The organism is Amycolatopsis rifamycinica, from assembly GCF_000695625.1.
In the GTDB taxonomy this organism is placed as follows: domain Bacteria; phylum Actinomycetota; class Actinomycetes; order Mycobacteriales; family Pseudonocardiaceae; genus Amycolatopsis; species Amycolatopsis rifamycinica.
The window spans coordinates 1-56030 of record NZ_JMQI01000080.1 but is presented as its reverse complement, the minus strand read 5'-3'; the positions used below and the strand labels follow the sequence as shown (position 1 = coordinate 56030).

The 56030-nt window shown below is 72.3% G+C and carries 50 protein-coding genes; 34 read left to right on the top strand and 16 right to left on the bottom strand.

The window, feature by feature from the left end:
- Nucleotides 1-183: 183 nt before the first annotated feature.
- The 3 genes from DV20_RS40350 to DV20_RS40340 are packed head-to-tail and all read left to right on the top strand — an operon-like array spanning nucleotide 184 to nucleotide 3612.
- On the top strand, nucleotides 184-1038 hold the full coding sequence (locus tag DV20_RS40350; protein WP_043788917.1) for a HalD/BesD family halogenase: 855 nt from the start codon (nucleotides 184-186) through the stop codon (nucleotides 1036-1038).
- A 16-nt stretch (nucleotides 1039-1054) separates the two neighbouring features.
- Nucleotides 1055-1879, top strand: coding sequence for a class I SAM-dependent methyltransferase (locus DV20_RS40345; RefSeq protein ID WP_043788916.1), 825 nt, complete (start codon nucleotides 1055-1057; stop codon nucleotides 1877-1879).
- Nucleotides 1876-3612: a choline/carnitine O-acyltransferase gene (locus tag DV20_RS40340; protein WP_043788914.1), complete on the top strand. Its 1737-nt coding sequence runs from the start codon at nucleotides 1876-1878 to the stop codon at nucleotides 3610-3612. The genes DV20_RS40345 and DV20_RS40340 overlap by 4 nt, the downstream gene beginning before the upstream one ends.
- 25 nt (nucleotides 3613-3637) lie before the next feature.
- On the opposite strand, the gene DV20_RS40335 is transcribed toward DV20_RS40340, so the two are convergent.
- The gene (locus DV20_RS40335; RefSeq protein ID WP_043788913.1) at nucleotides 3638-4420 is read right to left on the bottom strand and encodes a class I SAM-dependent methyltransferase; all 783 of its coding nucleotides are present in this window, start codon (nucleotides 4418-4420) and stop codon (nucleotides 3638-3640) included.
- A gap of 198 nt (nucleotides 4421-4618) precedes the next feature.
- Here DV20_RS40335 and DV20_RS40330 point away from each other — a divergent pair, with 198 nt between their 5' ends.
- From DV20_RS40330 to DV20_RS40285, 9 genes are all read left to right on the top strand, one after another.
- Nucleotides 4619-6838: a discoidin domain-containing protein gene (locus DV20_RS40330; RefSeq protein WP_043788911.1), complete on the top strand. Its 2220-nt coding sequence runs from the start codon at nucleotides 4619-4621 to the stop codon at nucleotides 6836-6838.
- A gap of 6 nt (nucleotides 6839-6844) precedes the next feature.
- Nucleotides 6845-9031: a discoidin domain-containing protein gene (locus tag DV20_RS40325; RefSeq protein ID WP_043788910.1), complete on the top strand. Its 2187-nt coding sequence runs from the start codon at nucleotides 6845-6847 to the stop codon at nucleotides 9029-9031.
- A gap of 114 nt (nucleotides 9032-9145) precedes the next feature.
- Complete coding sequence (locus DV20_RS40320) at nucleotides 9146-9820, top strand: response regulator transcription factor (protein ID WP_043788908.1); 675 nt, start codon at nucleotides 9146-9148, stop codon at nucleotides 9818-9820.
- The gene (locus DV20_RS40315) at nucleotides 9817-11277 is read left to right on the top strand and encodes a sensor histidine kinase (RefSeq protein WP_043788907.1); all 1461 of its coding nucleotides are present in this window, start codon (nucleotides 9817-9819) and stop codon (nucleotides 11275-11277) included. The genes DV20_RS40320 and DV20_RS40315 overlap by 4 nt, the downstream gene beginning before the upstream one ends.
- 1119 nt (nucleotides 11278-12396) lie before the next feature.
- Nucleotides 12397-13404, top strand: a complete 1008-nt coding sequence (locus tag DV20_RS40305; protein ID WP_043788906.1) for a LacI family DNA-binding transcriptional regulator — start codon at nucleotides 12397-12399, stop codon at nucleotides 13402-13404.
- A 167-nt stretch (nucleotides 13405-13571) separates the two neighbouring features.
- Nucleotides 13572-14948 carry an ABC transporter substrate-binding protein gene (locus DV20_RS40300; RefSeq protein ID WP_043788905.1) on the top strand — a complete coding sequence of 459 codons (1377 nt, stop codon included), beginning with the start codon at nucleotides 13572-13574 and terminating at the stop codon, nucleotides 14946-14948.
- A complete protein-coding gene (locus tag DV20_RS40295; RefSeq protein WP_043788904.1) occupies nucleotides 14926-15900 on the top strand; it encodes a carbohydrate ABC transporter permease in 975 nt (324 codons plus the stop codon). Before DV20_RS40300 ends, DV20_RS40295 begins: the two co-directional genes overlap by 23 nt.
- Complete coding sequence (locus tag DV20_RS40290) at nucleotides 15897-16766, top strand: carbohydrate ABC transporter permease (protein WP_043788903.1); 870 nt, start codon at nucleotides 15897-15899, stop codon at nucleotides 16764-16766. The genes DV20_RS40295 and DV20_RS40290 overlap by 4 nt, the downstream gene beginning before the upstream one ends.
- Nucleotides 16767-16799: 33 nt before the next feature.
- A complete protein-coding gene (locus DV20_RS40285; RefSeq protein WP_043788902.1) occupies nucleotides 16800-18377 on the top strand; it encodes a glycoside hydrolase family 13 protein in 1578 nt (525 codons plus the stop codon).
- A gap of 56 nt (nucleotides 18378-18433) precedes the next feature.
- On the opposite strand, the gene DV20_RS40280 is transcribed toward DV20_RS40285, so the two are convergent.
- Nucleotides 18434-19768, bottom strand: coding sequence for an LVIVD repeat-containing protein (locus tag DV20_RS40280; RefSeq protein ID WP_043788901.1), 1335 nt, complete (start codon nucleotides 19766-19768; stop codon nucleotides 18434-18436).
- Between the two features lie 105 nt (nucleotides 19769-19873).
- Here DV20_RS40280 and DV20_RS40275 point away from each other — a divergent pair, with 105 nt between their 5' ends.
- The gene (locus tag DV20_RS40275) at nucleotides 19874-21319 is read left to right on the top strand and encodes a peptide ABC transporter substrate-binding protein (RefSeq protein WP_043788899.1); all 1446 of its coding nucleotides are present in this window, start codon (nucleotides 19874-19876) and stop codon (nucleotides 21317-21319) included.
- Nucleotides 21316-21903 carry a nucleotidyltransferase domain-containing protein gene (locus DV20_RS40270; RefSeq protein WP_043788898.1) on the top strand — a complete coding sequence of 196 codons (588 nt, stop codon included), beginning with the start codon at nucleotides 21316-21318 and terminating at the stop codon, nucleotides 21901-21903. Before DV20_RS40275 ends, DV20_RS40270 begins: the two co-directional genes overlap by 4 nt.
- On the opposite strand, the gene DV20_RS40265 is transcribed toward DV20_RS40270, so the two are convergent.
- The gene (locus tag DV20_RS40265) at nucleotides 21900-22778 is read right to left on the bottom strand and encodes a LysR family transcriptional regulator (RefSeq protein WP_043788897.1); all 879 of its coding nucleotides are present in this window, start codon (nucleotides 22776-22778) and stop codon (nucleotides 21900-21902) included. The two genes, DV20_RS40270 and DV20_RS40265, sit on opposite strands and share 4 nt — an antisense overlap.
- Before the next feature lie 71 nt (nucleotides 22779-22849).
- On the opposite strand from DV20_RS40265, the gene DV20_RS40260 reads away from it, so the two are divergent.
- The gene (locus tag DV20_RS40260) at nucleotides 22850-23860 is read left to right on the top strand and encodes an SDR family oxidoreductase (protein WP_043788895.1); all 1011 of its coding nucleotides are present in this window, start codon (nucleotides 22850-22852) and stop codon (nucleotides 23858-23860) included.
- Here DV20_RS40260 and DV20_RS40255 read toward each other — a convergent pair.
- Nucleotides 23857-24849: an AraC family transcriptional regulator gene (locus DV20_RS40255; RefSeq protein ID WP_051736326.1), complete on the bottom strand. Its 993-nt coding sequence runs from the start codon at nucleotides 24847-24849 to the stop codon at nucleotides 23857-23859. The genes DV20_RS40260 and DV20_RS40255 overlap by 4 nt on opposite strands.
- A 22-nt stretch (nucleotides 24850-24871) precedes the next feature.
- Nucleotides 24872-25606 carry an SDR family oxidoreductase gene (locus DV20_RS40250; RefSeq protein ID WP_043788894.1) on the bottom strand — a complete coding sequence of 245 codons (735 nt, stop codon included), beginning with the start codon at nucleotides 25604-25606 and terminating at the stop codon, nucleotides 24872-24874.
- Nucleotides 25607-25628: 22 nt separating this feature from the next.
- On the opposite strand from DV20_RS40250, the gene DV20_RS40245 reads away from it, so the two are divergent.
- On the top strand, nucleotides 25629-26261 hold the full coding sequence (locus DV20_RS40245; RefSeq protein WP_043788893.1) for a class I SAM-dependent methyltransferase: 633 nt from the start codon (nucleotides 25629-25631) through the stop codon (nucleotides 26259-26261).
- A 49-nt stretch (nucleotides 26262-26310) separates the two neighbouring features.
- Here DV20_RS40245 and DV20_RS40240 read toward each other — a convergent pair whose 3' ends face one another.
- Together DV20_RS40240 and DV20_RS40235 are read right to left on the bottom strand one after the other, a co-directional pair.
- Nucleotides 26311-28215, bottom strand: coding sequence for a S8 family peptidase (locus DV20_RS40240; protein WP_043788892.1), 1905 nt, complete (start codon nucleotides 28213-28215; stop codon nucleotides 26311-26313).
- Between the two features lie 145 nt (nucleotides 28216-28360).
- A complete protein-coding gene (locus DV20_RS40235; protein ID WP_043788891.1) occupies nucleotides 28361-29257 on the bottom strand; it encodes an NADP-dependent oxidoreductase in 897 nt (298 codons plus the stop codon).
- 87 nt (nucleotides 29258-29344) lie between these two features.
- On the opposite strand from DV20_RS40235, the gene DV20_RS43510 reads away from it, so the two are divergent.
- A complete protein-coding gene (locus DV20_RS43510) occupies nucleotides 29345-29605 on the top strand; it encodes a hypothetical protein (RefSeq protein ID WP_235191140.1) in 261 nt (86 codons plus the stop codon).
- Here the strand turns inward: DV20_RS43510 and lpdA are convergent.
- The 3 genes from lpdA to DV20_RS40215 form a co-directional block, all read right to left on the bottom strand.
- Nucleotides 29595-30986: a dihydrolipoyl dehydrogenase gene (gene lpdA, locus DV20_RS40225; protein WP_043788890.1), complete on the bottom strand. Its 1392-nt coding sequence runs from the start codon at nucleotides 30984-30986 to the stop codon at nucleotides 29595-29597. The two genes, DV20_RS43510 and lpdA, sit on opposite strands and share 11 nt — an antisense overlap.
- 48 nt (nucleotides 30987-31034) lie before the next feature.
- On the bottom strand, nucleotides 31035-31796 hold the full coding sequence (locus DV20_RS40220; RefSeq protein WP_407638378.1) for a lysophospholipid acyltransferase family protein: 762 nt from the start codon (nucleotides 31794-31796) through the stop codon (nucleotides 31035-31037).
- A 78-nt stretch (nucleotides 31797-31874) separates the two neighbouring features.
- The gene (locus DV20_RS40215) at nucleotides 31875-32279 is read right to left on the bottom strand and encodes a nitroreductase family deazaflavin-dependent oxidoreductase (protein WP_043788887.1); all 405 of its coding nucleotides are present in this window, start codon (nucleotides 32277-32279) and stop codon (nucleotides 31875-31877) included.
- A 217-nt stretch (nucleotides 32280-32496) separates the two neighbouring features.
- Here DV20_RS40215 and DV20_RS40210 point away from each other — a divergent pair, with 217 nt between their 5' ends.
- The 6 genes from DV20_RS40210 (at nucleotide 32497) to DV20_RS40185 (ending at nucleotide 38390) form a co-directional block, all read left to right on the top strand.
- On the top strand, nucleotides 32497-33537 hold the full coding sequence (locus DV20_RS40210) for a LacI family DNA-binding transcriptional regulator (protein WP_043788886.1): 1041 nt from the start codon (nucleotides 32497-32499) through the stop codon (nucleotides 33535-33537).
- An 82-nt stretch (nucleotides 33538-33619) separates the two neighbouring features.
- On the top strand, nucleotides 33620-34753 hold the full coding sequence (locus tag DV20_RS40205) for a DUF993 family protein (RefSeq protein ID WP_043788884.1): 1134 nt from the start codon (nucleotides 33620-33622) through the stop codon (nucleotides 34751-34753).
- The gene (locus tag DV20_RS40200) at nucleotides 34753-35565 is read left to right on the top strand and encodes a sugar phosphate isomerase/epimerase family protein (protein WP_043788883.1); all 813 of its coding nucleotides are present in this window, start codon (nucleotides 34753-34755) and stop codon (nucleotides 35563-35565) included. The genes DV20_RS40205 and DV20_RS40200 overlap by 1 nt, the downstream gene beginning before the upstream one ends.
- A gap of 103 nt (nucleotides 35566-35668) precedes the next feature.
- The gene (locus DV20_RS40195; RefSeq protein WP_043788881.1) at nucleotides 35669-36331 is read left to right on the top strand and encodes an IclR family transcriptional regulator; all 663 of its coding nucleotides are present in this window, start codon (nucleotides 35669-35671) and stop codon (nucleotides 36329-36331) included.
- Nucleotides 36332-36378: 47 nt separating this feature from the next.
- A complete protein-coding gene (locus tag DV20_RS40190; protein ID WP_043788880.1) occupies nucleotides 36379-37089 on the top strand; it encodes a response regulator transcription factor in 711 nt (236 codons plus the stop codon).
- A gap of 2 nt (nucleotides 37090-37091) precedes the next feature.
- Nucleotides 37092-38390, top strand: a complete 1299-nt coding sequence (locus DV20_RS40185) for a sensor histidine kinase (protein ID WP_043788879.1) — start codon at nucleotides 37092-37094, stop codon at nucleotides 38388-38390.
- A 141-nt stretch (nucleotides 38391-38531) separates the two neighbouring features.
- Here the strand turns inward: DV20_RS40185 and DV20_RS40180 are convergent, their stop codons facing one another.
- Nucleotides 38532-39359 (bottom strand): SCO6745 family protein, encoded by an 828-nt coding sequence (locus DV20_RS40180; protein WP_235191141.1) that lies wholly within the window; start codon nucleotides 39357-39359, stop codon nucleotides 38532-38534.
- A gap of 218 nt (nucleotides 39360-39577) precedes the next feature.
- Here DV20_RS40180 and DV20_RS40175 point away from each other — a divergent pair, with 218 nt between their 5' ends.
- The 4 genes from DV20_RS40175 to DV20_RS40160 all read left to right on the top strand — a co-directional run bounded on the left by DV20_RS40175 (nucleotide 39578) and on the right by DV20_RS40160 (nucleotide 44151).
- Nucleotides 39578-40969, top strand: coding sequence for an amino acid permease (locus DV20_RS40175; RefSeq protein WP_043788877.1), 1392 nt, complete (start codon nucleotides 39578-39580; stop codon nucleotides 40967-40969).
- A complete protein-coding gene (locus DV20_RS40170) occupies nucleotides 40966-41709 on the top strand; it encodes a carbon-nitrogen hydrolase family protein (RefSeq protein WP_043788876.1) in 744 nt (247 codons plus the stop codon). The genes DV20_RS40175 and DV20_RS40170 overlap by 4 nt, the downstream gene beginning before the upstream one ends.
- Nucleotides 41706-43397 (top strand): flavin monoamine oxidase family protein, encoded by a 1692-nt coding sequence (locus tag DV20_RS40165; RefSeq protein ID WP_043788875.1) that lies wholly within the window; start codon nucleotides 41706-41708, stop codon nucleotides 43395-43397. Before DV20_RS40170 ends, DV20_RS40165 begins: the two co-directional genes overlap by 4 nt.
- A gap of 91 nt (nucleotides 43398-43488) precedes the next feature.
- The gene (locus DV20_RS40160) at nucleotides 43489-44151 is read left to right on the top strand and encodes a TetR/AcrR family transcriptional regulator (protein ID WP_043788874.1); all 663 of its coding nucleotides are present in this window, start codon (nucleotides 43489-43491) and stop codon (nucleotides 44149-44151) included.
- 108 nt (nucleotides 44152-44259) lie between these two features.
- On the opposite strand, the gene DV20_RS40155 is transcribed toward DV20_RS40160, so the two are convergent.
- Nucleotides 44260-44991 carry a TetR/AcrR family transcriptional regulator gene (locus DV20_RS40155; protein WP_043788873.1) on the bottom strand — a complete coding sequence of 244 codons (732 nt, stop codon included), beginning with the start codon at nucleotides 44989-44991 and terminating at the stop codon, nucleotides 44260-44262.
- 67 nt (nucleotides 44992-45058) lie between these two features.
- Between DV20_RS40155 and DV20_RS40150 the strand changes: the two genes are divergently transcribed.
- A complete protein-coding gene (locus DV20_RS40150; protein WP_043788872.1) occupies nucleotides 45059-45925 on the top strand; it encodes an alpha/beta fold hydrolase in 867 nt (288 codons plus the stop codon).
- Nucleotides 45926-46052: 127 nt separating this feature from the next.
- Here DV20_RS40150 and DV20_RS40145 read toward each other — a convergent pair whose 3' ends face one another.
- Nucleotides 46053-47282 carry a PucR family transcriptional regulator gene (locus DV20_RS40145; RefSeq protein ID WP_043788871.1) on the bottom strand — a complete coding sequence of 410 codons (1230 nt, stop codon included), beginning with the start codon at nucleotides 47280-47282 and terminating at the stop codon, nucleotides 46053-46055.
- A gap of 111 nt (nucleotides 47283-47393) precedes the next feature.
- Between DV20_RS40145 and DV20_RS40140 the strand changes: the two genes are divergently transcribed.
- Complete coding sequence (locus tag DV20_RS40140; RefSeq protein ID WP_043788870.1) at nucleotides 47394-48239, top strand: SGNH/GDSL hydrolase family protein; 846 nt, start codon at nucleotides 47394-47396, stop codon at nucleotides 48237-48239.
- On the opposite strand, the gene DV20_RS40135 is transcribed toward DV20_RS40140, so the two are convergent.
- The 3 genes from DV20_RS40135 to DV20_RS40125 form a co-directional block, all read right to left on the bottom strand.
- Nucleotides 48229-48747 (bottom strand): pyridoxamine 5'-phosphate oxidase family protein, encoded by a 519-nt coding sequence (locus DV20_RS40135; RefSeq protein WP_043788869.1) that lies wholly within the window; start codon nucleotides 48745-48747, stop codon nucleotides 48229-48231. The genes DV20_RS40140 and DV20_RS40135 overlap by 11 nt on opposite strands.
- Entirely contained in the window at nucleotides 48744-49733 is a 990-nt protein-coding gene (locus DV20_RS40130) for an LLM class F420-dependent oxidoreductase (RefSeq protein WP_043788868.1), read from the bottom strand. Before DV20_RS40130 ends, DV20_RS40135 begins: the two co-directional genes overlap by 4 nt.
- Before the next feature lie 326 nt (nucleotides 49734-50059).
- Nucleotides 50060-51532 (bottom strand): carotenoid oxygenase family protein, encoded by a 1473-nt coding sequence (locus DV20_RS40125; RefSeq protein WP_043788867.1) that lies wholly within the window; start codon nucleotides 51530-51532, stop codon nucleotides 50060-50062.
- Nucleotides 51533-51655: 123 nt separating this feature from the next.
- Here DV20_RS40125 and DV20_RS40120 point away from each other — a divergent pair, with 123 nt between their 5' ends.
- The 5 genes from DV20_RS40120 to DV20_RS40100 all read left to right on the top strand — a co-directional run.
- Nucleotides 51656-52612, top strand: a complete 957-nt coding sequence (locus DV20_RS40120; RefSeq protein WP_043788919.1) for a winged helix-turn-helix transcriptional regulator — start codon at nucleotides 51656-51658, stop codon at nucleotides 52610-52612.
- A gap of 71 nt (nucleotides 52613-52683) precedes the next feature.
- On the top strand, nucleotides 52684-52869 hold the full coding sequence (locus DV20_RS40115) for a DUF5302 domain-containing protein (protein ID WP_043788866.1): 186 nt from the start codon (nucleotides 52684-52686) through the stop codon (nucleotides 52867-52869).
- Nucleotides 52870-52961: 92 nt separating this feature from the next.
- Complete coding sequence (locus tag DV20_RS40110) at nucleotides 52962-54185, top strand: sensor histidine kinase (protein ID WP_043788865.1); 1224 nt, start codon at nucleotides 52962-52964, stop codon at nucleotides 54183-54185.
- The gene (locus DV20_RS40105) at nucleotides 54182-54847 is read left to right on the top strand and encodes a response regulator (protein WP_043788864.1); all 666 of its coding nucleotides are present in this window, start codon (nucleotides 54182-54184) and stop codon (nucleotides 54845-54847) included. The genes DV20_RS40110 and DV20_RS40105 overlap by 4 nt, the downstream gene beginning before the upstream one ends.
- A 102-nt stretch (nucleotides 54848-54949) precedes the next feature.
- A partial coding sequence (locus DV20_RS40100) for a glycosyltransferase 87 family protein (RefSeq protein WP_152603816.1) occupies nucleotides 54950-56030 on the top strand: 1081 nt, incomplete at its 3' end.

Sequence of the window (56030 nt, the reverse complement as noted above, 5' to 3'; positions counted from 1 at the left end):
CGCGACGGCGGTGCGCAAGCCGCTGCTGCCCCTGCTGACTCCGTGAGCCGGTGGCGGGCGCCTTCCGGGCGCCCGCCACCCGCGCAGGACGCCGACGACGCTGTGTCACCGCTCACAAACCGACGGTTGACCAGCGGGGATCTGTGCTACCTCTGTTCCTTCCAATGCCGGAAGGGACGTTCGATGAGCACCTCCGTAGCGCCACTGGAAATGGTCGACACCGACCGCTACCCGCTCACCGAACCGGACAGCCCTGCCTGGCGGGAGGTCGTCGGCCGCACCCGCGCGGAACTGGCCGACGCCGGCTGCAGTGTCCTCGCCGACTTCATCCGCCCCGAACTGCGCGACGTGCTGCGGGCCGAATGCGCGGCGCTCGAACCGCACGCGTACACGAAGATCGAACAGGTCAACGCCTACAACATCGCCGTCGACGAGCCGCTGCCCGAAGACCACCCGGGCCGGACGATCATGGAACGCGGCAACGCCTTCGTCGCCCGCGACCGCATCCCGGCGTCGTCGATCATCGCCCGGCTCTACACCAGCCCGCTGTTCCGGCGGTTCGTCGCCGACTGCTTCGGGCTGCCGGAGCTGCACGAGCTCGCCGACCCGCTGTCCGGGCTGACGCTCAACGTGATCGCGCCCGGCCGCGCGCACCCGTGGCACTTCGACACCAACACCCACACCGTCAGCATGCTGACGCAGGCCGCGGCCGACGGCGGGATCTTCGAGTACTGCCCGGACATCCGGTCCGCCGCCGACGAGAACTTCGCCGCCGTGCGCTCGGTGCTGGCCGGCGACACCGGCCCGGTCCGGCGCCTGGGCCTGCGGCCCGGTGATCTCCAGCTGTTCAAAGGACGCTTCGCGCTGCACCGCGTGAGTACCGTGGCGGGCGCGATCGCGCGGCACTCCGCGATCTTCGCCTACAGCGAGCGCCCGGGGGTCATCGGGAGCGCCGAGCGGACGCGGCAGCTGTTCGGCCGCGTCCTGCCCGCCCACCTCGCGGAGCGCACCGCCCGCGGCGACGAGCTGCTCGACTGAACCAGGAGCCTGGCCCGTGCCTTTCGACTCGACCGGCAAGATCTCGTTCGACCACATCTACACCGCGCCCGACCCGCGGCCGTTCTTCGGCACCCTCAAGCGCGTCGGCTACCGCATCCCGCAGCTGGCGAAGCCGTACTTCGCGAAGCTGATCGCCGAGCACCCCGCCGAGCGGCCGACCGTGCTCGACGTCGGCTGCTCGTACGGCGTCAACGCGGCCCTGCAGCGCTGCGAAGCGACGATGGACGACCTCTACGCCCACTACACCGACCCGGCCGTGCGCGCGCTGGACCACGCGGCGCTGGTCGAGACCGACCGGAAGCGCGTCCGCACCGGCAACCCGCGCTTCTACGGCCTCGACAGCTCCGCCCCGGCGCTGGAGTACGCCCTTTCCGCCGGGTTCCTCGACGAGGCGCTCCACGCCGACCTCGAACGCGACGACCCGGACAGCACCCAGCAGAAGCTGCTGGACGACGTCGACCTCGTCGTCTCGACCGGCTGCGTCGGGTACGTCACCGAGAAGACCCTCATCCGGGTCGCGCGCGGCGCGCGGCCGTGGATGGCGCACTTCGTGCTGCGGATGTTCTCCTACGAGCCGATCGCCGAGAGCCTCGCCGAGCTCGGGTACGAGACGGCCGGTGTCGGCGGCGTCTTCCGGCAGCGGCAGTTCGCCTCGGCCGAGGAGCAGGCGCAGATCCTGGACACACTGAGCGCGGCCGGCGTCGACCCGACGGGCCTGGAGTCCGACGGGTGGCTCTACGCGCGGCTGTATGTTTCCCGCCCGGATGGTTCGGCCGCGGACCTCGCCGCCGCACTCGAAACCCCTGAGCAAGAAGGATGACCGTGAGCAGTCCGGAATGGTCCACCCGCACCTTCGGCAACGAGGACCGGCTCCCCCGCGTCCCGCTCCCCACCCTGGAGGACAGCGGCCGCCGGTTCCTCGAATGGTGTGCCCCGCTGCTGACGCCGGCCGAGCTCGCCGAAACCGAAGCGGCGCTCGCGGAGTTCCTGGCGGGGCCCGGGCCGGAGCTGCAGGCCCGGCTCGAGGAGTACGACCGCGCGGCCGGCGTGCGCAGCTGGCTCGACACGTTCTGGCCGTACCGCTACCTCGGCCGCCGCGACCGGATCGGGTTGAACGCCAACTTCTTCTTCCTGTTCCAGGATTCCCCGCTGGGCCAGCTGGAGCGCGCGGCCGAGCTGACCGCGGCGGCCGTGGACTACAAGCTGAAGCTCGACGCCGAGCTCGTGCCGCCGGTGCTGCTGCGCGGCACGCCGCAGTCGATGGTGCAGCACAAGTTCCTGTTCTCGGCGACGCGGATCCCGGGCGAGGTGCTCGACACCGCGCGCACGCGGTTCCCGTCGCCCGAGCGGCACGTCGTCGTGTTCTCCAAGGGGACGCCGTTCCGGATGGACGTCCTCGCCGAAGACGGCCGCCCGTACTCGCCGGCGCAGCTGGCCGACGGGCTGCGCGCGATCCTCAAGGACGACCGCGTCACCGAGGTCCCGGCCGGCTCCTTCACCACGAAGGCGCGCGCGGAGTGGGCCGCTTCGCGGGCCGCGCTCCTCGAGGCGGGCAACGCCGCCGCGCTGGAGACCATCGAGACCGCGTTGTTCTGCCTGTGCCTGGACGACTTCACGCCGTCGGACGCCCTGGAAGCGGGTGACCGCCTGCTGTACGGCGACAACCGCTGGTACGACAAGGCCGTGTCGCTGGTCGTGTTCGAAGACGGCACCGCGGGCATCAACGTCGAGCACTGCGAACTCGACGGCACGACGATCCTCGGCTTCACCGACGCACTGCTGAGCGGCGCCCGCTCGGACCGTGAGCCGGCGGACGGGGTCCCCGGCTACGAAGTCGTCGAGTTCACGCTGACCGACGCCCTCCGCGAAGACGCGCGGGCCGCCCGGGAAGCCTTCGAGGCCTACGCGGACGCGACGGCGACGCAGACCGTGTCGTTCGGCTTCGGGGCCAACCGGGCGAAGCAGCTGGGGATGTCCCCGGACGCCTTCGCGCAGATGTCGTACCAGCTCGCGCATCGCCGCGCGAAGGGCCTGACCGGCGCGACGTACGAATCGATCGCGACGCGGCAGTTCCAGAACGGCCGGACCGAAGCCATGCGGGTCGTCACGCCCGAGGTGGTGCGCTTCGCCGACGTCATGACCTCCGACGCCTCCGCCGAGGAGAAGCGCGAAGCGTTCCGCGCGGCCGCGGCGAAGCACGTCGCCCGGGCGAAGGAGTGCCAGGCCGGGGACGCGCCGGAGCAGCACCTGTGGGAGCTGCAGCTGATCGGAAAACGCCGTGGTGACCCGGAAACCCCGGCCCTGTACACCTCGCCGGGCTGGCTGAAGATGCGTGACGACTACCTGAGCACGAGCTCGGCGCCTTCGGTCAACATCCAGTACTTCGGCTTCGGCTCGACCAGCCCGCAGTGCATCGGCATCGCGTACGTGCTGCTGCCGGACCGGTGGAACATCTACCTGAGCACGCCGAAGCACGTGTCGGCGGAGATGTACCGCTTCGCCGACGAGCTCACGAAGGCCGTGAGTGAGCTGCAGGAGCTGCTGGCCGAGTAGGCGCCGCGTCGCCCCACGGCGGGGGTCACGCCGTGGGGTCCGACACGACGAGCACCAGCGAACCCTCGAAGGCCGGCTGCTCCCGCAGCTTGCCGTAGCGGCGTTCCCACGTCCCGTCGTCGAGGTCGTGCCGCAGTTCCGCGGCGAAGCGGTGGTGCACCCGGTCGTCGACGAAACTCCACGCCGAGCACGACAACCGCGCGCCCGGATCCAGCAGGCGTTCCGGGCGGGCGTAGTAGGCCTCGTTGAAGCCGTCGGTGCAGTCGATCGGGATCGGCACGGGGACGATCGACGTGTGGCCGCCGAGGCCGTCGGCGATGTCGTCGACCGAGGGGTAGCGGCGCGCCTCCGTCTCGATCACCTCGGGTGCGTAGTCGAGCAGCCAGAAGCGGCGCAGCAGATCCGGGTCGCAGGTCAGGATGGCGATCGGGCCGCGGGTGACCCGGCGCATCTCCTTGAGGCCGGCCCACAGGTCGTTCCACTGGTGCACGCTGAACGTGCTCATCGCGCCCTCGAACGCCCGGTCCGGGAACGGCAGCTTCTCGGCGACGGCGTCGACCGCCGGCGGCAGGCCCGCCGGACGCTGCGCGCGCATCGACGCCGACGGCTCGACGGCGGTCACTTCACGGTCTTCCGGTTCGTACGCGCCGGCGCCCGCGCCGACGTTCAGCACCGTCCGCGCGTCCCCCAGCGCGTCGAGGATGTACCGGCCGATCCGGGGATCCGGCTTGCGGTAGTCGGTGTAGACCCCGCCGATCGCACCGTAGTCCGCGTCCCCGGCGCTCCCGTCCGCACGTCGCTGGCTCATGCCGGAAAACTATCAGCGCGGGCCACCGGCGCAGGCGTTGCTCCGGCGGACGTAAGCCGGTGCCGGGCCTGCGGTCCAGTCGTCAATTTCTGTCGCAAACTTGCGTAAGTTCGTTCGAGTATTGCGATTTCTTGTCCAGCATTCGTATGATCCCGATCACAGAGGTCCCCACCTGCTGCGGAAAGGCCAGTGCCGTCCATGTCTCCCAGCTCTGTCTTCAACGCGCCCAAAATCAGATTCGGCGCTCTCGCGCTGGCCGTCATCACGGCGGCCGGCGTCACCATCGCCGCGGTGCCGGCCGACGCGCTCGCGGCCGGCCGTGGCGCCACCGTCCCCTTCCTCGAACAGGAAGCCGAGAACGCGGCGACGAACGGCTCGGTCATCGGCCCGAACCGCGCCGCGGGCACCCTCGCCGGCGAAGCCTCCGGGCGGAAGGCGGTGACGCTCTCCGGCCAGGGCCAGTACGTCGAATTCACCCTCACCGCGCCGGCGAACTCGATCGACTTCCGGTACAGCGTCCCGGACTTCGCCGGCGGCACGATCTCGCTGTACGTCGGCGGCACGCACCAGCGCGACCTCGCCCTGACGTCGAAGTACGCCTGGTACTACGGCTCGTACCCGTTCACCAACAACCCCGCCGACGGCAGGGCCCACCACTTCTACGACGAGACCCGCGCGCTGCTCGGCACGTCGTACCCGGCCGGGACGAAGATCAAGCTGCAGGCCGACGCGGGCGACGTCACCCCGGTCACGATCGACCTCGCCGACTTCGAGCAGGTCGCCCCGGCCGCCACGCGGCCGGCGAACTCGGTGTCCGTCACCGACTACGGCGCCACGGCCGACGACCCGAGCGACGACGCCGGGGCGTTCGACGCGGCCGTCGCGGCCGGACGCAGCCAGGGCAAGGAGGTCTGGATCCCGGCCGGCACCTTCACCCTCGGCCACCACGTCACGGTCGACCGGGTGACGATCCGCGGCGCCGGGCCCTGGTACTCGGTGCTGACCGGCCCGCGCGCCGGGATCTTCGGCAAGGGCGAACCGGAAAGCTGCGGAACGCCGACGTACCCCGGGAACCCCGCGGTGCCCGGGGTGAGCAGCGCGGTGAAGCTCTTCGACTTCGCCATCATCGGCCAGGTCGACGCCCGTGTCGACTGCGACCAGTCCAACGCCGTCGGCGGCGCGCTGGGCGGCGGGTCGGTCGTGCAGAACCTGTGGCTGCAGCACACGAAGGTCGGGCTGTGGCTCGACGGGCCGTTCGACGGGCTCACCGTGTCCGGCAACCGGATCCTCGACCAGACCGCCGACGGGCTGAACCTGCACCAGGGCATCAGCAACACCTTGGTGACGAACAACTTCCTGCGCAACACCGGCGACGACGGCCTGGCCATGTGGTCCGAACACGAGGCCGACCACCACAACACGTTCTCGTTCAACACCGTGCTGCTGCCGATCCTCGCCAACAACATCGCGGTCTACGGCGGGCACGACAACACCGTGTCCGACAACGTCGTGGCCGACAACCTGGACCAGGGCGGCGGCCTCCACGTCGCCAACCGGTTCAGCGCGGTGCCGCTGTCGGGCACCACGACCGTCGCGCGCAACACCGCCATCCGCACCGGCGTGCTCGACTCGAACTGGCAGTTCGGCGTCGGCGCCCTGTGGTTCGACGGCCGCGACTCGGCCATCACCGGCCGGATCGACGTCACCGACCTCGACCTGCAGGACAACAACTACGAGGCCATCCAGTTCATCGACAGCGCCACCACGGACGTGCACTTCACGAACGTCCGGATCAGCGGCGCCGGCACCTTCGCCTGGCAGATCCAGGCCAAGCCGACCGGGTCGGTGAAGAACGTCGTCGCGACCGGGGTCGGGCGGGCCGGGGTCTACAACTGCATGGGCCCGGACGCGATGGCGGGCCTGGCCGACCAGGGCGGCAACTCCGGCTGGACGACGACGTACTGCGGCTCGTGGCCGTCGCCGGTCTACGGCTCCGACAACGGCGGCACGACCACTACACCGACTCAGCCGACGGGGAACCTCGCACTGCACAAGACAGTCAGCGCGTCCGGCTCGCAGGGCGGCTTCCCACCGGCCAACGCCGTCGACGGCGACGCGAATTCCTACTGGGAGAGCACGAACAACGCGTTCCCGCAGTCGCTGACCGTCGACTTCGGCACCACGGTCAGCGTCTCTCGGCTGGTGCTGAAGCTGCCGCCGTCCTGGGGTGCCCGGACGCAGACCCTGTCCGTCGACGGCGTCAAAGCTTCCGCGACCTACGCCTTCGATCCCTCGTCCGGGAACACCGCGACCGTGAGCCTCCCGGCAACTTCGACGCGCACCCTGCGCCTGATCTTCACCGGCAACTCCGGCTGGCCCGCCGGGCAACTGTCCGAACTCGAAGCCTATTCCTCCTGAGAGGTGATGACGATGTACCGCATTCCGGCTTTGCTCGCCGCAGCGCTCGCCGCGTCCGGCCTGACCGTGCTGTCCGGCGCCGCGCCCGCCGCGGCCGCGACCTGCCCGACGACCGCTTCCGGCGGCGCGAGTGTGCCGTTCCGGACGGTCGAGGCCGAGTGCTCGGCGACGAACGGCTCGGCCGTCGGCCCCGACTACACCCAGGCTTCGCTCGCCTCGGAGGCCTCCGGGCGGCAGGCCGTGCGGATCACGACCGGCCAGTACGTCGAGTTCACGCTGCCCGCGGCGGCCAACTCGATCAACGTCCACTACAACCTGCCGGACGGGTCCTCGGGCCGGCTTTCGGTGTACGTCAACGGGACCAAGCTCGGCAGCGGGCTTTCGGTGACGTCCCGGTATTCCTATGTGGACACCGGGTGGATCCCGGGCGCCAAGACGCACCACTTCTTCGACGACGCGCGGCTGCTGTTCGGCCAGAACGCGGCGGCCGGCGCGAAGGTGCGGGTGGCCGCCGACTCCGGTGACGTCGGCCAGGCGACCATCGACCTCGCGGACTTCGAGCAGGTCGGCGGCGCGGGCACGAAACCGGCGGCCGCGCTTTCGGTGACCGACTACGGCGCCACGGCGAACGACTCTTCGGACGACTCGCAGGCGTTCCGCAACGGCCTCGCAGCGGCCCGGTCACAGGGCCGGGAACTGTGGGTGCCGTCCGGGCGCTTCGAGATCGGGTCGGCGCTGCAGATCGACCAGACGACCGTCCGCGGCGCGGGCCCGTGGTACACCGTGCTGCACGGCAACAACATCTTCAACAACGGCAGCGCGTCCGGGAACATCAAGCTGTACGACTTCGCCGTGTTCGGCGACGTGACCGAACGCAACGACGGCAGCCCCGACAACGCGTTCCACGGCGTGCTGGGCACCGGTTCGGTCGTGTCGGGTCTGTGGATCCAGGACACGAAGTGCGGGCTGTGGCTGATGAACGGCGCGTCGTCGAACCTGACGATCGAGAACAACCGCATCCTGGACACACAGGCCGACGGCGTGAACTTCGACGGCGCCGTCACGAATTCGACGTTGCGCAACAACTACCTGCGCAACAACGGCGACGACGGCCTCGCGCTGTGGTCCAACGGCCAGGCCGACTCGGGCAATTCGCTGGTGAACAACACCGTCGTGCAGCCGAACCTGGCCAACGGCATCGCGCTGTACGGCGGCTCGAACAACACGGTGAGCGGCAACCTCGTCCAGGACACCAACGCCCTCGGCGGCGGCTACCTGGTCGCGAACCGGTTCAACTCGGTGCCACTGTCCGGCACGGTGACGTTGGCGAACAACACCGCGCTGCGGGCCGGGGCGCTCGACCCGAACTGGCAGTTCGGCGTCGGCGCGCTGTGGTTCGACGCCCGCGACCAGGCGATCACCGGCGTGAGCATCCGCGTCACCGGGTTCACCGCGATCCAGAGCCCGTACGAGGCCATCCAGTTCATCGACGGCAACGGCGCGGGCAAGCCGATCCAGGGCATCACCATCGACGGCGTCTCGGTCCAGGGCGCCGGCACGTTCGTGGCCCAGGCCCAAACGCAGGGATCGGTGTCGATCAGCAACCTGACGGCGTCCGGCGTCGGCGTGACCGGGACGTACAACTGCCCGTACCCGACGTCGATCCCGCGGATGACCTTCACCGGCTCGGGCAACAGCGGCTGGACCGGCACCTGGGGCGACTGCTCGACCTGGCCCGCGCCCAATTCCGGCCCGCAGCAGCCGCAGCAGCCCGGCTCGAACATCGCCCGCGGCAAGGCGATCAGCGCGTCCGGGTCGCAGGGCGGGTTCCCGCCGTCGAACGCGAACGACGGCGACGCCAACAGCTATTGGGAGAGCGCGAACAACGCCTTCCCGCAGACCCTGACGGTGGACCTTGGCACGGCGTCGTCGATCAACAAGGTGACGCTGAAGCTGCCGCCGTCCTCGGCCTGGGGTGCGCGCACCCAGACGGTGACGATCTCCGGCAGCACCGACGGTGGCTCGTACACGACGCTGGTGGGCTCGCGCGGCTACACGTTCGACCCCGCCTCCGGCAACACGGCGTCGGTGTCCTTCGCGACGACGTCCCAGCGGTTCGTGCGGCTGACGTTCACCGGCAACACCGGCTGGCCCGCCGGTCAGGTGTCCGAGTTCGAGGTGGCGGCGGCCTAGTTCCGGGGGCGCGGTGTGACGAAACGGCACGGCGGCTCGACGGTTCCGCACGGAACCCGCCGGGTCGCCGTGCCTGCGTTAACCTCGCCGGGGAGATCATCCCGGGGAGGACCAGTGCCGCGTCTGCTGCTCGTCGAGGACGACGAAGCACTGGCCGAAGCGCTTTCGCTGGCGCTGCGCGCGTTGGGCCACGACGTCGTCCACGCCCCCACCGGCGAGCACGCGCTGACGGCGCTGGGCGACGCTGAGTTCGTCCTCCTCGACGTCATGCTGCCGGGTATCGACGGCTTCGAGGTCTGCCGCCGGATCCGGGCCCGCAGCCGGCTGCCGATCGTGCTGCTGACCGCGCGCGGCGACCCGATCGACGTCGTGGCCGGGCTCGAGTGCGGCGCCGACGACTACGTGGTCAAACCGGCGGAACCGCGCGTGCTCGACGCGCGCATCAAGGCGATCGCCCGCCGCGCCCAGCCGGCCGTGCCGGAAGCCGGCCTGCTGCGCGTCGGCGAGCTGGAGATCGACGCCGCCGCGATGAGCGTCACCCGCGACGGCGAGGAGCTCGCGCTGACGGCCACGGAAATCCGGCTGCTCGTCGAGTTCGCCGAGCACCCGAACCAGGTGCTGAGCCGTCAGGTGCTGTTGAAGCGGGTCTGGGACTACGGCTACGTCGGCGACTCGCGGATCGTCGACGCGGCGGTCGCCCGGCTGCGGGCGAAGGTCGAGGACGACCCGGCGAACCCGGTGCTGCTGCGGACGGTCCGCGGTCTCGGCTACCGCCTGGTGACCAGGTGAGGCTCCCGGCCGTCAGCCTGCGGACCCGGATCGTGGCGGCGATCGTCGGCGTGACCACGACGGCGACGGCGGTCATGGCGTACTTCGCGTACCGGGTGCAGTCCGAGGACGTGGTGCAGGCGTTCACCATCGCCGCCACGTCCCGGGTGGACGACAATGCGATCGACCTCCAGAAGGACATCGACCGGACCCGGCCCGAAGTGTCGGCCGACGCGCTCCGGTGGGAGCAGAGGTCGCTGCCCGTCGGCTGGCTGATCGTGCGCACCCCGCCCGGCAAGCCGTTCACCACGGTCGCCCGCGCACCGCTGGAACTCGACGGGTACCGGATCGATTACCTGGGACCGCCACCGATGGTCGCCACCGAAACCCCGGAGGAACTGCTGCGGCCGGTCGAAGCGAAGGTGCTTTCGCGCCCGTTCGGCGGGGTCTCCCTGAACACCGCGAACACCACGAACCCGGAGACCGGCCGCCCGGTGCTGGTCGTGAGCCGCGACTTTCCCGGCACCGACTACTTCCTGGTCGAGTTCTTCGACCTCGGCGTGCTCGAAACCGACCTCGGCGCGCTGCGCCGGAACCTGGCGCTCATCGCGCTCGGGGTCAGCGTGTTCGGGCTCGGTGTCGCTTTCCTGGTCGGCCGCCGGATCCGCCGTCCCATCCATGAATTGTCCGCGGCCGCCGACGAACTCGGCGCGGGCGCGCTCGGCACGCGCGTCCCGGTCAAGGGCCGGGACGAGATCGCCGCACTGGCCGCCTCCTTCAACACCATGGCCGCCCGCCTCGGCGAGTCCATCGACGAGCTGCACGCGAAAGACCGCCAGCAGCGGCGGTTCGTCGCCGACGTCGCCCACGACCTGCGGACGCCGCTGGCCTCGATGATCGCCACCGTCGACAGCCTCGACCACGCCGAGCCCGCCACCCGCACCCGCGCCGCCGAGATCCTCGGCACCCAGGCGCGGCGGCTGGCGAAGCTCGTCGAAGACCTCCTCGAGATCGCCCGCTTCGACGCCGGGAAGGCCGACCTGCGGGTGGCGCCCGTCGACCTCGCCGACCTGGTCGCGGACGCCGCCGACGTCACCGGCGTCGAGGCCGCCGTGACGGCGAGCGGGGACGTCACGGTCGTCGCCGACCCGCGGCGGGTGCACACCGTGGTGGCGAACCTGCTGAGCAACGCCGTCCGGCACGGCGCCGCGCCGGTCACGGTCACCCTCGACGGCACCGGCGACGACGTCGTCGTGCGCGTCGCCGATGCCGGTCCCGGGGTGCCGGAAGACCTGCTGCCGATCCTGTTCGACCGGTTCACCCGCGGCGACCACGCGCGTCAGGCGACCGAAGGCAGCGGGCTCGGCCTGGCGATCGCGCGGGAGAACGTGGTGGCGCACGGCGGATCGCTCGCGGTGCACAACGACGGCGGTGCCGTGTTCACCGTGCGCTTGCCCCGGGGCGTCGAGAACGCCTGATCGGCGAAGGTGCTGACGACCCGCCAGTTCAGCTCGCGCGGGTGCTGGGCGTCGAAGTACGGCAGCGGCAGGGAGGCGAGCAGCACGGCGGCGACGGCCAGCGGCAGCGGGCGGAGGTCCCGCGCCGGGCCGAGCAGGAGCACCACGGCGAAGTTGGTGACCAGCAGGAAACCCCAGCGCGCCCAGTCCCAGCCCGCGAAGGCGAGCAGCGCCGGGGCCGCGACGGCCGCGGCGGCGAGCACGTCACGCCGCTGCAGCAGGAAGCCCGTCACCACGACGACGAGGATCGGGGCGATGAGCAGCAGTACTTCGGTGATCGAATACAGCCGCCAGCTTTCGCTCTGGCTGCGTTCGAACAACGCCAGCGCGTCGGCCCGCGGGGTGAAGTCTGCGCCGGCCATCGCCGTCCGCAGCCGGTCGGCCGCGCCGGGGCTCGACGCCGGCAGCGCGAGCACCCCGAGTTCCGCGGCCACCGGCGTCACCAGCAGCTTCGCCGTGATCCGCACCGAGAACCGCCGCAGCAGCACGACCGCGAAGACGGGCAGGACGGTGAGCGCCGCGATCTCGTGCGCGAACACCGCGGCCGTCATCAGCCCGGACGCCACCGCGGGCCGGCGCGGCAGCTGCCACAACGCGACGAACAGCAGCAGGTACAGGGCCTGGTCGAAGTAGCCGACCTCGTGGAAGAGGAATCCGCCGGACGGCAGCAGCAGCCAGCCCGCGACGACGAGCCGGTGGGCCGGGTGCCGGGCCCGGAAAAAGGCGGTGGCCAGCACGGCCAGCAGCGCGAGGAGGACGGCGAAGGCCGCGGCCGCGAAGACCCAGTAGGCGTAGCCCGTGGCGAGGGCGAGCGGGTGGAGCAGGGTGCCGACGAGGAACCGGCGGTGGAAGCCGTCGGTCACCGAAACGGCTTCGAGCGTCGCGGCCCAGTCACCCGGCATGCGGAAGCCGCGGTAGGCGGCGAGCAGGAGGGCGAGGGCGGCGAACGCGGTGGTGGCGCGGTGGGTCACGACGGCCAAGCTAGGAACGGGATGTGCGCGTGCCGTGACCGTCGTTCACCAGTTCGGCGCCAGCTCCGCACGTCCTGCTTTTGCGCTCGGTTGCTGTAAAGTTTCAGCCATGACGCGTCGCCTTGCCGAAGTCGCCCGCCAGGTCGGGGTCAGCGAAGCCACGGTCAGCCGGGTGCTCAACGGCCGGTCCGGGGTGTCCGCCAGCACCCGGGCCGCCGTGCTCACCGCGCTGGACGTGATGGGGTACGAGCGGCCCACCCAGCTGCGCGGCGAGCGCGCCCGGCTGGTCGGGCTGGTGCTGCCGGAGCTGCAGAACCCGATCTTCCCGGCGCTGGCCGAGATCATGGGCAACGCCCTCGCCCAGCAGGGGTTCACCCCGGTGCTCTGCACGCGGACCGCGGGCGGGGTGTCGGAGGCCGAGTACGTCGAGCTGCTCCTGCAGCAGCAGGTGTCGGGCGTGGTGTTCGCCGGCGGGCTGTTCGCGCAGGCGGACGCGATCCACACGCACTACCACCACCTCGTCGAGCGCCGGCTGCCGACCGTGCTGATCAACGCGGCGGTCGACCACCTCGGCCTGCCCCAGGTCTCGTGCGACGACGCGGTGGCCGTCGAGCAGGTCGTCGGGCACCTGCACTCGCTCGGGCACGAGAAGATCGGCCTGGTCCTCGGCCCGTCCGACCACATTCCCTCGCGGCGGAAGCTCGAGGCGTTCCGCTCTTACGCGGCGAAGCTCGGGCTGCCGGTGCTGGACGAGCTGGTCGAGCACGGCATGTTCTCGATCGAGGGCGGCCACGCGGCGGCGGCCCGCCTGTACCCCCGCGGCGCGACGGCGGTGCTGTGCGCGAGCGACCTGCTGGCCCTCGGCGCGGTCCGCGCGGCCCGGCGGCAGGGCCTGTCGGTCCCGGAGGACGTCTCGGTCGTCGGCTACGACGACTCGGCCCTGATGAACTGCACCGACCCGCCGTTGACGACCACCCGCCAGCCGATCGAGGCCATGGGCCGGGCGGTGGTGGAACTGCTGGTCAAGCGCATCAACGGCGGCGAGGTGGCGGCCGAAGAGCTGCTGTTCGCACCGGAACTGGTGGTCCGGGGGTCCACCGCCCGCCGCACCGCCTGACCCCGCGACCCGAGAGGCGCGACGGCTCACCGGCCGTCGCGCTTTTTCGTGTCCCGCCTCTGTCCGTAAGTTGCAAAATCTCGTCTGGTTATTGCGGCCATCGCGTCTCCCACTTTAGAGTGACCGCAATCACGTGACAGTCGTCGCGACCCGAGAAGAGGCTTGAGATGAGCAGTACCTGGTCCCGAACCGTCTCCCGCCGAACGTTGTGCCTGCTCGCCGCCGGTGGTCTCGCCCTCGGGGTGGCCGCCTGCGGGGACGGCGACTCCGGCGCCCAGGCCGGCGGCAAGGTCAAGATCACCGTCACCGGGCAGCCGCCGACCAGCCAGCCGTTCGAGCGCAGCGTGTTCGACGCCGACGTCAAGGAGTTCGAGGCGGCGCACCCGAACATCGACATCGATCCGCACGAAGGTTTCATGGACCCCAAGACGTTCTCCGCGAAGCTCGCCGGCGGGCAGCTCGAAGACGTCTACTACGTCTACTTCACCGACCCGGCGCAGATCATCGCCCGGCACCAGGCCGCCGACATCACCGAAGCCGCGAAGAGCGTTCCGCACATCAACGACATCAAGCCGGAACTCCTCGACAACTTCCGCGACGCGAACGGCAAGCTCTACGGCCTGCCGACGATGAACTACACGATGGGCCTGCTCTACAGCCGCCCGCTGTTCCAGAAGGCCGGGCTGGATCCGGACAAGCCGCCGCAGACCTGGGACGAGGTCCGCGAAGCCGCGAAGAAGATCTCCGCGCTCGGCAACGGCGTCGTCGGGTACGCCGACTACAGCAAGAACAACCAGGGCGGCTGGCACCTCACCGGCTGGCTCTACTCGATGGGCGGCGACATCGCCCGCAAGGACGGCGACAAGTGGGTCGCCGACTTCGACAACGAGAAGGGCCGGAAGGCCCTCCAGTACCTGCACGACATGCGCTGGACCGACAACTCCATGGGCGCCAAGCAGCTCCTCGAAGCCCAGGACGTGCAACGCATGATGGGCGCCGGCCAGCTCGGCATGTACATGGCCGCCCCGGACAACGTCCCGGTGCTCGTCAAGCAGTTCAACGGCAAGTACGAGGACTACGGCATCGCCGGCATGCCCGGCGGCCAGGGCACCCTGCTCGGCGGCGAGGGCTACATGATCAACCCGAAGGCGTCGCCGGAGAAGGTCAAAGCCGGCCTCGAGTGGATCCAGTGGAAGTACCTCAACCCGGACCGCTTCGAAAAGCACATCCAGCAGTACGTCGAGGGCAAGCAGCCGGTCGGCCTGCCCGCCGAGCCGACCCCGGACGTCTGGACCGGCGCCGTCCGTGAGCAGCAGCTGACCCTGAAGGCCAAGTACGCCAACGTTCCGGCGAAGAACTTCCAGTCCTACGTGGACACCACCAGCAAGATCAAGGGCAGCATCGAGCCGCCGAACGCGCAGCAGATCTACGCCGCGCTCGACAGCGTGATGCAGGCGGTCCTCACCGACCAGAACGCGAACATCGACCAGCAGCTGAAGTCCGCCGCGTCGAAGGTCGACAGTGTCCTCGCCCAGGTCAAGTAGCCTGCTCGCCTGGCCCGCGGCGAAACCGTCGCGGGCCGGGCGCCCGGCTGCCTCGCGAGAAGAGCGGCGCCGCACCCGGCTCAGGCGCGAGCTCAAGGAGAACGTCACCGCGTACGGCCTGCTCTGCGCCGCGCTCGTGGTGTTCGCCCTGTTCTCCTGGTACCCGATCGTGCGCGGGGTGCTGCTGAGCTTCCAGCAGGTCGACTTCGTCAACGCGCCGACGTGGGTCGGGTTCGACAACTTCAGCCGGCTCTTCGCGGACCCGCTGTTCGGCGTCGCCTGGCGCAACACGCTGCTGTTCACCGGGCTCGCGCTGGTCTTCGGCTTCGCCGTGCCGTTCTTCACCGCGGTGCTGCTCAACGAACTCCGCCACGCGAAGGCGTTCTTCCGGCTCGCCGTCTACCTCCCGGTGATGCTGCCGCCGGTCGTGACGGCCCTGATGTGGAAGTGGTTCTACGACCCGGGTCCCGGCCTGTTCAACTCCGCGCTCGGCGCCGTCGGCCTGCCCGGCGGCCAGTGGCTGGATTCGAGCGGCACGGCGATGCTGTCGCTGGTCTTCGTCTCGACGTGGGCCAACATGGGCAGCACCACGCTGATCTACCTGGCCGCGCTCGGCACCATCCCCGGCGAACTGTACGAGGCCGCGGAGCTCGACGGCGCCGGGCTGTGGAAACGCCTGCGGCACGTGACGTTCCCGCAGACGCGGTTCGTCCTGCTGGTGCTCCTGCTGCTGCAGGTCGTCGCGACCATGCAGGTGTTCACCGAGCCGTACGTGATGACCGGCGGCGGCCCGGACGACTCCACGGTCACCGTGCTCCTGCTGCTGTACCGCTACGCCTTCGTCTACAACGACTTCGGCTCGGCGAGCGCGATGAGCCTGCTGCTGTTCGTGGCGCTCGGCGTGTTCTCGGCGTGGTACGTCCGGCTGACGCGGAAGGCGGACCAGTCATGAGGACCCTCGTCTCCCCCGGCGCGCTGCGCAGCCCGCGAGGCAAGGCCGTCTACGGTGTCGTCTTCGCCGGCACGCTGGCGGTTTTCGTGCTGGCCTTCCTGTTCCCGCTCTACTGGGTCGTCACCGGCGCGATGAAGTCGCCGCAGGAACTGGCGCAGACCCCGGCGACGCTCGTCCCGCGCGAGTGGCACCCGGAAACCTTCGCCGACGCCTGGGACCAGCTCAGCCTGGGCAAGTACTTCCTCAACACGCTGATCGTCGCCGGTGGCGCGTGGCTGGTGCAGCTGGCCATCGACGTCCCGGCCGCGTTCGCGCTGTCGAAGCTGCGGCCGAAGTTCGGCAACGTCGTGCTCGGGCTGATGCTGGCCACGCTGATGCTGCCGGCCACGGCGTTGCTCGTCCCGACGTACGTGACGGTGACGGACCTGCCGCTGCTGCACCTCAACCTGATCAACTCGCCGGCCGCGGTCTGGCTGCCCGCGGCGGCGAACGCGTTCAACATCTACCTGCTGAAACGCTTCTTCGACCAGATCCCGGACGAGCTGATCGAAGCGGCGCGCCTCGACGGCGCCGGGCCGGTGCGCACGCTCTGGCGGATCATCCTGCCGATCTCGCGGCCGATCCTGGCCGTGGTGTCGATCCTCGCGGTGGTCACCGCGTGGAAGGACTTCATCTGGCCGCTGCTGGTGTTCCCGGACACCGAAAAGCAGACGCTCTCGGTGATGCTGCAACGGGTGGCGATCGACATGCCGCTCAACGTGCTCGTCGCCGGGATGGTGCTGGCCAGCCTGCCGATGGTGGCGCTGTTCCTGGCCTTCCAGCGGCAGATCCTCGCCGGGCTGACCGCCGGCAGCCTCAAGGGCTGAGGCTTTCCCACACGACTCAGGAGGGGCACTTTCGTGACCGAAAAGACCGGCTGGTGGCGGAGCGCGGCGATCTACCAGGTGTACATCCGCAGCTTCGCGGACGGCAACGGCGACGGTGTCGGCGACCTCGCCGGCGTCCGCGCCCGGCTGGACCACCTGGCCGACCTGGGGATCGACGCGATCTGGTTCACACCGTGGTACCCGTCGCCGATGGACGACGGCGGCTACGACGTCGCCGACTTCCGCGAGATCGAGCCGCTGTTCGGCACCCTCGCCGAGGCGGAGGCGCTGATCGCCGAGGCCCACGCCCGCGGCATCCGGGTGATCATCGACATCGTGCCCAACCACTGCTCCGACGAGCACCGCTGGTTCCAGGCCGCGCTCGAAGCCGGCCCGGGCTCGCCGGAGCGGCAGCGGTTCTGGTTCCGGCCCGGCCGCGGCCCGGACGGCGGCGAGCCGCCGAACAACTGGAAGTCGCGCTTCGGCGGATCCGCGTGGACGCGGGTGCCGGACGGCGAGTGGTACCTGCACCTCTACAGCTCGCGCCAGCCCGACTTCAACTGGGACAACCCGGAGATCCGCACGGAGTTCGAGGACGTGCTGCGCTTCTGGTTCGACCGCGGCGTGGACGGCTTCCGCATCGACGTCGCCGACGGCCTGGTCAAGGACCCGCACCTGCCCGACGTCGAGGACGGCGACGAGACGCCGTTCTCCGACCAGGAAGGGCTGCACGAGATCTACCGGTCGTGGCGCAAGATCGCCGACAGCTACGGCGGCGAGCGCGTGCTGGTCGGCGAGATGTGGCTGCCGGACATGGCGCGCGCCGCGCGCTACCTGCGCCGCGACGAGCTGCACTCGGCGTTCAACTTCGACTTCCTGGTCTGCCCGTGGGACAGCCAGCGCTTCCGCGACGTGATCGACCGGACGCTGAAGGCCCACGACGAGGTCGGCGCCCCGGCGGCGTGGGTGCTGTCTAACCACGACGTCACCCGGCACGTCACCCGCTACGGACGGCAGGGGGACACGGGGTTCAGCTTCGCGAACCGGCTGCACGAGCTGCCGGTCGACCGCGCGCTCGGCACCCGCCGGGCGCGCGCGGCGGCGCTGCTGACCCTGGCCCTGCCCGGCGGGCTGTACGTCTACCAGGGGGAAGAGCTGGGGTTGTGGGAGGTCCTCGACATCCCGGACGAGCTGCGCCAGGACCCGGTCTTCGCCCGCACCGGCGGCGCCGACCCGGGCCGGGACGGCTGCCGGGTGCCGATCCCGTGGTCGGGGTCCGAGCCGCCCTTCGGCTTCGGCAGCGGGGGCACCTGGCTGCCGCAGCCGGACTCCTGGCAGGACTACACGGCGGAGGCGGAGGCGGCCGACCCGGCGTCGATGCTGTCGCTGTACCGCGACGGCCTGCGGCTGCGGCGGGACCTGCCCACGGGCTCGCTCGAGTGGCTGTCGCTCGGCGAGGGCGTGCTGGCGTTCCGGCTGGGCACGGAGTTCACGTTCGCGCTGAACTTCTCGGACTCACCGGTCCCGCTTCCCGGCGGCGAGCTGTTGCTGGCCAGCGGCCCGGTGGACGGCGAGCTGCCGACCGACACGGCGGTCTGGCTGCGCGGCTAGGACACACCGGAGGCCGCCACCGAGCGGATCGGTGGCGGCCTCCGGTGTCTCGAGCCCTACTTGGTGAGCTGCAGGACGTCGACGCCGCGGGTGTTGTCCGCGACGTAGACGTACTTGCCGTGCCAGTACGGCGCCCACGCGCTCGCGTCGGTCGGGCGGTAGTAGGCGATCTGGCGCGGGTTCGTCGGGTCGCTGACGTCGACGAACCGGGTGCCCTGCGCGTAGAACGACTGCACCAGGATCCTGCCGCGGACGTCGAAGTAGTGCGCGGAGCAGTCGTCCGAGGCGGGGTCACTGCCCTCCTGGCCGTTGACGCTCCACGTACCGACGCTCGCCAGCCGGAACGGCTTCTCCGGCGTCGAGCGCCAGCCCTCGCCGTGGTACGAACCGGCCAGCGACGAGATCGTCAGGACGCCGTCGCCCGCGCAGCCGTCGACGAAGTTCTCCTCCGTCGCGTAGATCAGGTCCTGACCGCGCCACGCGCCGTCGCCGACGCGGTGGCCGGCCGGGTGGAAGCTGTTGTGCATGAACCGCGAGGGCGCGGCCGTCTCGGCGATGCCACCGCCGGCGTACGGGATCGGCTCGTGCGCGGTCGCCCGGCGGAGCTTGTTCGTGAGCGGGTCGCGGTGGACGCCGTTCGTCCAGTAGCCGCGCACCCCGCCGCGGCCGGACACCCAGGCCACACCGTCGGCGTCCACCTGCACGTCGTGCACGTAGTCGGTCTTGCCGTCGTTGCGCGCCAGCTCGATCGGCTGCGGGTTGACCTTCGGGTGCCGCGGGTCGCGGATGTCGGTGACCCAGATCGGCCGCCCGCCCCACTCGGCGGGCTGGTCGGCGGCCTTCGACGGGCCGCCGGTCCACAGGTGGCGGCAGCCGTCGACGCAGCTGGTCGTGTGGCCGGCCGGCACCTTCACGTAGCTGAGGATCGACGGCGCCTCGGGCTTCGAGACGTCGACGATGTAGATCCCGGACTCGCCGGTCGCCGTCGTACCGCCGTACGCGCGCGGGTCGCGGGAGAGGAACACCAGCTTGCGGTCCTGGTCGACCTCGGTGTCCTCGGTCTCCCACAGCCCCGGCAGGCTGACCTGCCCGACCAGCTTCGGCGCGGCCGGGTTCTTCGTCAGGTCGTAGACCTTGAGCCCGAACTCGCCGGACACGACCATGACGTCGCGGCGGCCGTAGTCGAGGAAGTTGATCGAGATGGCGCCGGCGGCGTCGGGCACGTTGCCGACGGCCTTGACGTTCTTGATCGCGCCCGGGTCACCCGCCGTGCGGGCGGCCGGGGCCGCGGGCTTGTCGTCTTCGCCGCAGGCCGCGGCCGGGAGCCCGGTCGCGACCAGCGTGGCGCTGACGGTGACGGCGGCGAAGCACGACCGCAACCAGGTGCGCACGCGGAACCTCCCAGAACGCCGGCGAGCGTGACCCATCGAACGGTACGACGGAGATCAACCGGACACAACCGTCTTTCGTTGCTCGTCGACTGGTAGGACTGGCGCATGCGTCTGCTCGTCCTGCTCGCCGCCCTCGCCCTCGCCGTCACGGGCTGCTCCGGTTCCGGCCCCGCCCGGCCCGGAGTCCTGTCGGTCGGCATCCGCGAGCCCGCGACGCTGCTGCCCGCCGACCTCGCCGACCAGGCGGGCCGGCTGGTGACCGGTGCGCTGTGGACCCCGCTCGCCGACTACGACGCGGCGTCCGGGAAGCTCACCCCGCGCGCGGCCGCGTCGATCGAGAGCGCCGACCGGGTGCACTGGACGGTCAAGCTGCGGCCGGCGGCCTTCCACGACGGCACCCCGGTCACCGCGCAGTCCTATGTGGACACCTGGCGGGCGGTCGCCGCGGCGCACTGGGTGTCGTCCCCGGTGCTGACGAAGCTCCTGCGGGCCCGCGAGATCAGGGCGGCGGCGCCGGACACGATCGCGCTGACCCTCGACCGGCCCTCCGGCCAGGTGCCCGCGCTGCTTTCGGCACCGGGCCTGGTCCCGCTGCCGGCGTCGGTGCTCGCCTCCCGCGGCTGGGACGGCTTCGCGAAGGCGCCGGTCGGCAACGGGCCGTACCGGCTCGACGGCGGCTGGAAGCCGGGCTCGGGCGGCACGCTCAAGCGCGTCGGCGCCGGGAAGGCCGAGGAGATCGAACTGCGGGTCGGCGAGCCGGCCGCCCAGTACGACGCGGTCAAGGCGGGCACGCTCGACCTCGCCACCGAGGTCCCCGGCTCGCAGCACGAAGCGATGCACGGCGAGTTCGGCGACCGCCACGCGTCCTGGGCGCTGCCCGAGGCGGGCTACCTGGCGTTCCCGGTGACGAACCCCCGGTTCGCCGACGCGACGGTCCGCCACGGCTTCGCCCTCGGTGTCGACCGCGCGGCGCTGGAGGCCGGGCCGCTCGCCCACCAGGTCGACCCGGCCAAGGCGATGCTGCCGCCCGCGGACGCGCCGGGCGAGCGCTCGGGCACCTGCCGCCCGTGCAGCTTCGACGCGGCAGCCGGCAAGGCCCTGCTGACGCAGGCGGGCTTCCCGGGCGGCGCGACCGTCTACTTCGGACCGGGTGCCGAAGCGTGGACGCGCACCCTGACGGTCGGGCTGCACAAGGCGCTGGACGTTTCGGTGACGGCACAGGCGGCGCCGCGCTCGGACCAGCTCGACGGACCGTCCACCCTGGACGTCAAACTGGCCACGGCCAGCCCGTACGAGCTGCTGTCCGAGCTGGCCACGGCGTCCGGGTACACCGACGCGGTGTTCCACCAGAACCTCGCGCTGGCCGACGCGGCGGCGACGCCCGAGGAGGCGGGCGAGCTGTACCGGCTGGCGGAGAACCAGCTGCTGCGCGACCTGCCGGTGGCCCCGCTGTGGGCGGGCCACGGCCACGCGGTCTGGGCGCCACGGGTCCACGACGTGACGGCCACGCCGTTCACCGGCCCGGTCCTCGCGGGGATCGGCGTCTCGTGAACTGGGAGTGGGAACCGGCCTCCCTGTCCGAGGTGGCCGGGCTGTTCTCGCGCGTGCGCGTGCCGTGGTGGATCGCCGGCGGGTACGCGATCGAGCTGGCGGTGGGCCGGGCGTTCCGCGAGCACGCCGACGTCGACGTCCTGCTGCTGCGGCGCGACCAGCGGGCGATCCAGGAGGCGCTGCCGTCGTGGGAGTGGTGGGCGGCGGACCCGCCGGGCACGCTGCGGCCGTGGGCGCGCGGGGAGGTACTGGGCGACCACATCGACGACGTGTGGTGCCGCCCGTCGGCGTCCGCGCCGTGGCGGATCCAGCTGATGCTCGACAACGCCGACGGCGGTGCGTGGGTGTCCCGCCGCAACCCCGCCGTGCGGCGGGAGATCGCGTCACTGGGCCGGATTTCGGCCGAGGGCGTCCCCTATCTGGCGCCTGAGGTGCAGCTGTTCGCCAAGGCCCACGCGACCCGGCCCAAGGACGAGGAGGACTTCGAGGCGGCGCTGCCGGTGCTCGACGCGGCGCAGCGGAGGTGGCTGGCGGAGGCGCTGGAGGCGACCTACGGCCCGCACCCCTGGCTCGGCCGCCTCTAGACCGTGGCGTGCTTCGCCAGCGTCTCGATGAACGCCGTGGTCAGCGGGTCCGGCGCCGCGCGGGTGTACGCCGTCAGCGTCCGGCGGACCGGGACGCCCGGCCGCAGGACCCGGCCGTCGAAGCGCGCCGGCAGGACGTTCGCCGGGACCAGTGCCGGCCCCAGGCCCGCCGCCGCGAGGATCGGCGCCGCCGCCGTCTGCTCGGTGCGGACCGCCGCCCGGGGGCGGAAGCCCGCCGCCGCGCAGGCCGCGTCGACCAGCTCGGCCAGACCGTTGCCCGGGGCGTAGTGCACCCAGGCGCAGCCGGCGAGCGTCGCCAGGTCGACCACGCCGGTGTTGTCGTCCTCGCGGGCGCCGTCGGCGGGCAGCACGACGACGAACTCCTCCACCCCCAGCTCCCGCACCGGCCCCGGCCAGTCGCCGGGCCGCGGGCCGAGCGCGACGTCGGCCTCGCCCGCGGCCATCGCTTCGCGCAGCTCGTCGGCGTGCCGGAACTCGATCAGCCGGACGTCGACTTCGGGCCGGTCGCGCCGCCACACCCGCAGCGCGGGCGGCAGCACGCCGAGGCTGACCGAGTACACCGTGGCGACCTGCAGCTCGCCCGCCGTGGTGCCGGAGGCGAGCCGGGCCGCGCACCGCGCGCGTTCGGCGTCGGCCAGCGCCGCCCGGGCGTGCGGCAGCATCGCCCGGCCCATCGGCGTGAGCCGGACCGCACGGGGCAACCGCTCCAGCAGCGGCCCGCCGAGACTGCGCTCCAGCGCCCGCATCTGGTGCGACAGGGCCGGCTGCGTCACGTGCAGCTGCTCGGCGGCGCGGGTGAACGAGCCGGTGTCGACCACCGTGACCAGGTACTCGAGCTGCCGCAGGCTTGCCATGAACGCAGCTTATCGCCATGGTGACAAGCAAGCCTTGGACTTATCGGTCGCCCGGGCCCAGCCTGGACGACATGGAACGCAAGACAGCCCTGGTCGCCGGGGCGAACGGGATCATCGGCCGGAAGCTCGTCGAACACCTGCGGGCCGCCGGCGGCTGGGACGTCGTCGGGCTCTCGCGCCGCGGCGGGCCGGGATCGATCGCGGTCGACCTCCTCGACCCGGCGGACACGCGGGCGAAGCTCGCCCCGCTGACCACGGCGACCCACCTCTTCTACGCCGCCTACCAGGACAAACCGACGTGGGCGGAGCTGGTCCCGCCCAACCTGGCGATGCTGGCGAACCTCGTCGAGGCCGCCCCGCCCGGCGTCGAGCACGTCAGCCTGATGCAGGGCTACAAGGTCTACGGCGCGCACCTCGGCCCGTTCAAGACCCCGGCGCGCGAGACCGACGCCGGCCACCTGCCGCCGGAGTTCAACGTCGACCAGCAGCAGTTCCTCGAGCGGCGGGCGGGCGCGTGGACGTGGTCGGCGATCCGGCCGTCCGTGGTCGGCGGGACCGCGCTGGGCAACCCGATGAACCTGGCGCTGGTGATCGCGGTGTACGCGTCGATTTCGAAGGAACTCGGCCTGCCGCTGCGCTTCCCCGGCAAGCCGGGCGCGTACGACAGCCTGCTGGAGATGACCGACGCGGGTCTCCTGGCGTCGGCGACGGTCTGGGCGACCGGGCACCAAGGCGCCTTCAACATCGCGAACGGCGACCTGTTCCGCTGGCGCGAACTCTGGCCGAAGCTGGCGGCGTACTTCGGCCTCGACGTCGCCCCGCCCCTGCGGATGTCGCTGGTGGACGTCATGGCGGACAAAGGTCCACTGTGGACGTCGATGGCGGAGCGCCACGCGTTGTCGGCGTCCTACGCGGACGTTTCGGCATCCTGGGCGTTCGGCGACTTCGTCTTCGGCTGGGACTACGACGTGTTCGCCGACACGTCCAAGTCACGGCGCGCGGGCTTCCACGAGTACGTCGAAACGGAGCAGATGTTCTACCGGCTGTTCGACGAGTTCCGGAAGGCGCGCGTGATCCCCTAGTCCGCGCCGACGTCACCCGCCGAGCTGTCCGCGGATATCGGCTTGCCCGCCGTGCGGGACGGCAGCTGCCCGTACGCCTCGCGGTAGTACGCGGAGAACCGGCCCAGGTGCGTGAAGCCCCAGCGCGTCGCGACCTCGGCGACCGTCCCCGACGTCGAGCCGTCCGCGATGCGCAGCAGGTCCTGGTGCACCCGGTCCAGCCGGACCCGGCGCAGGTAGGCCGCCGGGGTGGTCCCGAAGTCGCGGCGGAAGCGGTCCTGCAGCGTGCGGGGGCTGACCCGCGCCGCCGCGGCCATGTCCGCCACCGACACGGGCTCGCCCGCGTGTTCCTCGCAGTACGCCATGGCCCGGCGCACCGCCCGCGGCAGCGCCGGATGGGCGTAGGCGGGCAGCGTGGCGGCGTGGTCGTGCGGCTGGAGGTCCACCAGGCCGTGCACGAGGACCTGTTCGAAGTGGGCGGCGGCCAGCGGCGACCGGGCCGCCAGCGGTGACGCGGCGAACCGCGCGAAGGCCCGCGCGGTCTCCAGCCAGGCGGCCACCGCCGGGTCGCCGTCCGCGAGGGCGGGGTCGAACCGCGGGGCGCTCGCGGGCGGTTCGCCGGTCTGCGCGCTGACAGCGTTGTCAACCACCGTTTGCGGCAGGAACAGGATGAGCGTGTCCGCCCCGGCCGGCAGGGACATGCCCAGCGTCATCCCGGGCCCGGCGAGCGAACACGACGAGGTGACCTCGCGGCCCGCCACCCGGACCGCACCCGCACCGGCGAGCGGGATGTGCACGTTGTAGAAGTCCGGCAGCTCACCGGCCGCGACCTCGACCGGGACACCCCACCCCAGCTCGTACAGCGCCAGCCCCTGCCGGTGCAGGCGGCGGAAGCGGGCGGGCGCCCGCTCGCCCCGGCCGACGCGCAGGCCGTGGGGTGAGAACTCGCGGGTCACCACCTCGTCCAGCGCCTCGACGTCGGTTCCCTCGAACAGCAGGCTCCCCGGCATCTCGTCTCCCCCCGGAGTGTGGTCAGCCGCGGCCGATGAACGGCATGGTCGTCGCGGTGACGGTGAGGAACTGGACGTTGGCGTCGAGCGGCAGGCCGGCCATGTACCGCACGGCGTCGGCGACGTGCCGGACGTCGAAGGTCGGCTCGGCGAGGACCCGGCCGTCGGCCTGCGGGATGCCGGCCGCCATCCGCTCGGTCATCTCGGTGGCGGCGTTGCCGATGTCGATCTGCCCGCAGGCGACGTCCCAGGCCCGCCCGTCCAGCGAGATCGACCGCGTCAGCCCGGTGACGGCGTGCTTGGTCGCGGTGTAGGCCACGCTGGCGGGCCGCGGCACGTGGGCGGAGATCGAGCCGTTGTTGACGATCCGGCCGCCGCGCGGGTCCTGGTCCTTCATCAGCCGGACGGCTTGGCGCGCGCAGAGGAACATCCCGGTGAGGTTGACGTCGACGGTCCGTCTCCAGTCTTCGACGGACAGGTCGGCGATCGTGCCGGCGGCGCCGATCCCGGCGTTGTTGAACAGGAGATCCAGCCGTCCCCAGCGATCGCGCACGGCTTCGAAGAGCGCCTCGACGGCTTGCTCGTCGGCGACGTCGGTGGGCACGGCGAGCGCGTGCTCGTGGCCGGCGGCGGTTTCGGCGAGTGCCTCGGCACGCCGCCCGGCCAGGGCGACGTGGTAGCCGTCGTCCAGGAGCGCGCGGGCCACGGCCCGCCCGATGCCCGACCCGGCCCCGGTCACGACTGCCGTCTTCGCCATCCCGCCTCCTAGACTGACCAGCATGGGTCTTCGCGAGCGTTTCCAGGCCGGTCTCGCCCGGCAACTCGGCCACCCTAGCGGCCTGCGGGGCCGCCTCGTCGGCTCGGCGCTCAACCGCCGGAACCGGGAACCGGTCGTGAAAGCCGTCGCGGCGCTCGAACTGTCGGGCACGGAACGGGCACTGGACATCGGCTTCGGCGGCGGCTTGGGCCTCGGCCTCCTGCTGCGGAAAACCGCCACCGTGCAGGGTGTGGAGATCTCGAAGACGATGCTCGACCGGGCTCGCAGGACCTTCCGCCGGGAGATCGGGGCGGGCAGGCTCGTGCTGAGCGAGGGACCGATGACCGCGCTGCCCCTCGACGACGGCTCGGTCGACGCGATCGTCTCGACGAACACGGTCTACTTCGTGGACGACCTCGGGAAGGCCTTCGCGGAGGTCGCGCGGGTCCTCGCGCCGGGCGGGAGGTTCGTGCTCGGCATCGGCGACCCCGACCTGATGGGCCGCGCCCGGATGCTCACCGACAACGGCTTCCGCATCCGGCCGATCGCCGAGCTCGAAGCCACCCTGGACACAGCGGGACTGCGGTTGTCGCGGCACGAGCGGTTCACCAACGGCGGCCTCGGGTTCCACCTGCTGGTGACCGGCCTCGACTGACGAAAAGAAGGGCCCGGCAAGCGCCGGGCCCTTCTTCGTCGGGTGGAACCTACTTCGCCGTCACTCCCAGCGCGGCCAGTGCCGGGCCGGCCATGATCACGCCGCTGCCCGTCACCGTGTCGAAGCCCGGCGTGCCCAGGTCGATCGCCGAGGACACCAGCGCCGTGCGGATCTGGGCCGGGGTCGCCGTCGGCTTGCCCGACAGGAGCAGGGCCGCGATGGCCGCCGCGTGCGGGGCCGCCGCCGAGGTGCCGAAGAACGGCTGGAAGCCCGTCACCGAGGTGGCGACGCCGTCGGCCGCGGTGATGTCCGGCTTGGCGCGGACCGTGCCGCCGGTCGAGGACACGTTGCCCGGCGTGATCGCCGTGCCGTCGGCGTTGAAGAACACGCGGCGCTTGCCGTCGGAGGAGAAGCGCTCCCACTTGCTCGACGCCGTGTACAGGCCCGGGTACGGGCCGGCCGGGTTGGCCGGGTCACCGGTTTCCAGCGGGCGGGTGAACGCGCCCGCCGCCGGTGCCGCCGCCACGCTGAACGCGTTGATCGCGGCCGAGTGGCCGTTCGTGACGCCGTTGGTGCTGAACGCCTTGAGCGAGCCCGAAGCCACGAACCGGCCGCGGATCACGTTCAGCGCGATGAACCGGTCGGCGCCGCTGTACTTGACGACCGCGACCTTGTAGCCCGAGCCGCTGGTGGGCACGGACGCGATCTCGTACGGGTTCTGCGAGCCGGACTGCGCGTTCTCGCTGGAGGCCACGACGCCGCCCGAGGAGTTCAGGATGAACAGGTCGTAGTCGTTGGCGGACTTGCCCCACGGGTCGGACCAGAACAGCGTCACCGGGCGGCCGAGCGAGCCCGCCGAAAGGGCGTCGAAGTTCTGCGTGGTGCTGCTCGGGTCGAAGTCGTGCGGGGTGCCGGTGACGCCGCTGATCTTCGACGCCGACGCCCGGAAGTCACCTTCGTAGTAGCCGCTGGTGCCGTCGGTCGCGTTGCCCGAGTTGCCGGCCGAGGAGAAGTAGAGCGCGCCGGCCGCGGTCACGTCGTTGACCGCCTGCGCGACCTGCGTGTCCTGGAACGGCGATTCGTCGAAGTAGGAGACGTCGTCGACGATGATCTGGCACTTGCCGGTGGTCCGCAGCGCGCGGATGTTCGCGGCGAAGCTGGCCTCGCTGGTGAACGCGGTCGCGAAGCCGAGGGTCGCGTTGGGCGCGAGGTCGTGGATGATCTCGAGCATCGCGGTGCCCTCGTCGCCGCTGCCCTTCTGGCCGGCCAGGACGTCCACCGCGGGCAGTTCGCCGGCGCTCTGCGACTTCGCCAGGGAGTCGACGCCGTCGGAGAGCACGCAGACCTTCACGCCGGAGCCGCTGACGCCGTAGGTGGTGCGGGCGGTGTCGGCGCCGTGCGCCTTGTCGCCTTCGGACACCTGCGTCGCGGCGACGGCCTGCTTGGCCAGTGCCTGGCGGAAGTCGCGGTTGCCCTGCTCGCTCCAGGTGGTGGCCTGCGCCGCCGGCTTGACCTCGGCGACGTCGGCGCGGACGGCGATCGCGTCCAGGGCGGACAGCGGCAGGTCGGCGCGGACGGTGCCGTCCGGCGAGGTGGAGCGGACGGTGCCGCCCGCGGCCTCGACGGCGTTCGCGACGGCATTGCCCTGCGCGGCGATGTCGACCGAGACGGTGCCGGCGTTGCTGACGCCGACGCCGGTGCGGTATTCGGGCAGCTTCGCGGCCAGCGACCGGTCGGCGCGCAATCGCTTCTCGACGACCAACTGACTCGATTGCTTGCGTTCCGCGGGGCTCAGGCTCTTCTTGATGCTCTGCAGCGCGCTGATGCCCGCTTCGGTGCGCGCGGCCGCCGCGTCCACGGTGGACGGCTGCGCCGTCGAGACCCCCGTGGTCAGCAGCAGCGCGCCGACCGTCAGCGGAACCGCTTGCGCGGCCACCCGGCTGAAACTCACCATCGATGTCTCCCTGTGCTACTCGGCCACTCGACCGAATGACACCCGACTGGGTGTAATGGGGAGAATCTAAGGAGCGACCGGCCCGGATTCCAGCGACCAAAGTCGGGAACGTTCTTTGGTCCACATACTGGAACGACCGGGGTGCTCAGGGAAACGTGAGAACGATTTTTCCGCGTCCGTGTCCGGTTTCGATTTCCCGGTGGGCGGCCGCGGCCTCGGTGTACGGGTAGGCCCGCCGCACGAGGAAGCGCAAGTCGCCCTTGGCGTAGAGCGCGGCCAGCTCGGCGAGCCGCGTGGCCGAGCGTCCGGACTTCGAGACGAGGACACCGAGACCGGCGGCCCGGCCGTGGTCGACGAGGGTGAGAATCCGGTCCCGCTCCTTCACCAGTTCGAGTGAGACATCGAGCGCGGCACCCCCGGCCCCGTCCAGCACGACGTCGATCCCCCGCGGCGCGGCGGCCTCGATGCGGCTCTTCAGCCCTTCGCCGTAGACGACGGGGGTCGCGCCCAGCTCGCGCAGGTAGTCCTGGTTGGCCTCGCTCGCGGTGCCGACCACGCGGGCGCCGCGCAGCCGCGCGAGCTGCACGGCCGCGGTGCCGACCGAGCCGGCGGCGCCGTGGATGAGCAGGGTCTCCCCATCCCGCAGCTTCAGGGCTTCCAGCGCGATGGACGCGGTCTGCGCCCCGGCGGTGAACCCGCCGGCCACCGCCCACGGCATTTCCGGCGGCTTCGGCGTGACATCCGAGGCCGGGACGACGATGTACTCGGCGGCGGCCCGCACGGCGGTGAAGCCGAGAACTTCGGTACCGGCCGCGAGTTCGCCCTCGTCGACGACGCCGGCGAACTCGTTCCCGGGCACGCGCGGCCAGGAAAGCGTCAGACCGGGCGGTTCCCACCCGGCCCGCACGGCGGCGTCGTAGGGCTGCACCCCGGCGGCCTTGACCCGCACGCGCACCTCCCCCGGCCCGGCGTGCGGTTCCGGGAGGTCGAGCACGCGGAGCACTTCCGGCCCGCCGAATTCGGTGAACGCCACGGCTTTCATCGGCTTTCCTCCAGCTGTTCGCCTGTTCCACCATCCTGGAACTTCGAGTCCGCTGGAGGTCAACCGCCCGGCGGGGAGAAACTGCCGGTGCCCTGCCGTACGGTCCGGGACGACTACGCGTCCATTTTGGACGGTTACGCGATCGGCCTCGGCTACGTCGAGACCAATCCGACCTTCACCGCGACCGGGGCGGCGAGGTCCTCGGCTTCTACGCGCTCGCCGAAGCGGAACCCGTCGGCGGCGTTCTACCTCCGGATGGGGGCGCGGCGGACCGGCACGATCCCGGCGAAGCCGCCGAAGGTGGGCTGGGACCGGCCGGAGCTCCGCTTCGACGTCCCTACATGTTGATCATGTGACCCGCGAGGCCGTGGATCGCTTCCTTCACCGCTTCGCCCAGGGTCGGGTGGGCGTGGACGTTGCGCGCCACCTCGTGCACCGTCAGGTCCCACTGCTGGGCCAGGGTCAGCTCCGGCAGCAGCTCCGTCACGTCCGGGCCGATCAGGTGCCCGCCGATCAGCTCGCCGTACTTGGCGTCGCTGATCAGCTTCACGAAGCCGGCCGCGTCGCCCAGGCCGTGGGCCTTGCCGTTGGCCGTGAAGGGGAACTTCGCCACCTGGACGTCGTAGCCCTTCTCGCGGGCCTGCTCCTCCGTCCAGCCGAAGCTGGCGATCTGGGGCTGGCAGTAGGTCGCGCGCGGGATCATCGGGAAGTCGAGTTCCATCGTCTCGGCGCCCGCGATCGTCTCCGCCGCCACCACGCCCATCGACTCCGACGCGTGCGCCAGCATCAGCTTCGCCGTCACGTCGCCGATCGCGAAGATGTGGTCGACGTTCGTGCGGCCGCGGCCGTCCACGGCGATCGCGCCGCGCTCGGTCAGGGCCACCCCCGTCTTGTCCAGGCCGTAGCCCTCGACGCGCGGCTGGAAGCCGATCGCCTGCATGACCTTGTCGGCGGTGAGGACCTGCTGCCCGTTCTTCTCCGAGGACACCGTCACCCGCACCGACTCGCCCGAGTCGTCGATCGACTCGACGCGGGTCGACGTCAGCACCTTGATGCCGAGCTTGCGGTACCGGCGCGCCAGCTCCGCCGACACCTCGGCGTCCTCCAGCGGCACCATCCGGTCGAGGAACTCGACGATCGTGACGTCGACGCCGTAGTTGTGCAGCACGTAGGCGAACTCGACGCCGATCGCGCCGGCGCCGGCGATCACGATGCTCGACGGCAGCTCGCTCGAGAGGATCTGCTCTTCGTAGGTCACCACGCGCTCACTGCGCGAAGTCCCGGGCAGCAGCCGGGTGGTCGCACCGGTCGCGATGACGCAGTGGCCGAAGGTGATCCGCTCGCCGTTGACCTCGAGGGTGTGGTCGTCGACGAAGGTGCCGTGCCCGTCGAACTCGGTGATCTTGTTCTTCTTCATCAGGAAGTGCACGCCCTTGACGCGCCCGTCGGCGACCTTGCGGCTGCGTTCGTACGCGGCCGTGTAGTCGAAGCGGATCGGGCTGTCGGAGGAGATGCCGAACGTCTTCGCCTCCTGCGTCACCACGTGCGCCAGCTCGGCGTTGCGCAGCAGCGCCTTCGACGGGATGCACCCGACGTTCAGGCAGACACCGCCCCAGTACTTCTCCTCGACCACCGCGGCGCTCAGCCCCAGCTGGGACGCGCGGATCGCCGCGACGTAGCCGCCCACCCCGGCCCCCAGCACGACGACATCAAAGTGTTGTGCACTCATCCCTCGAAACTACCCTTCCGGACACCGTCCGGCGGGGTGACCCGGGCCTCAGGCAGCCAGCGGCGGCCGCTCGCCGCGGATCGAGACCAGCAGCTCGGTGATCGCCGCCATGATCCGGGCCGTCGCCTCCTCCAGCACCGCGCGGGTCAGTTCGCGGCCCACGAGGTCCGACAGGTCGACCGGCGGCCCGGCGACCAGCTCGACGGTCTTGCGCGGCAGCCCGCGCGGGAACTTCGCCGTCGACGGCAGCAGGTGGTGGGTCCCCCAGTTGGCCACCGGGATCACCGGGGCCCCGGTCTCCAGCGCCGCCCGCACGACGCCGGTCTTGCCGCGCATCGGCCAGCCGTCCGGGTCGTCCGAGAACGTGCCTTCCGGGAAGATGGCGACGCATTCGCCCGCCCGCACGGACGCCACCAGGTCGCGGTAGGCCTCCGCGGCCGTCGCCGCGCCGCGGTAGACCGGGATGTGCCGCCCGGACCGCATCACGCGACCGACCACGGGCACCTTCCAGAGCGAAGCCTTCGCCAGGTAGCGCGGGACGCGGCCGGCGGCGAGGCAGAACGCCGTGAGCGTCGTCGGGTCGGCGAACGACAGGTGGTTCGACGCCACCAGCACGCCGCCGGACTTCGGGATGTGGTGCGCGCCCCGCACCCGGAACCGCGTGGTCTGGACGAGGAACTGCCAGACCACCTCGATGGCGAAGCTGTACCAGGCGCCACGGCCGGCGCGGGCGAAACGCCGGCCGTAGGCGATCATCTGGCGTCGGGTGAGCAGTTCACCCTCGATGTCCAGGGCGGTCCAGCGGTCCATGACTGTCATTCGTAGCCCACGACCGGCCGGATCGGCCCTCGCCCGCGCCGAACGCGGCGCAGATCACAGCGAAAATGTTCAGAGCCGCTCGAGCACCACGACGGGGATCTCGCGGTCGGTCTTCTTGGCGTACTCGTTGTAGTCCGGCCAGACGGCGGCGAGCTTCTCCCACAGCTTCGCGCGCTCCTCGCCGGAGGTCGTGCGGGCGCGGGCCTTGAACTTGTCCGCCTTGATCTGCACGCCGACCTCGGGGTGCTCGACGAGGTTGAAGTACCAGCCCGGGTGGTTCGGCGCGCCGCCCTTGGAGGCCACGATCACCGCGTTGCCGTCGACTTCCTGGTAGATCAGGGCGAACTTGCGCTCCTGGCCGGTCTTGCGGCCCTTGGTGGTCAAGACCAGCGTCGGGACGCCTTCCTGCCAGTCGTGGCCGACCTCCCCGTCGGTCTCCTCGTAACGGCGGACGTGCTCGTCACCGAACAGCATGCGTGGTTTCCTTTCGCGTCGATCGGCAGTGGCGGGCTCACCACTTGAGAGTTCTCCTGGTGTGCAACACACCTGTGGCGCGCGATCTTCCCGCCCCTTTTCACTCGTTCGGGGGAGGTCCCCCGAGCAGCGGCTTCTCCCGGCACACCCTCCTCCCAGTAGATTGCACCGACCGAGCACGCCGAGACACTCGAGACCGATCTTGGAGGAGCCAGCCATGAAGGCCCGGCCGCACGTGACACTCGAAGACGTGGCACGCAGCGCGAACGTCTCGCTCGCGACGGCGTCGCGGGTGCTCAACGGCACCGCGTCCGTCCGCGCCGACCTGCGGGAGCGGGTGTCCGCCGCCGCGGCCGAACTGGCCTACGCCCCCAACGCGCACGCACAGGCCCTCGCCGGCGGCACCCACCGCACGGTCGGCGTGATCTGCCACGACGTCAGCGACCCGTACTTCGCGGCCATCGCGGGCGGGGTGATGCGGGTGGCGACCGACAACGGCCTGCTCGTCATGCTCGCCGGCACGTTCCGCGACCCGGACCGTGAAGTCGCGTACGTCTCGACGCTGCGCGCGCAGCGGGCCGCGGCCATCCTGCTCATCGGCTCGGCGTTCGAAGACCGCGCGTGGGAACGCGCGATGGCCGCCGAGCTCGAGCCCTACCGCCGCGGCGGCGGTCAGGTCGCGGCGGTCAGCAGGCACCGCGGGCTCAAGATCGACACCGTGCAGCCGGACAACAAGGGCGGCGCCGCGGCGCTGGCGAAGGAACTGGCCGGCCTCGGCCACAAGCGGTTCGCCGTGCTGGCCGGGCCGCGGCGGCTGAGCACCGTGATCGACCGGCTGGCCGGGTTCTCCGACGAGCTCGCCGCGCACGGCATCGAGCTGCGCGAAGACGACGTCATCGAGGCCGCGTTCAGCCGCGACGGCGGTTACGAGGCGACGAAACGGCTGCTCGCCGGCCGGAAACGCAAGCTGCCGACCTGCCTGTTCGCCGTGACCGACGTGATGGCCATCGGCGCGCTGACGGCGTTGCGCGAGGAGGGCCTGTCCGTGCCCGGCGACATCTCGGTGGCCGGGTTCGACGACATCCCGGTGGTCCGCGACCTCGCCCCGGCACTGACCACGGTCCGGCTGCCGCTGGAAGAACTCGGCGAACGCGCGATGGAGCTGGCGATCAAGGGCTCGGCGGGCACCCGGCCGCGGACGGTCCGGCTGTCCGGCGAAGTCGTCCTGCGGGAAAGCACCGGACGCCCCAAGCGCTGACCCCACCGGGCCTTGCCGCGGGCGCGGCGCAGGCCCTACCGTGGGTTGAGAAAGCGCTTTCTGACCCTTCCGGAGGTCCTCGATGCTCGTGCTCCCGGCTCCCGGCGGCGAGCTGCTGAACTGGTCACCGTCCGGGCCACGGCCACCCGCGCCCCCGACGACGCCGACGACGTCGCGCATCGCCTACGCCGCCGCGCACGTCGTCGCGGACGCGCTGGCCGACGAGCCCTACGCCGTGGACTGGGACACGACGCTGGCCTTCCGCGAGCACCTCTGGTCGTGCGGGCTCGGCGTCGCGGAGGCGATGGACACCGCGCAGCGCGGCATGGGCCTGGACTGGGCGACGACGCGGGAGCTGGTGACCCGCACCGGCGCGGTCGCCGCCGGGCGGCGCTGGTGCGCCGGGGTCGGCACCGACCAGCTGCCGCCGGGACCGGCCACCATCGCGTCCATTGTGGACGCCTGGCGCGAGCAGCTGGACCTGGTCGCCGGCGCGGGCGCGCTCCCGGTCGTGATGGCCAGCCGCGCGCTGGCCGCGGCCGCCCAGCGCCCGGACGACTACCACGCGGCCTACGGCAAGCTGCTGTCCGAGGCGGGCGGCCCGGTCCTGCTGCACTGGCTGGGCGAGCAGTTCGACCCGGCGCTGGCCGGCTACTGGGGCCACGCCGACGTCCGCGCCGCGGCCCGCGAACTGGCGGCGCTCTGCGCCGAGCACGCCGGCACGATCGCCGGGGTGAAGGTCTCGGTGCTCGACGCCGCGGTCGAGATCGAGTTCCGCCGGGCGCTCCCGGACGGCGTCGCCTGTTACACCGGCGACGACTTCAGCTACCCCGAGCTGATCGCCGGGGACGCCGAAGGCCACAGCGAGGCCCTCCTCGGCATCTTCGACCCGATCGCGCCGGTGGCCGGGGCGGGGCTGAGCCGGCTGGGCGACGGCGACCGCGCCGGGTTCCGCGCGCTGCTCGACCCGACCGTGCCGCTGGCCCGCGAGATCTTCCGCGCGCCGACCCGGCACTACAAGACCGGCGTCGTGTTCCTGGCCTACCTCAACGGCCACCAGGACCACTTCCGGATGCTCGCGGGGAGTGAGTCCGCGCGCACGATCACGCACCTGGCGACGCTGCTACGCCTCGCGGACGAGGCCGGCGTGCTGGCCGATCCCGACCTGGCCGCGGCCCGGATGCGGCCGCTGCTGCAGGTGGCGGGGGTCGCGTGATGGACCCCCGGCTGAGCCTCAACCAGATCACCACGAAGTCCTGGTCGCTGCCCGAGGCGGTGGCCGGCTGCGCCCAGGCGGGCGTCGGCTGGATCGGGCTGTGGCGTGACAAGGTCGCCGAGACCGGCGTCGACGAGGCCGCGCGGCTGCTCAAGGAGCACGGTGTGCGGGTTTCGTCGTTGTGCCGCGGTGGGTTCTTCACCGGCGTGACGCCGGATGGGTCCCCTGTGGACGGTGTGGCGCGGACCCGCGAGGCGATCGACGAAGCCGCCGCGCTCGGCGCCGGCGTGCTCGTGCTGGTCGTGGGCGGCATCGCGGGCAACGACCTGGCCGCGTCCCGGCAGCGGGTGGCCGACGCCGTCGGGGAGCTCGCGCCGTACGCCGGGGAGCGCGGGGTCCGGCTGGGCCTGGAGCCGCTGCACCCGATGCAGTGCGCGGAGCGGTCGGTGCTGTCCACCGTGGAGCAGGCGCTGGCGATCGCGGTGGAGCACCCGGCCGAGCAGGTCGGCGTGATCGTGGACGAGTTCCACGTCTGGTGGGACCCGCGGATCGAGGACGCGATCGCCGCGGCCGCCGGCCGGATCGCCGGGTTCCACGTGTGCGACGTCCTGGTGCCGCTGCCCGATCCGCTGCTGGGCCGCGCCCTCCCCGGCGACGGCCCGATCGACCACCGCCACCTGCGCGCGGCCGTCGAAGCCGCGGGCTACACCGGGCCGATCGAGGTCGAGGTGTTCAACGCGGACCTGTGGTCCCGCCCGGGCGGGGCCGTGCTCGCGGAGACCATCACGGCGTTCGAGCAACACGTCGCCTGACCCCGGCGCTTCCCTGGGGGAAGTTACGGCGTTCGAGCGACATGACCCCCGAGCCGGTCCGTCTGGCGGTACGGTGGGTCCGTCTGACGGACGGGGGTCGCTCATGAAGGCGGACGAAGACGGATCGGTCCGGAGCGTGCTGCGCGCGTTCGACCTGCTCGCTCTCTTCACGGAACACCGCCGGACGTGGGCGGTCAAGGACCTCACGACGGCCAGCGGCCTGGCGAAGACGACCGTGCTGCGGCTGGTCGCCACCTGCGAACAGCGCGGCCTGCTCTGGACGCGGCCGGACGGGCGGATCACCGTCGGGCCCGGGATGCTGCGGTGGGCGCAGCTGGCGCACACCGCGTGGCAGCTGCCCGAGCCGGTCCGCCAGGTGCTGCGTGACCTGGCCCTCGAGTGCCGGGAGACGGTGAACCTCTACGTCCGCAGCACCTCCGTCCTGGTCTGCGTGGCCCAGCAGGAGGGGCCGCTGGCCATCCGGCACGTCGGCCGGGTCGGTGACGAGCTGCCGCTCGGCTTCGGGGCCGCCGGACGCGTTCTCGACGGCGCGGAGGGCGCCGCGGTCAGCCACGGCGAGCCGGAGGCCGGGGCGTCCAGCGTGGCCGCGCCGGTGCACGACGGCGACGGGCGGCTGCTCGCCGCGCTCGCCATCACGGGGCCCAGCAGCCGGTTCGGGCCCGGCGAAGTCGCCGCGTTCACCGAAGCTCTCGCCGCCGCTTCGGTGCGGATATCGCAGATCGGTCTCGCGACGCGGACGGAATAGACGACAATCACCCGGCGCGGGCCGCCGCGTTGGTTAGGCTTCCCGGCATGCCGAATTTGCTGGTGGTGGAAGACGACGCGGCGATCGGCAGCGTGCTCGAATCGACACTGGTCCTGCACGGTCACCAGGTGTCCTGGACCCGCGACGGGCGGACCGCGCTGCAGGCCGCCGAATCCGGCGATTTCGACCTCGTGCTGCTCGACCTCGGCCTGCCCGACCTCGACGGCGTCGAGGTCTGCCGTCGGCTGCGGGCCGCGCTGCCCGCCGCGGTGCTGGTCATCCTGACCGCCCGGCAGGAGGAGATGGACGTCGTCGTGGGCCTCGACGCCGGGGCCGACGACTACCTCACCAAGCCGATCCGGCTGGGCGAGCTGCTGGCCAGGGTGCGGGCGCACCTGCGGCGCGGCGCGCCCGCCGGGGCCCGGCCGCCGGTGACCATCGGCGGCCTGACCGTCGACATCGCCGGCCGTCGCGCCACCCTGGGCGGGCGCGAGGTGGTGCTGCGCGCCAAGGAGTTCGACCTGCTGGCCCGGCTCGCCGAGCAGCCCGGTGTGGCGGTCAGCCGCGAAACGCTGATGTCCGAGGTCTGGGACGCGCACTGGTACGGCTCGACGAAGACGCTGGACGTGCACATCGCGGCGGTGCGCCGCAAGCTCTCCGCGGCCGCCGGGCCCGGCGACGACGTGCCGCGGATCGCCACCCTGCGCGGGCACGGCTACCGGCTGGAAGACCCGGCCCGGACCGCCGCCGAAGGCTGACCGTGCGCCGCCGGATCACCTCGCTGACGGTTCTCGCCGCCCTCGTCGCCACCGTGCTGTTCGCGCTGCCGCTGGGCATCGCGGTCTGGCAGTACTACCACGACGACACGAAGAGCGACCTGGAGCGCGCCGCCGACGCCGCCGCCCTCGTCGTGGCGCCGGACCTGAACGCCGGACGGGCGCCGGTCGTGCTGCCGCGCGCCGAGGAGGACGACGAAGCCGAGGGCGAGGTCGGGGTCTACGGACCGGACGGGCGGCTGCTCGCCGGGCACGGACCCGCCGTCGGCGGCCCGGTCGAGCAGCAGGCGGCGAAGGCGGCGGTGGACGTCGTCATCGGCCGCGAAGGCGACGACATGGCGCTCGCCGTGCCGGTGATCAGCGGAGCACGGGTGACCGGCGTGGTCCGCGCCGCGCTGCCGCTGTCCCAGCTGCGGCTGCGGATCATGCTGACCTGGCTCGCCATGGGCGGGCTCGCGGTCGCGACGACCGGCGTGAGCTGGCTGATGGCCCGGCGGTACACCCAGCGGCTGGTCCGCCCCATGGAGGAGCTCGCCGACGCGGCCGAGCGGCTCGGCGAAGGCGACTTCACCGTCCGGTCGCCGCGCGCCGGCATCGCGGAGATCGACCAGGTCGGCGACGCGCTGGACGCCACCGCGGCCCGGATCGGCGAGACGCTGGAGCGCGAGCGGGCGTTCTCCGCGGAGGCGTCGCACCAGCTGCGCACCCCGCTGACCGGGCTGCGCCTGCAGCTCGAAGCGGCGCTGGAGACCCCGGAGGCGGACCCGTACGCGGCGATCCGCGCCGGCATCGCCTCCGCCGACCGGCTCGAACGCACCATCGAGGACCTCCTGGCGCTGGGCCGGGAACGCCGGGCACCGCGGGCCGAGCTGGATCTCGGCGCGATCCTCGACGAAGTCCGGCAGTCCGGCGAAGCCCTGCTCGGGCCGCAGGGCCGGGCGCTGCGCATCCTCCGCGAGGACCCACCGGCGGCGCACGCGGCGGCCGCGGCGGTCCGGCAGGTGCTCGGCGTGCTGCTGGACAACGCGGTGACGCACGGGCGCGGCACGGTCACGGTGCTGGCCCGCGACGCCGGCGACACGCTCGCCATCGACGTCGCCGACGAGGGGCCGGACCTCGGCGAGACGGACCCGTTCGCGACCGCGCCCACCGGCCACGGCATCGGCCTGCCGCTGGCGCGCAGCCTCGCCGAAGCCGAAGGCGGCCGCCTCCGGCTGAGCCGCCCGGACCCGCCGACGTTCACCCTCCTCCTCCCCGCCGCCGAACCCCCCGACCCCCCGTGACTGGAGGGTCAACTCACGTGATCAGAAGGTCGACACGCGTGACTGGGAGGTCGACACGACGGCGGGCCGTGTCGACCCTTCAATCACGCGTGTCGACCCTTCAATCACGCGAGTTGACCCTTCAATCACGGGGATGGCCGGTTACATCGGGAAGACCTTGCGGAAGGCGGCCGAGATCGGCTTGAGGTCGGCGACCAGGGTGTCGAGCTCGGTCGGGGTCAGGGCGTCGTACGGGGCTTCCGCGAGCTGGTCGGTCAGGGCTTCGACCCGGGCCTTCGTGGCGCGGCCCGCGGGGGTGAGCCAGCCGTCGGTCCCGACGAGGCCGCGGGCGCGCATGCCGTCGATCACCGCGGTCAGCTGGGCCTCCGGCAGGTGCCAGACCCGGCCGAAGTCCTGCGCGCGCACGTCGACGGACAGGGCGTGCAGCACGTGGGCCTCCGTCCCGCCGACGCCCTCCACCAGCAGCGCCGCGGTGTGGCCGTCGCCGCGGTGCTCGCGCAGCAGGGTGGCCGCGTGCCACAGCCGGGCGACGGGCTCCTGCGGTACCGGCAGCGCGCGCAGGGCGGCGAAGAGCGCGCGTCCCCCCACCGGTGCGCTCGTCGCCGCCTTCAGCAGGAGGTCGCCGGCGCGCGCGACGGCGGGGTCGTCGGCGAGTTCACCGAGGATCCGGCGCATTCCCGCGACGCAGCCCCGCTCGCGGGCGGCCAGCGCCGCCTCGGGGGTGGTCAGCTCCCAGACCTTCGGGATGTGGCGGGCCACCTCGCCCGGGGCGAAGTTGTAGAAGACCGCGTGCACCGCTTCGGCCGGCATGTCCCGGCCGAAGGGCGCGGCCCGGCCCGCGAAGTAGGCGTCCCACACGTTGCGCAGGCCCAGCGCCCGCAGGGCCTCGTCCGATTCGTCGGCGAAGTAGGGCACCAGGCCGAGGGGCTCGACCAGGTCGTACATGCGGCGGGCGACGGCGTGCGACATCTTCATCCCCTGTGGGTCTCGGCGGTGCCCTCGTGGCGGCCGCTCACCCCCTCCACGAACGGCACACGGCGGATCCGACAACCCCACGCGAGGCAAAATCCGATCCGGAACGAATCGCCACGATCTGCTCAGAATGTGCAATGAATCACCTGTGATTCATCTGTACGCGCAACGTCCTCGTGTTTTGCGCTCCGGAAACGACCGTTACCGTCGTCGGCATGACTTTGCGAGCCGCGACGCTGCGGCGGAAACCGGTCGCCGACCTGGTCGCCGAAGGTGATCATGGCACGTTGAAGCGGTCGCTCGGCCTCGGGCAGCTCACCATGCTCAGCATCGGGGCGACGCTGGGCAGCGGCATCTTCGTCGTGCTCGGCGAAGCCGTCCCGGTGGCCGGCCCGGCCGTGGTGCTGTCGTTCGTGCTCGCCGGCGTCACGGCGTTGTTCTCGGCCCTGTCCTACGCCGAGCTCGCCGGGATGATCCCGCTGTCGGGCTCGTCGTACTCCTACACCTACGCCACGCTCGGCGAGCTCGTCGCCTGGGTGTGCGGGTGGTGCCTGGTGCTCGAATACGGCGTATCGGTGGCGTCGGTCGCCGTCGGCTGGGGCCAGTACCTCAACGAACTGCTGCGGCTGGCCTTCGGCTTCGCCATCCCGGATGCGCTCAGCGGGCCGCCCGGCGACGGCGGTGTCGTCAACGTGCCCGCCATCCTCGTCGTCGTCCTGGCGATGGTCCTGCTGCTGTCCGGGGCGAAGGAGAGCGCACGGGCGAACGCGGTCATGGTCGTGGTCAAGATCGGCACGCTGGTGTTGTTCTGCGCGATCGCCTTCAGCGCGGTCCAGGCGAAGAACTTCACGCCGTTCCTGCCGCTCGGCCTGGCCGGCCTCAGTGCCGGCGGCGCGAAGCTGTTCTTCTCCTACATCGGTTTCGACGCGGCGTCGACCGCCGGCGAGGAGGCGGAGAACCCGCAGCGCGACCTGCCGCGGGCGATCCTGCTCTCGCTCGGCATCGTCACCGTGCTGTACTGCCTGGTCGCCGTGGCCGCCGTCGGCGCCCTGCCGTGGCAGCGGTTCGACGGCCAGAAGGCGGCGCTCTCGCACGTGCTCGACGTCGTCTCGGACAACCCGTTCTGGGCGGGGCTGCTGGCCGTCGGCGCGATCGTGGCGATCTCCAGCGTCGTGCTGACCGTCCTCTACGGACAGACGCGCATCCTGTTCGCGATGTCCCGCGACGGCCTCGTCCCGGCCGCTCTGTCCAAAGTGGATGCGAAGAGCGGCTCCCCGCGGACGAACACCCTCGTGGTTTCGGCCTTCGTCGCCGTCCTCGCCGCCTTCATCCCGCTGGGCAAGCTGGCCGACGCCACCAGCATCGGGACGCTGTTCGCGTTCGGCCTGGTCAACGTGGCCGTGCTGATCCTCCGACGCCGGCAGCCCGACCGGCCGCGGACCTTCCGCGTGCCGCTCTCGCCGGTCACGCCGGTCCTGGGCGTGCTCTGCTGCGCGTACATGATGCTCAGCCTCGACGGCGCCACCTGGCTGGTCTTCGGCGCCTGGATGGTGCTGGGCCTGCTGATCTACTTCGGCTACGGGATCCGGAAGTCGAGGCTGGCATGAGGGTCGCCATCCACCAGGGGCCGCTCGGCGACCTGCCCCGGCTCGACGCCGACCTCGTCGTCACCGCGGAAATGATCACCACCGGCTACCACATCGGCGCGCGCACGCACGAGCTCGCCGAGCCGGCCGACGGGCCCACCGCCGCCCGGATGTCGGCGCTGGCCAGGGAAACGGGCACCGCGCTGGCGTACGGCTACCCGGAAACCGACGGCGAGCACGTCTACAACAGCGTCCAGCTCGTCGACGCCACCGGACGGCGGCTCGCGAACTACCGCAAGACGCACCTCTTCGGCGACCTCGACAAGGCGTGGTTCACCCCCGGCGACGAGGCCGTCGTGCAGGCCGACCTCGGCGGCGTCCGGGTCGGGCTGCTCATCTGCTACGACGTCGAGTTCCCGGAGCTGGTCCGGGCGCACGCGCTCGCCGGCACCGAGCTGCTGGTCGTGCCGACCGCGCTGATGAGCCCCTACGAGCTGGTCGCCGACACGCTGGTGCCCGCGCGGGCCTACGAGAGCCAGCTGTTCGTCGCCTACGCGAACCGCTGCGACACCGAGCGGGAACTGACCTACTGCGGGCGGTCCTGCGTCGTGGCCCCGACCGGCGAGGTGCTCGCCCGCGCCGGCGCCGGGCCGGAAGTGATCACCGCCGACGTCACGCGGGACGCACTGGCCGCGTCCCGCCGGGAAAACACCCACCTGGCCGACCGACGGCCCGAACTGTACCGGGGAACCACCGCATGACCTCCGCCGTCCCGACCGCGATCCACCACGACGAACCGGCGGGCCGCCCGATCACGATGTTCGGCCCCGACTTCCCGTTCGCCTACGACGACTACCTCGCCCACCCCGCCGGGCTGGGCTCCGTGCCTGCCGGGCGGCACGGCACCGAGGTCGCCGTGATCGGCGGCGGCCTCTCCGGCATCGTCACCGCGTACGAGCTGATGAAACTGGGCCTGCGGCCGGTGGTGTACGAGATCGGCGAGCTCGGCGGCCGGCTGCGGACCGTGCGGTTCCCCGGCTGCCCGGACGACGTCGTCGCCGAGATGGGCGCGATGCGCTTCCCGCCCGCGTCGACCGCGCTGTTCCACTACATCGACAAGGTCGGGCTGAAGACGACGCCGTTCCCGAACCCGCTGGCCCCGGGCACGCCGAGCACCGTCGTGGACCTGAAGGGGCAGAGCCACTACGCGCGCACGGCCGGCGACCTGCCCGCCGTGTTCCGGGAGGTCGCGGCGGCCTGGGACCGGACGCTGGCCGAGCACGCCTGCTTCGCCGAGATGCAGAGGGCGATCCGCGACCGCGACGCGAAGACGATCAAGCGGCTGTGGAACGAGCTCGTCCCGCGGCTGGACAACCAGACGTTCTACGGCTTCCTCTGCGACTCCCCCGCGTTCGCCTCCTTCCGCCACCGCGAGATCTTCGGCCAGGTCGGCTTCGGCACCGGCGGCTGGGACACCGACTTCCCCAACTCCATCCTGGAGATCCTGCGCGTCGTCTACACCGGAGCCGACGACGAGCACCGCAGCATCGTCGGCGGCAGCAGGCAGCTCCCGCTGCGGTTGTGGGAGCACGCCCCGGAAGACATCGCTTTCTGGCCGGCGGGCACGAGCCTGAGCACGCTGCACGGCGGACGGCCGCAGCCCGGCGTCGCCCGGCTGCACCGCACCGCGCCCGCCAACATCACCGTGACGGACACGCACGGCCACATCCGGACCTTCCCGGCGGCGGTGTTCACCGCGCAGAGCTGGATGCTGCTGTCGAACATCGAGTGCGACGAAGCGCTGTTCCCGATCGACCACTGGACGGCGATCGAGCGCACGCACTACATGGCGTCGTCGAAGGTGTTCGTGCCGGTCGACCGGCCGTTCTGGCTGGACCGCGACCCGGCGACCGGCCGCGACGCGATGAGCATGACGCTCACCGACCGGATGCCGCGCGGCACGTACCTGCTCGGCGACGACCCGGACGCGCCCGCGGTCATCTGCCTGTCCTACACGTGGGCCGACGACTCGCTGAAGTGGCTGCCGCTGCCGGTCGGCGAGCGCGTCGAGGTGATGCTGCAGTCGCTGCGCGAGATCTACCCGGGAGTCGACGTCCGGCGGCACATCATCGGCGACCCGGTGACCGTGTCCTGGGAGGCCGAACCGCACTTCATGGGCGCGTTCAAGGCGAACCTGCCCGGGCACTACCGCTACCAGCAGCGGCTGTTCACGCACTTCGTGCAGGACGAGCTGCCGTCGCGGTACCGGGGCCTGTTCCTGGCCGGCGACGACATCTCGTGGACGGCGGGCTGGGCCGAGGGCGCGGTGCAGACGGCGCTGAACGCCGTGTGGGGCGTGCTGCACCACTTCGGCGGGGCCACCGATCCGGCGAATCCCGGCCCGGGCGACGGCTTCGCGGACATCGCGCCGATCACGCTGCCGGACTGACCGTGCCCCGATCGTGTCATCCGGGTGGCCGCGCACCCGACATCGTGCTCACTGCCCTGCCCGGCGCAACGGCCCGTGCGACGATGGGCGCATGAACACCGAGCCGGCGCCGAGATGGCGAAGACTGGAACCGGACGAACGGAAGGAACAGATCTACACCTGTGCGGCCCGGCTGTTCGGTGCACGCCCCTATTCCGAAGTGTCCACTTCGGACATCGCCGCGGCGGCCGGGGTGGCGCGGGGGCTGATCAACCACTACTTCGGCACCAAACGCGAGCTGTACCTGGAAATCATCCGCCGCGCGCTGACCGTGCCGCGGCTGGCCGTCGAGATCCTCCCCGACGGGCCGCTCGAACTGCGCGCCGACGTCGCCATCGAGTGGTTCCTCGACATGGTCACCAGCCAGGAGCGGATGTGGCTGGCCGCGATCGCACCGGAGGGCATCGGCCGCGACCTCCAGGTGGAGCGCATCCTCGAAGAAGCCGACCGCGAATCGGCCGACCGCGTGCTGGAGGCGGTCGGCCTGTCGCGCGAAAGCGACCACGGCCCGGAGCTGAACGCCCTCGTGCGCGCGTTCGGCGGGATGGTGAAGGCGGCGGGCCGGGAGTGGCTCGTGCGCCGGTCGCTGACCCGCGAACAGGTGCACCTGCTGCTGTCGAAGTCGCTGGTGACGCTGGTCGGCGACATCTTCCCGGCCATCCAGGCGGCGCCGCGCACCGGCCCCCCGGCGCCGCGGCAGGGCGATTCCGCGTAGACCGAAGCCCCCGGCGCCACGAGGGGGAGGAGGGCGCCAGGGGCTCCGGGTCAGTGGGCGAACCACCGACGCAGGGCCACGGTACGCCGCGGCACTGTCAAGTCGCTGTCACCCTTCGCTGTCCGGATTGTGCAGTTCGTCCAGCCGGTGCGCGAGGCCGTCGAGACACCGGCGGACCGCGTAGTCGTAGAGCTGCGCGTAGTAGCCCGAGGCCAGGTCGGGGTCACCCATCAGGTCGTGCATCGCGGCACCGAGCTCGGCCATCCCCGGCAGGTCGGCGCGCTCGCGGTAGGTCGCGTACTCCTCGGTGTTGTCGATCCGCAGCGCGAGCGCGCCGTCGCGGTCGTCCTCCATCGCGACGAACTGGCACGCGGTCATCAGCAGCAGGTTGTAGGCCAGCACGCTTTCGCGGCCGAACCCGGCGGCCAGCAGCACGCCGACACCGGCGTCGATGGTGCGCGTGGCCGCTTTGACCGACGGCCCGAACAGCGCCAGCCGCCGCGCGCAACCCGGGTACGTCCGCAGCACCGCGCGCAGGCCGGCCAGCAGCTGGGTGAACCACTCCTGCCACGGCAGCCCCTCGTCCGGCAGCTCGATCAGCCCGACGACCCGGTCGACGACGGCGTTCACCACCGCGTCCCGGTCGCCGACGTGGTGGTAGATCACCGCCGGGTAGGCCTCGACCGCGCGGGCGAGCTCCCGCAGGGTCCAGTTGTCCAGGCCGCGCTGGGCGGTGAGGGCGGTGGCGGCGCTGACGATGCAGTCGGCCGTCAGCGCCGGCAGCCCCGCCGCGGCCCGCGACCGGGGGCGCTGTCCCGTGCCCGAGGATGAAGTCGGCATGGGGCGTAACGGTAACCGCACGGCCCGGCCCGGTGCCAGCTTCGCGCGGGTACGGCAGGATCGGGGTATGGCACGCGCACAGGCCAACGGTCTCGAGCTCGAGTACGACACCTTCGGCGATCCGGCGGCCCCGCCGCTGGTCCTCGTGATGGGCCTCGGCGCCCAGATGATCACCTGGGAGGACGATTTCTGCGAGCTGCTCGCCGGCCGCGGGTTCTTCGTGGTGCGCTACGACAACCGGGACGTCGGGCTCTCCACGTGGCTCGACCACCTGCCGCCGCCGGACCTGGCCGCGCTGGCCGCCGGCGACCCGTCGAGCGCGCCGTACACGCTGTCGGACATGGCCGACGACGCCGTCGGGCTGTTCGACGCGCTCGGCATCGACCGGGCCCACGTGGTGGGGGCGTCAATGGGCGGGATGATCGTTCAGCAGCTGGCCATCGACCACCCGGACCGGCTGCGGTCGGTCACGTCGATCATGTCGACCACCGGCGACCCGTCGGTCGGGCAGGCCGAGCCGTGGGCGCTGGCCCTGCTGACCCGCCCGCCCGCCACGACCCGCGAGCAGGCGCTCGCCGACAGCGTCGAGGGCTACCGGCGGCTCGGCTCCCCCGGTTACCCGGACGACGAGGCGTTCCTGCTGGCCAAGGCGGCGCTGCACTACGACCGCGCCCGCCACCCGGTGGGCACCCTCCGCCACGCGGCGGCGGTGGTCGCCTCCGGCGACCGCACCGCGCGCCTTCGCGACGTCCGGCTGCCGGCCCTGGTCGTCCACGGCGACGCGGACCCCCTGATCAACGTGAGCGGCGGCAAGGCGACGGCGGAGGCGATCCCGGGCGCGGAGCTGCTGGTGATCCCGGGCATGGGCCACAACCTGCCCCGCGCGGTCTGGCCCGACCTCGCCGACGCGATCACCCGAGTCGCCACCCAGTAACCGGCACCCACCGCCGTGTCGTCCGTCCAAGCACGCGTGTCGTCCATCCAGGCACTCCGGGTCCCGTGATCGGAGGGTCGACTCGCGTGATCGGAGGGACGACACGCGTACCTGGGTGGACGACGCGTCAGCGGGGGGCGTGGGTGGCGCGGCGGGCGGCGGAGGCCGCGATGATGCGGGGCAGGCCGGCCGGGTGGAGGGGGTCGATGCCGGTCAGGTCGCGGATGCGGCGGAGGCGGTAGTCGACCGTGTTGGGGTGGACGTGCAGCTGGGCCGCCGTGCGGCGGCGGTTCGTCTCCAGGGCCAGGTAGGCGTCGAGCGTCTCGGCCAGCTCGGGGTGGGCTTCCAGCGGGTCGAGCGCGGCCGCGAGGCGGTCGCGGGCCACTCCCGGGCGGGTCAGCTGGTACTCCACCAGGACGTCGTCGAGGCGGTACAGGCCCGGCGGCCGGCCGAACCACCGCAGCACGTCGAGCACCTCGGCCGTCTGCACCGCGGCCGTCCGCACCTCGCCGGGCGCCGCGGTCTCCGCCGCCGCGAGCACGGTGACGCCCGCCGCACGCCCGGCCGCGTCCAGCACCGCCGGCCAGTCCGGAGCACGGCCCGCCACCGGGAGCAGGACGAGCCCGCCGGGACCGTCGAGGGACGCGAGCACGCCGTCCCCGCAGACCCGCTCGAACGCCGCCAGGAACCGGCGGAGTTTCCGCCGGACGGCGATCCCGGCGTCCACCTCCGGTGACTCCTCGTCGGCGTGCGGCCCGAGTTCGACGCTCAGCACGACGTACCGGGCGGGCAGCGTGATCCCGGCGCTGCGGGCGACGACGTCGACCGGGCCGCCGTCGACGAGCACCGACAGCAGCGTCCGGCGCGCGGTGTGCTCCTGCCCGACCTTCGTCCGCAGCTCCTCCAGGTACCCGCGGGTGACCGCGCCGGTCACCGTGCCGACGAACGCCAGCACCCGGTCCGCGACTTCGAGCAGATCGGCGACGTCCGCACGGCCCGACGAAGCCGAGCCGACGGCGAAGATCTCCCGCGCGCCGACGTGGTACGCGGTCAGCACGGCCTCCAGCGGGAAGCCCTCCTCCGCCCGCCGGACCGCCGACGCGCCGACCTGCCGCAGTTCGGCCGCGTTGAGCTCGCGGTCCTCGCGCAGGCTGCGCACGAACGCCCGCACCGCCTGCCGGGTGATGCCCGCGATGTCACCGGCCAGTTCCTCCACCGGCAGCCGGCGGTAGTCGGCGACGTCGGCCTGGATCCGCGCGAGCACCCGGGCGATCAGCTCGGGCTCCTCCCGGGTGAGCCGCTCGTGCACGCGCCGGCCGCCGAGGGTGAGGTCCGCGCCGCGCTTGTGCTCGGTCACAACCGATCCCCTCGTTCTCTGCCCGGATTCCCAGTCAACCCCGTGACGTCCGGTGCCGATGGTGTCACGGAGACCAACAGTCGGCAGAACGTCAAGGAGGACGGCGTGCGAGTGAGGACGACGGCGTTCATCGCGATCATGGTCACCGCGCTGGCGGGCGCGACGGCGGGCACGGCGGCGGCGGGCACCGCCGAGGAGTACGTGGCACTGGGGGATTCGGCGGCGGCCGGGCCGCTCATCCTGCCGGCCGACCTCGGCTCCCCCGGCTGCCTCCGGTCGCTGGCCGACTACCCGCACATCGCCGCGAAGGAACTCGGCGTGCCGCTGAAGGACGTCACCTGCTCCGGCGCGACGACGGCGGACATGACCGCCCCGCAGCAGACCTCGTCCGGCGCGGTGCCGCCGCAGCTGGACGCGCTGAGCGAGCAGACCCGCACGGTGACCGTGACGATCGGCGGCAACGACGTCGGCCTGGTCGGCGCCGCGACGAGCTGCATCAACCTGCTGCCCGGCGTCAACCCGGACTGCGTCGACCGGTACACCGCGGGCGGTCACGACCAGCTGGCCGAGAAGATCGCCGCGTCCGAGCCGGTGTGGGGCGCCCTGCTCGACGCGATCCACGCCAAGGCGCCGAACGCCGACGTCTTCGTGGCCGGCTACGGCACCTACCTGCCGCACAACGGCTGCTGGCCGATCGCGCCGCTGACCCCGCGCGACGCGAACTACATCCAGGGCAGCATCGACCGGACCAACGCCGCCCTCGCCCGGCAGGCCGCCGCGCACGACGCGCACTACGTCGACGTCCGGACGGCCTCGATCGGCCACGACGTGTGCAAGCTGCCCGGCGTGAAGTGGTTCGAGGGCGTGGTCCCGACGTCGATCGCCGCGCCGATGCACCCGAACGCCGACGGCATGACCGCCATCGGCGGGCTGGCCGCCGCGGCGATCAGGGGGTGAAGTCCCAGCGGCTGACCCCGTACGGCTCGGCGCAGGCGACACCGAACGCCCGGTGCAGCGTGAGCCGGTACAGGTGCCAGGGCGGCGGCCCGGCGCTCGCGGCCATGAACGAGGCCGTGAAGCCCCCGTCCTGCACGGTGGCGGGCCAGCCGCCCTCGCGGTAGACGGCCGCCACCCGATCGAGGACCTCGGGTTCGGCCACCCGGTGGGCTTCGCCCTCCATGGTGACGTCGAGGCCGCGCAGCCGCACCGACACGGTGCACGCCGGGTTCGCCGCCAGGTTGCGCGCCCGGCGCGTACCCGGCCCGCTCACGAAGTGCAGGGCGTCGTCCACCCAGATGGCCCCGACGCCGGCGGCGTGCGGCCGCCCGTCGGGGCGGACGGTCCCGACGAAGAACGTCAGGTCTTCCTTGGGGGTCTGGGTGGCGAGGAGGTCGCGCGCCCTGCTCCACGGCAGCGCCGCGGACCCGGATCGGTCGAGGTTCTGGGTTGCTTTCGGTTCCGTCATGCCTTCGCGTCGAACGGGACGGCCGCGGATCGACACGCGGCGAGGGTTTTCGCGCCACCGGGGTCGTCCTCGCCGGTCGCGGGCACGATCGCCAGCTCGTCGACCCCCGCGGCCGCGTACTCACCGATCTTCGCGGCGATCTCCGCCGGGGAACCGGACAGCCCGACCGCGGCGACGGCCTCGGCGGGCACCGCGGCCAGCAGCTCACGCGGGTGCGGGCGCGTCCGCGCGAAGTCGACCAGGTCGCCGAAGCCCGCCGCGCGGAACATGTCCGCGTAGCCGGGGGCGGCGAGGTAGCCGACCACGCCGCGGCGGAGCTGCTCGAGCCGGGCCGGCCCGGGATCGGCCGCGGCGACCACCCACGCGGCCACCGGCGGCGGAGTGGTCCCGGCCCGCCCGGCCGCGGCGTGCAGCCCGCGCACCAGCGTCGCCGCGGCCGCCGGGCTGACGAGGTTGACGACCATCCGGTCGGCGTGCCGCGCGGCGACGTCGAGCGCACGCGGCCCGAACGCGGCGATCGTCACGGGTGACTTCGGCGCGGGCAGCCGCAACCGGTACCCCCGCGAGCCGGCGACCTTGCCGTCCACCGCGGACTTCTCGCCGCCGAGCAGCTGCCGGACCGCGACGGCGGACTCCGCCAGTGCCGTGGCCGCCCGGTCGCGCGAGCGACCGTGCCAGCCGCGCACGACGACGTCACTGGACGTCCCGAGCGCGACGCCGGTCTCGCGGCCGGTCAGCGCCGCCACCGACGCGACGCCCATGGCGATCGTCGCCGGGTCCCGCACGGTCACCGCCAGTGGCCCGAAGGTCAGGGAAATCCGCGAGGTGACCGCCCCGATCGCCGTGCCGAGCGCGAAGGCGTCCCACGTCGCCATCTCGCCGATCCACAGCTCCGGGTAGCCCGCGGCCTCGGCGGCGCGGGCGGTGTCCAGTGCCTCCCGGGGTGGCCGGTCCTGCCAGAGTCCCAATGACACCGAAAGCCGCACGCACGTCCTCCCGAAGTCGAACAGCGCCCGGTTCGTCGTCCCCGGGAGACGACGAACCCGGCGCTCAGCCCAAGGCCGCCCCGGCGAGCGGGTGCTCGCCGTATCCGGTCGCGGGTGCCACCCCGGCACACCACCGGGGGTGACGCCCCGCTTCCGGGTGCCACCGCGGTCCGGTCCGTCCGACCGGGCGCGGCGTGTGCAGTTCCGATCGACCGGCGCGAGCCCTCCGGGCCGGCGCCGACCCGCTCCCTCGAGCCGGCCGATCGACTCCGCTCGCGCACCGTCCCCACGCCCGGGAAGCCCGGGCGTGACCCTCTCGACGGTGTTCAGGTGCGGAGGTTGTCCAGCTGGTCCGCCCGGACCCAGGTCGCGTGAAAACCGAGCGGGACACGCTGGGGAAGCAGGACCCTGGCCACGGGTCCGGCAGCGAGGTCGGCGGCGTCGAAGACGTCCAGTTCCGAGCGCCCCTCGCGCTCGTCCTGCACGAACGTCACCAGGTACCCGTCCGCGGAATCGACGGGTGCTCCTTCGCGGGGTGCGAACGGAGCCTCGCTGCCCCACCGGCCGGGACCGAACCGGTATTCGGCCGTTGTGCCGGCAAGATCGTCGCGGCGCACCAGCCCGTCGAACTTCAGCGTCGAGGAGGGCGAGATGTGCACCGCGTAGGAGTACCGGTTCCGCCGTCCGACGCCGCGGGCGTCGACGGTCGGGAACTCGGTGTTGTCGTCGTCGAGCGGCGCCTCGTGGCACGCGCCGGTCCGCAGGTCGAAGCGGTAGCGGTGCAGCTGGGCGTCGAGCCGCAGGTAGGAGAGCATCTTCGCGAGCGGCGTGTGCGCGTCGGCGCGCGGCTGGGGTCGCTGCACGCGGCAGACGTCCAGGACGACTTCGCCGCCCTGCTCCCAGGCGTTGACGACGTGGTAGATGTAGCACGGGCTCGCTTCGAACCACCGGATCTGGCTACCGTCTCCGTAGCGTGGCAGGACGCCGAAGCGGCTCGGCATCGAACGGTCGAAGTGCAGCTTGTGGCGGCCTTGCTTCGCCGCCGCCGGGTCCTGGACCAGCGGCAGGTCCATCAGCACCGCGTAGTGCTCGGTGATGGCCATGTCGTGCGGCAGGCGCGGGCCGGGCAGCTCGACGTCGGTGGTGGTCACCACGCGGCCGTCCGCGCCGATCACACCGTAGCGCAGGTACGGCGGGCGGGGACCGTAGTCGAACCAGAACAGCTCGCCGGTCGTCTCGTCGACCTTGGGGTGGGCCATCATGTCGCCGGCCAGCGTGCCGAGGAAGTCTTCGGCGCCGAGGGTCTCCAGCGAAAGCGGGTCGACCGCGTACGGCGAGCCGCACAGGTACCAGGTGGCGAGGATCCGGCCGCGGTGGAAGACGACGTCGGTGTTGGCGTTGTCCTTGAGCCCCAGGCCGTGGCCGTTGCCGAAGGGGTTGTCCTTCGGGTTCTCCATGACGCCGGTCCACAGCGCCTTGCCCGCGGCGGACTCGGCTTCGAAGGCCTTCGTGCGGATCCAGCGGTTGCGGTAGCGGGCCTTGCCGTTCTCCAGGTGGACGGCGTGGATCATGCCGTCGCCGTCGAACCAGTGGTAGCGGCCCTCGGGGGCGAACCGCGGGTTCGGGCCGTTGCGCAGGTAGACGCCGTTGAGGTCCTTCGGGATCTCACCGATGACCTGCAGGTCTCCCGCGTCGATCTCGGTGCTGACCGGGGCGTGGACGCCGAGCAGGTAGGGGTTCGCCTCGGCCGCGTCCGCCGTCCGGGCCACCATCAGCGGCTGTTCGGAGGTGCTGGTCATCGGGCTGCTCCCTGGCTGCGCGGCGTGTGGAGACGAGACTATGATTTGTGTACCCAGGTGTCAATAGGCTTCTTTTGGTGTAGTCAGGTGTACGCTGAGGCCGCTATGTACGAGGGGGAACCGGTGACCGAAGCGCCCGCCCACCGCATCCGGTCCGCGGGAGATCCGCTCCGGAGAGCGCTCGAGCTGGTCGGCGATCAGTGGACGCTGCTCATCCTGCAGAGCCTGTTCCTGCGCTTCCGGCGGTACGAAGAGCTGCGGCTGCGGCTGGGCATCTCGCCGACGGCGTTGTCGGGACGGCTGCGGGACATGGTGGCGGCGGGCATGCTCACCCGGGTGCCGTACCGGGACGCCCGGCGCACGCGGCACGAGTACCGGCTGACCGAGCGCGGCCTCGAGCTGTGGCCGCTGCTGATTTCGATCTGGGCCTGGGAGCGCGAGTGGGTCGCGGGCCGCCGCGAGGTGCTGCCGACGCTGATCCACCTCGACTGTGAGCTGGCTACATCAGCGCCGCTCGGCTGTGCCGCCTGCGGCCGCCGGGTCGACGCCCGCGACGTCCGCGTGGAACGGCTGGACGGCACCGGCGTCGCGGCGGCGACGGCGTCCAAGCGCTTCCGCCGCAAGGACGCCGATTCACTGGCGGGCGACCCGCTGATGTTCTTCCCGGACACGATGGAGCTGCTCGGCGACCGGTGGTCGACCGGCCTGCTGGTCTCGGCGCTGCTCGGCTGCCGGCACTTCTCGGAGTTCGAGCGCGAGCTGGGCATCGGGCCGAGCGTGCTGTCGGCCCGGCTGAGCAAGCTGGTCGAGGTCGACGTCCTCCGGACGGGCACGGCGAAGACCCGCACCGACGCCCGCGACTACCGCCTGACGGCGAAGGGACTGGCGTTCTTCCCCGCGCTGGCGTTCATCGCGGAGTGGTCCCGCGGCTTCGAGGCGGCGGGCCAGGAGCCGGACATCACCCTGCACCACGTCGAGTGCGGCCGGCGCCTGCGCCCGATGCTGGTGTGCGACCACTGCGGCCGCCCGCTGACCCGCACGTCGGTGCAGTTCGGCGGCGTGCCGTCCCCGAAACGCTGAAATCGACTCGCCAAGAAGGACCGCGGCTGACAGGCTGGAGCGGACACACGTCGTCGTTTTCGGAGGTAGGCATGAGTGAACCGAACCCGTCGCCCAGCGGCGAGGAGGACGACGTCAAGCGCAAGTTCCGCGAGGCGCTGGAGCGCAAGCAGGCCCACGCTCGCACGGGAGCGGCCCACGAGAACGCGGGCGGCAAGAACCAGCACGCCCACGGCCCGGCGGCGAACAAGCGGACGTTCCGCCGCAAGAGCGGCTGACGGGCGGGGTCTCCCGCGAAACTCCCGAAGGCCACCACGGATGCGTCCGTGGTGGCCTTCGGCGTACCCGGCCGGCGTCCTAGGGTGGGCCGATGACCGGTCGGGCGCGGTGGGACGAGGCGTGGCGGGTCACGCGGTACGCCCTCTACGCCGGGGGCCGGCCCGAGGTCCGGGCCCGGTCGGCCGCGCTGGCCCGGCTGCGGGCCGCCGCCGTGGCCGGCACCGGCCTCTGGAGCGGGTTCCTGGCGGCGCAGACCACCCCGGGGACACCGGCCGGCAGCCCGCTCGCCCTCGGGCTCGCGGTGGCGAGCGCGCTGCCCGCGATGATCGCCGTCCGTTCGCCGCTGTGGGCGTGGCGGCTGCTCGTCGTGCTGATCGTGACCACTCCGGTCGCGCACCCGGCCCTGTCGCGGGTGTGGGGCTGGCCGTGGTCACCCGGCCTGGCGCTGACCGGCGCGCTGGTCTGGTTCCTGGTCGCGACCGGCCACGCGCAGGGCGTCCTGGTCGTGGTCGGCGTGGTCTCGGCCGCGGCGATGGGCGTCTGGATCGAGGACGGGCGTGACCTGGCGCTGCTGGTGGCGCTGCTGACCGCAGTGCTGCTGGCCGGCAACGCGGTGCGGCAGCGGCGGGTCGCCGAGCGGGACAGCGCCGAACAGCAGCGGAGGCGGGCCGCGGAGGAGACCAGGGCCGCGGTCCTCGAGGAACGCGCGCGCATCGCGCGGGAGCTGCACGACGTGGTCGCCCACCACATGTCCGTGCTCGCGCTGCGCACCGACTCCGCCCGCTACCGCTTCCCCGGCCTGCCGGACGACCTGCGGGCCGAGTTCGCCGAGCTGACCGGCACGGCGCGGGACGGGCTGGTCGAGATGCGCCGGCTCCTGGGCGTGCTGCGGACCGAGAGCACCGGCGGACCGGTCGAGCCGCAGCCGGACGTCACCCGGGTGGCCGAACTGGCGGAGCGGGTCCGGGCCCTCGGTGCGGCCTGCACGCTGCGGGTGCACGGGGAGTTCGACGCGCTGCCCGCGGGCGTCGCGTTGTCGGCCTACCGGATCGTGCAGGAGGCGCTGAGCAACGCGGTCCGGCACGCACCGGGCACGGCGATCGACGTGGAAGTGCGGGTCGGCGCCCGTTCCCTGCACGCCGCCGTGCGCAACGCCCCGGGCGGCGCCGTCCGACCCGCCCGGCCCGGGCACGGGCTGCTCGGCATGCGGGAGCGAGCCACGATGCTCGGTGGCACGCTGGTGGCCGGGCCGACGGCCGACGGCGGGTTCGAGGTCACCGCGGACCTGCCGCTGGACCACGAGGAGAACGCGTGATTTCCGTGCTCGTCGCCGACGACCAGACCATGGTCCGGCAGAGTTTCCGCGCCGTGCTCGACGCGCAGGACGACATCCGGGTGACCGGTGAAGCCGCGAACGGCGCCGAAGCGGTGACGCGCTGCGCGGAACTCGACCCGGACGTCGTGCTGATGGACGTCCGGATGCCCGGGATGGACGGTCTGGAGGCCGCCCGCCGCATCCTCGGCGCGGGCGGTGCCGTCCGCGTGCTGATGCTGACGACGTTCGACATCGACGAGTACGTCTACGGCGCGCTGCGCGCGGGAGCCAGCGGGTTCCTCCTCAAGGACGCGCCGCTGGACGACCTGGTCGTCGCCGTGCGCGTGGTCGCCGCGGGCAACGCGCTGTTCGCGCCGTCGGTCACCCGCAGGCTCATCGGCGAGTTCGCGGTCCGCGGCCGGACCGCCGATGCCGGCGCGCGGGGGCGCTCCGGCATCGCGGACCTGACGGAGCGGGAGACCGAGGTGCTGCGCCTGGTCGCGAAGGGCCTGTCCAACACGGAGATCGCCGAAGTGCTGGTGATCGCCGAACAGACGGCGAAGACCCACGTCAGCCGGGTGTTCGCCAAACTCGGCGCGCGCGACCGGGCGCAGGCGGTCGTGGCCGCCTACGAGGCGGGCCTCGTGGTGCCCGGCCGGTGATACCCCGGTAGCACGCGCGGACCGCGGCCCTACCGCGGTGCCGGCCGAAGACGGCACCCGGGCACGACGCCCGGCGGCGCCTTGCCGACCATCGTGGCGGCCATGGGGATCGGGCGGCGCACCAGGGCCGTGGTGCTGACGGCGACGGTGGCCTTCGCGCTCGTGGCGGTGGTGTGGTGGTCGCTCGGCCGCCCGCTCGGCGTCGACTCCGCGGTGTACCGCGCCGGCGGAATCGCCGTGCTCCGCGGGGAACCGCTCTACGACCACCTCGCGGCCCTGCCGGCGTGGGCGCCGGAGCTGCCGTTCACCTACCCGCCGTTCGCGGCCCTGCTGTTCACGCCGTTCGCCGCGGTGCCCGTGCCGTGGTGCTGGGGGCTGGTCGCGATGACCGCGGCACCCGCGCTGGCCGTGGCCCTGCGTCCGTACGCTCCCGGCCGGGTGGCGCTGCTCGCCGCGTCCGGGCTGCACCCGGTGTGGCAGACCGTCGGGCTGGGCCAGCTCAACCTGGTGCTGATGGCGCTGGTGGTCGTCGACGTGCTGCGCCGCCGAGGCTCGGCGGGCGTCCTCATCGGTCTCGCGGCGGCGATCAAGCTGGTGCCGCTGATCTTCGTCGGGCACCTGCTGCTCACCGGCCGCCGGGCGGACGCCTTCCGCGCGCTCGGCACGTTCGCCGTCGCCACCGCGCTGGGTGCCGTGCTGCTGCCGGCCGATTCGGCCCGGTACTGGACGTCGGCGCTGTTCAACGACCACTTCGCGCAGATGAAGGGCTGGGTGGGGAACCAGTCGTGGGCGGGGTTCGCCGACCGGACGGCGCCCGGCCAGGCCTGGCCGCTCGCGTTCGCCGCGCCGGCCGTGGCCGGCGCCGCGGTCGTCGTCCGGTGGCGGCACCGGGCGGGCGACGAACGCGGCGCCCTGCTGGTCACCGCCGGGTGTGCGCTGCTGGTCAGCCCGATTTCCTGGACGCACCACTGGGTGTGGGTCACGCCCGCGCTCGGGTACCTGCACACCACCGGCCGCCGGTGGCTCGCGCTGCTCCTCGCGGCGGTGTTCACCGGCTGGACCGTGGCGGTGGTGCCCGGCGGCCAGGGCCGGGAGCGGGCCTGGACCGCCGGGCAGGCGCTCGTCGGCAACGCCTACGTGCTGGTCGCCGTCGGCGCCGGCGTGGTGCTGGTCGTGGCGGCCG

Excerpts from the sequence above, each read along its gene's own strand:
- DV20_RS40350 (WP_043788917.1), top strand. The coding sequence starts at position 184 with ATGAGCACCTCCGTAGCGCCACTGGAAATGGTCGACACCGACCGCTAC.
- DV20_RS40340 (WP_043788914.1), top strand. The coding sequence starts at position 1,876 with ATGACCGTGAGCAGTCCGGAATGGTCCACCCGCACCTTCGGCAACGAG.
- DV20_RS40335 (WP_043788913.1), bottom strand. The coding sequence starts at position 4,420 with ATGAGCCAGCGACGTGCGGACGGGAGCGCCGGGGACGCGGACTACGGT.
- DV20_RS40330 (WP_043788911.1), top strand. The coding sequence starts at position 4,619 with ATGTCTCCCAGCTCTGTCTTCAACGCGCCCAAAATCAGATTCGGCGCT.
- DV20_RS40325 (WP_043788910.1), top strand. The coding sequence starts at position 6,845 with ATGACGATGTACCGCATTCCGGCTTTGCTCGCCGCAGCGCTCGCCGCG.
- DV20_RS40305 (WP_043788906.1), top strand. The coding sequence starts at position 12,397 with ATGACGCGTCGCCTTGCCGAAGTCGCCCGCCAGGTCGGGGTCAGCGAA.
- DV20_RS40300 (WP_043788905.1), top strand. The coding sequence starts at position 13,572 with ATGAGCAGTACCTGGTCCCGAACCGTCTCCCGCCGAACGTTGTGCCTG.
- DV20_RS40290 (WP_043788903.1), top strand. The coding sequence starts at position 15,897 with ATGAGGACCCTCGTCTCCCCCGGCGCGCTGCGCAGCCCGCGAGGCAAG.
- DV20_RS40275 (WP_043788899.1), top strand. The coding sequence starts at position 19,874 with ATGCGTCTGCTCGTCCTGCTCGCCGCCCTCGCCCTCGCCGTCACGGGC.
- DV20_RS40265 (WP_043788897.1), bottom strand. The coding sequence starts at position 22,778 with ATGGCAAGCCTGCGGCAGCTCGAGTACCTGGTCACGGTGGTCGACACC.
- DV20_RS40260 (WP_043788895.1), top strand. The coding sequence starts at position 22,850 with ATGGAACGCAAGACAGCCCTGGTCGCCGGGGCGAACGGGATCATCGGC.
- DV20_RS40255 (WP_051736326.1), bottom strand. The coding sequence starts at position 24,849 with ATGCCGGGGAGCCTGCTGTTCGAGGGAACCGACGTCGAGGCGCTGGAC.
- DV20_RS40250 (WP_043788894.1), bottom strand. The coding sequence starts at position 25,606 with ATGGCGAAGACGGCAGTCGTGACCGGGGCCGGGTCGGGCATCGGGCGG.
- DV20_RS40245 (WP_043788893.1), top strand. The coding sequence starts at position 25,629 with ATGGGTCTTCGCGAGCGTTTCCAGGCCGGTCTCGCCCGGCAACTCGGC.
- DV20_RS40240 (WP_043788892.1), bottom strand. The coding sequence starts at position 28,215 with ATGGTGAGTTTCAGCCGGGTGGCCGCGCAAGCGGTTCCGCTGACGGTC.
- DV20_RS40235 (WP_043788891.1), bottom strand. The coding sequence starts at position 29,257 with ATGAAAGCCGTGGCGTTCACCGAATTCGGCGGGCCGGAAGTGCTCCGC.
- lpdA (WP_043788890.1), bottom strand. The coding sequence starts at position 30,986 with ATGAGTGCACAACACTTTGATGTCGTCGTGCTGGGGGCCGGGGTGGGC.
- DV20_RS40220 (WP_407638378.1), bottom strand. The coding sequence starts at position 31,796 with ATGGACCGCTGGACCGCCCTGGACATCGAGGGTGAACTGCTCACCCGA.
- DV20_RS40215 (WP_043788887.1), bottom strand. The coding sequence starts at position 32,279 with ATGCTGTTCGGTGACGAGCACGTCCGCCGTTACGAGGAGACCGACGGG.
- DV20_RS40210 (WP_043788886.1), top strand. The coding sequence starts at position 32,497 with ATGAAGGCCCGGCCGCACGTGACACTCGAAGACGTGGCACGCAGCGCG.
- DV20_RS40205 (WP_043788884.1), top strand. The coding sequence starts at position 33,620 with ATGCTCGTGCTCCCGGCTCCCGGCGGCGAGCTGCTGAACTGGTCACCG.
- DV20_RS40200 (WP_043788883.1), top strand. The coding sequence starts at position 34,753 with ATGGACCCCCGGCTGAGCCTCAACCAGATCACCACGAAGTCCTGGTCG.
- DV20_RS40195 (WP_043788881.1), top strand. The coding sequence starts at position 35,669 with ATGAAGGCGGACGAAGACGGATCGGTCCGGAGCGTGCTGCGCGCGTTC.
- DV20_RS40190 (WP_043788880.1), top strand. The coding sequence starts at position 36,379 with ATGCCGAATTTGCTGGTGGTGGAAGACGACGCGGCGATCGGCAGCGTG.
- DV20_RS40180 (WP_235191141.1), bottom strand. The coding sequence starts at position 39,359 with ATGTCGCACGCCGTCGCCCGCCGCATGTACGACCTGGTCGAGCCCCTC.
- DV20_RS40175 (WP_043788877.1), top strand. The coding sequence starts at position 39,578 with ATGACTTTGCGAGCCGCGACGCTGCGGCGGAAACCGGTCGCCGACCTG.
- DV20_RS40170 (WP_043788876.1), top strand. The coding sequence starts at position 40,966 with ATGAGGGTCGCCATCCACCAGGGGCCGCTCGGCGACCTGCCCCGGCTC.
- DV20_RS40165 (WP_043788875.1), top strand. The coding sequence starts at position 41,706 with ATGACCTCCGCCGTCCCGACCGCGATCCACCACGACGAACCGGCGGGC.
- DV20_RS40160 (WP_043788874.1), top strand. The coding sequence starts at position 43,489 with ATGAACACCGAGCCGGCGCCGAGATGGCGAAGACTGGAACCGGACGAA.
- DV20_RS40155 (WP_043788873.1), bottom strand. The coding sequence starts at position 44,991 with ATGCCGACTTCATCCTCGGGCACGGGACAGCGCCCCCGGTCGCGGGCC.
- DV20_RS40150 (WP_043788872.1), top strand. The coding sequence starts at position 45,059 with ATGGCACGCGCACAGGCCAACGGTCTCGAGCTCGAGTACGACACCTTC.
- DV20_RS40135 (WP_043788869.1), bottom strand. The coding sequence starts at position 48,747 with ATGACGGAACCGAAAGCAACCCAGAACCTCGACCGATCCGGGTCCGCG.
- DV20_RS40125 (WP_043788867.1), bottom strand. The coding sequence starts at position 51,532 with ATGACCAGCACCTCCGAACAGCCGCTGATGGTGGCCCGGACGGCGGAC.
- DV20_RS40115 (WP_043788866.1), top strand. The coding sequence starts at position 52,684 with ATGAGTGAACCGAACCCGTCGCCCAGCGGCGAGGAGGACGACGTCAAG.
- DV20_RS40110 (WP_043788865.1), top strand. The coding sequence starts at position 52,962 with ATGACCGGTCGGGCGCGGTGGGACGAGGCGTGGCGGGTCACGCGGTAC.